The following is a 57012-nucleotide window of genomic DNA, read 5'->3' as shown; positions in this document are numbered from 1 at the left end:
ATGGAGGCGAGCCCGGTCGCGAGCCCGGTGGCGTACCGGTCGAGGAACTCCCGGTACGGCCCCGAGCCGGCCCCGGAGGCCCGGGCCACCAGTTCGGCGGCGACCTCGACGTACGGGCCCTGGCGGACCTCCCGGACCCCCAGCTCGCGGGCGAGGCGGGGCAGCACCTGGGCGCCGGCCAGCTCCTGGAAGCCGCCGCTGTTGGCCCGGGTCACCTGTCGGACCAGCGGAGTGCCGGGCACCGGCAGGAAGCCGACCTCGCCCGCGCCCCCGGTGAAGCCCCGGTGCAGCCGCCCGCCGATGACGACGGCCGCGCCGAGGCCCTCCTCGTTCCAGAGGAGGACGAAGTTCTCCATGCCGCGTGCCGCGCCGAGCCGCTGCTCGGCGACGGCCACCAGATTGACGTCGTTCTCGTACTCCACCGGCATCGGCAGCTCGGCTGCCAGCTCGTCCAGCAGGGTGGCCGAGTGCCAGCCGGGCAGATGGGAGGCGTACCGCAGCCGCCCGGTGGACGGGTCGAAGGCGCCGGGGGTGCCGATGACCAGGCGGTTGATGTCCGCCCGGGTGAGCGAGGCGGCCTTGACCGCCCCGTCGAGGGCCTCGGCCACCTGGCGCACGGCGTTGGTGTCGCGGCGGCGCGGGGTGGGCAGCTCGAACTCCCCGACCGTGGCGCCGGTGACATCGGCGACGGCCGCGCGGATGCGCTGCGGGGTGACATCGGCGCCCGCCGCGTGGGCGGCGCGGGCGTTGACCGCGTACAGCTGTGCGTTGGGCCCCGGCCGGCCCTCCGTCGTGCCGGTGGCGACGACCAGACCGGCCGCCTCCAGCCGGGCGAGGAGCTGGGACGCGGTGGGCTTGGAGAGCCCGGTGAGCTTGCCGATCCTGGTGCGGGAGAGGGGCCCGTGGGCGAGGAGCAGATCGAGCGCGGCGCGGTCGTTCATGGCGCGGAGCACCCGTGGAGTACCCGGAGTGGTCCCCGGGACAGTAGTGGTTTCAGCCATGTCGGACACCCCTGCCTTTCGACCGTCACCGTTCTCACCTGGACTGTTAGGAAAGTTTCCTATCCCGTGGGGAGAAACTAAGCCGCTTGTCGGGCGGGCGTCAATGGTCCATGCCTGGGCGTGTGCCAATCCGTTACCTTCCCAGGGAACCCGTCATGAGCACATCACCGCGTGGCCGGGGTGCGGCGCGGGGCGAGCGCGATCGGCCCCCGCCGGGTGGGCGGGGGCCGATCGGGGGAGGCGGTCTACTTCGTCAGATTCGCCGGCGGCGGTATCGGCGAGGCGGCCAGGGACTGCGGGGAGGTCGGGCTCGCCAGCGCCGACGGGGGAGCGACCGAGGCGGCCGGGTCCGCCGCCGGGCTCTCGTCCGCCGGCAGCGGCAGCCCGCCGACGATACGGATGCCCGCCGCGTCGAACGCGTGCTTGATCCGCCAGCGCAGCTCCCGCTCCACCCCGAGCGCCTTGCCCGGCATGGTCTTCGCCGAGAGCCGCACGGTCATCGAGTCGAGCAGCACCTCGGTGAGGCCCAGGATCTCCACCGGGCCCCAGAGCTGCTCGTTCCACGGCTCGGCCTTGGCCAGCCCGTCGGCGACCTCGCCGATCACCTTCCGCACCCGGTCCAGGTCCTCCGTCGGGCGGACCGTCACATCGACGGCCGCCGTCGCCCAGCCCTGGCTGAGGTTGCCGATCCGCTTGATCTCGCCGTTGCGCACGTACCAGATCTCGCCGTCGTCGCCGCGCAGCTTGGTCACCCGCAGACCCACCTCGATGACCTCGCCCGAGGCGACGCCCGCGTCGATGGAGTCACCGACCCCGTACTGGTCCTCCATGATCATGAAGACACCGGAGAGGAAGTCGGTCACCAGGTTCCGGGCGCCGAAGCCGATCGCGACGCCCGCCACACCCGCCGACGCCAGCAGCGGAGCCAGATTGATCTTGAACGCGCCGAGGATCATCAGCCCGGCCGTGCCGAGGATCAGAAACGACGCCACCGACCGCAGCACCGAGCCGATCGCCTCCGACCGCTGCCGCCGCCGCTCCGCGTTGACCAGCAGACCGCCGAGCGCGGTCCCCTCCACCGCCTGGGCGGAACGGTTCATCCGCGCTATCAGCTTGGTCAGCGCCCGGCGCACCAGCATCCGCAGCACGATCGCGACGATCAGGATCAGCGCGATACGGAGGCCGGTGCTCAGCCAGGTGGACCAGTTCTGCTCCACCCAGCCGGCGGCATCCGTCGCCTGCCTGGCCGCCTCGTCGAAACCCGACGGGGCGGCCGGCTCCGACGGGCCGTCGGAGGGCGGCGGAACGGACAGGGGGGTCGTGGTCACGAGGGATGACCTCCAGGCAGGGTACGGCTGGCCAACCACACTAACGGCGCCCTCGCCCGGGCCCCGTTGTCGTGCCCCGGGGAGAGAGAAGACTCACCCGGGGGCGGCCGGGGATGAAAACGGCCCGCCGGGCGTTGTCAGGGGTGATGTGGTCGAAAACACTTCGAGCCCGTTACGGCGACGTGGTGGCGCTCGGACCTGGCCTGAGGGGAGACTGAGGGCAGATCGTCCCGGCGCGAGCCACGCGCCGCCGGCGTACAAGGAGGCATCCACCGTGCCGCACGTCCTGGTCCTCAACGCGTCGTACGAGCCCCTCGGCGTCGTACCGCTCCGCCGCGCGCTCGTCCTCGTGCTGGAGAACAAGGCCCTGTGCCTGGAGGAGTCCGGCGCCTTCATGCACAGCGCGACCCGGGTGATCGCCGCGCCCAGCGTCGTCCGGCTGAAGCGGTTCGTCCGGGTGCCCTACCGGGGGCCCGTCCCGCTCACCCGCAAGGCGCTCTTCGCGCGTGACGGCGGGCGCTGTATGTACTGCGGGGCCGTGGCGACCAGCGTCGACCACGTCGTGCCGCGCAGCCGGGGCGGACAGCACGTCTGGGACAACGTCGTGGCGGCCTGCCGCCGCTGCAACCACGTCAAGGCGGACCGGCATCTGCGGGAGCTGGGCTGGAGACTCCGCCACCAGCCCGAACCGCCCAGCGGACTGGCGTGGCGGATCATCGGGACCGGACACCGGGACCCCCGATGGCTGCCTTACCTCCAACCGTATGGAGCGGAGGACGCGATGGCCCGGATCGACGGCGTATCCGCCTAGAGCCAGGCCTCTTTTTTGTCCCCGGACACCCTCGCGGGTCTCTTCCCGGGCACCCCGGCGGGCGGCACCCGGTCACCTCCGCGACCGGGTGCCGGGCCGTGCCGGGTCGGTCCGGAGAGGTCCGGAGAGGCCCGGCGTCACCGCTCCGCGACCGCGTACGCCTCCACCGACCACAGCGAGTAGCTGAACCGGGTCGCGCGCTCGTCGCCCAGGACGCGGATGAACCGCACGTCCCGGCTGTCCATCCGGATCGCCTCCCGGCCGCCCCGCCCGTCGTCCACCGCCGCCGCCGTCCGCCAGTCGCGGCCGTCCGCCGAGACCTGGATGCGGTACGCCGCCGCGTACGCCTCCTGCCAGTGCAGCACCACCTGCCCGAGCCGCACCGGACGGGGCAGCTCCGCCTGCCACCAGGCGCTGTCCTCGACCGGTGAGGACCAGCGCGTCTCCGGGTCGTCGTCGAGCACCCCCGACGCCGGGAAGTCGGGGGTCTCGTCGCCCGAGGACGACGCGGTGACGCCGTCCCCGCGCAGCAGGTCCGGTCCCGAGGTGCGGGGGAACGCGCGGACGGTGAGGGTCCGCTCCTGGCCGGCGAACGACAGCGGAACCCGGTACTCCCCGGCGGGCGTGTCCGCCGGTACGGAGACCTCCACCGGCACCGTCGTCCGCACCCCCCGGGGCACCGTCGTCCGCTCCGGCGCCCGCACCTCGATGCCGGCGGGCGGCTCCGCCTTCAGCGTGCCGCGCACCTCGTCGGGGCGGCGCGGCGTCAGCCGTACGCCGGTGCGCTGCGGGCCGCCGCCGATGACCGCGTCCGCCCGGCTGTGCTCCAGCGAGATCCCCGCGGCCGGCTCGTCGGCGAACCAGGGCACCACCGCCCGCACGGCCGGCTGTCCACCGCCCTCCGGGACGACCCGGATCGCGTCCACCCGCAGCCCCCGGCCGTCCGCCTGGGTCCAGCCGCCCGCGGCGAGCGGGCCCAGCGAGCGCCAGCCCTCACCGGGCACCCGGACCTCCAGCCGGGCGGGGCCGTCGCCCGGCTCGGTCATCGCCGTGACCGCGCGGACCGGACGGGCCCGCTCCAGCCGTACGGTGCCGTCGTCCCCCCTCTCACCCGCCCGGTCCGCCCCCGTCCACGCGCGCGACTCCTTCACCGCCCGCTCCAGGAAGGGCTCCAGCACCCCCTTGCCGACCGTCGCCCTGCTGCCCGCCGGCCCCGTCTCCGGCTCCGCGCGCAGCCGCTCCAGCTCCAGGAAGGCGCGCCAGCCCCGCTCCCCGTCACCGGCGGACTGGGCCAGGAGCATGTCCATGGCCACCTCACCCGCCCGGCCGTACCGGGAGAGCCCGTCGAGCCACGGGCGCACCTCGTCGTCCAGCCGGCCGCCGGCGGGCCCCTTCAGCCGTTCGGGCGCCTCGCGCATCACGGTGAACTCGGCGCGCAGCGCGGCAGCCGCCCGGTCGCGGCCGGCCCCGTCCGCGGAGCCGCGCAGCCGCCAGAAGTCGTCGATGAGCGGGGTGAGATAGCGCGACTCGACGGGATCGAGGATCGAGGAGGAGTGGTTGCCCGCGAGCGCCCGCAGCGCCGCGCGGGTCCGGGAGTCCCCGCCCGCGAGATCGGATATGGCCGCCTCCCAGGACTCCCGGGGCCGGTATCCGCGCGGATTCCAGCTGTAGTCGGCGGTGGTGAAGAGCGGGATACGGGAGGCCGACGCCTGCTCCATCGCATTGGCGAGCAGCGCCGCGGAGCCGCTCGCGACGGCCGGGTCCCGCCCCGTGTACGGGCCGAGGAAGATCCGGTCCTGGGCGTAGTCGTTGACCGGGTAGTTGTCCATGGTGACCAGTGGATGGCCGAAGACCTCGCGCGCGCCGGCGAGTTCCCGGCCGGTGATGGTGCGCGGCACCACGCCGACACCCGTCCAGGCGACCTGGACCCGGGGGTCCAGCGCGCCCGCGAGAGCGCGCCGGTAGTCGGTGGCGCCGTCCTGGTAGAACTCGGTCGGCATCAGGGAGAGCGGCTCGGCCCCGGGGTGGCGCTCCACCAGATGGCGGGAGACCGCGTCCGCCACCCGGGCCTGGGCGCGGGCCGCCGCGCCGGGGCCCGAGCCGAAGGCCGCCGCGTCCTCGCGGCAGTGCCACTCGCTGTAGCTGACGTCCTGGAACTGGAGCTGGAAGGCGCGCACCCCCAGCGCCCACATCGCGTCGATCTTGCGGAGCAGCGCCCGGACATCGCGCTCGTCGGCCAGGCACATCTGCTGGGCCGGGGCCACCGCCCAGGCGAGGGTGACATGGTTGTCCCGCGCGCGCTCGGCCAGTTCGCGGAAGCCGGCGCGCTGGGCCGCCGGGTAGGGCTCGCGCCAGCGGGCCTGGCGGAAGGGGTCGTCCCCGGGGGCGTAGAGATAGCGGTTCTGCTTGGTCCGGCCCATGAAGTCGATGTGGTCGAGCCGCTCCTGAGGGGTCCACGGCTCGCCGTAGAAGCCCTCGGTCGTCCCGCGCACCGCCGTGCCCGGCCAGTCGCGCACGGTGGCGCCGGCCACCGCGCTTCCCTTCGAGGGGGTGCGGACGATCAGCTGACGCAGCGTCTGGGCGCCGTGGAAGAGACCGCTCTCGCCCACTCCGTCGAGGGCGACCGTGCCCCGGCCGCGGATCTCGCCGACCGCGATCCGGTAGCCGCCCGAGGGCAGATCGGCGCGTTGAGGCGCGCGCAGGGCGCGCAGGGCGTCCTGCGCGCCCTGGCCGCCGATGTGGAGCAGCGGTCCGCGCCCCGGCAGTCCGGTGTGGACCGTGCGCACCCCGGCGTCGCCGAGCTGCCGCCGGATCAGCTCCACCGCCCGGGGGTCGGCCCCGGGCGCGGCGACGAGGGTGGCCTCGGTGCCCAGCGGAACGGCCTCCCCCGCCGCCTCGATGAACTGCGGACGGGGCCAGACCGGGGGCGGGGCGCCCTCGTCGCGGGGGCCGGCGGCGGTACGGGCCGGGGTGTGCGGGTCGGCGGGGGCGGCGACGGCGCCCTGCGCTCCCGAGAGGAGACCGCCGATGACGGCGACGGCGACGGCCGTCCGCCTCCTGCGCGCGAGCCGCACGTTTGTCTCCTTTGGGTCCCCTGATGGTCACTGTTTGGTTGCGAGCCCACCACCCCTGGCCTGAACGTGTCAACGGGCGTGGCCGATGTGCGCCTTTTGCCGGTCGCGACGGGGTGGCGGGAGGTGCCGGGCGGCGGGGCGGGAGAGCGCCGGGGAAGGTGCGACACACCGGGAACCAAATGTGACGCGGAACACGTTGACTGATCGAATACGTCTGCGGTGGAGCCCGCTGGGTAGGGCTGCACTGACCGGTAAGTGCCCGTACCGTCTGTTGGGAGTGTCATCCATGACCGCATCCGCCCATCTGCTGCTCTCCGCCATCACCACCCGGGCCGCCGCCGATGAACAGATCCCCGGCCCCCGGACCCTCTCGGGAAAACCTTCGGCGCACGGCCCGCTCAGCGAGAAACCCTGGGGCCCGGGCACCCCGCTGATGGACGAGCCGCCCGCCTTCGCGCCCCTCACCAGTGAACCGCCGCTGCCCGACGCCGCCCCTCTCACCAGCGAGCCCCCGCTCTCCGGCATAGCTCCCCTCACCAGCGAGCCGACGGCCGCCGGATTCACCGGCGGCTCCCAGTCCCCAGGAGTCTGAGGAGACCGCATGGGCCTTGCCAGGCTCGCCGCGCTGCACGGGGTCGCCACCTCCCGCACCACCTCCGAGGGCGTGAGCGCCCCCGTCCCCGAGGCCACCGTCGTCGCGGTCCTCGCCGCGCTCGGCGTGGACGCCACGGGCCCGGCCGCGCTCCGGACCGCCCTGGAGCGGGCCGAGTCCACCGCCCGGGAGCGGCTGCTGCCCCCGTCCGTGGTCGTCTGGCGCGAGACCCCCGAAGGAGCGGAGGAGACCGGCGGCCCCGGCCCCACAGCCCTCGGCCGGCTCCCCGCCGGCACGGCCCTGCGCGTCCTGCTGGAGGACGGCACCGAGACCGGCGACTGGCGGGGCGTGCCCTGGGGAGTGCACCGGCTGACCGCCAGGGCGCCCGACGGCCGCGGCGGGGAGAGCCTGCTCATCGCCGCCCCCGCCCGCGCCCCGAGCCCCCCGGAGCGCACCCACGGCTTCCTCGTCCAGCTCTACTCCCTGCTCTCCGCCCGCTCCTGGGGCATGGGCGACCTCGGCGACCTGGCCGAGCTTGCGGCCTGGTCCGGCCGGGCGCTGGGCACCGGCTTCCTCCAGGTCAACCCCCTGCACGCGGGCGTCCCCGCCCCCGCCGGCGGGGCCGGTGACCCCTCCCCGTACCGCCCCTCGTCGCGCCGCTTCCCCGACCCCGTCCATCTGTGCGTCGAGTCCATTCCCGAGTACGCGCGGCTGGCCGGCCGGGACCGCGACCGCGTCGACGACCTGACCGAGCGGGCCGCACGGCTGCGCGAATCGGTGCTGGCCAAGGGGGCGCTGATCGACCGGGACGCCGTCTGGGCGCTGAAGCGCGAGGCCCTGGAGGTGATCGGCCGCGTCCCGCTGGGGCCCGGCCGGCACGCCGCCTACTGCGCCTTCCTCGCCCGGCGGGGCCGCGCGCTGGAGGACCACGCCCTGTGGTGCGCCCTCGCCGAGGTCCACGGGCCGAACTGGCGCTCCTGGCCCGCCGGTCTCGGGGACCCCCGGTCGTCCGCCTCCGCCCGCGCCCGCCACGAGCTGGTGGAGCGGACCGACTTCCACTCCCGGGCCGTCTGGTACACCGACTGCCAGCTCGCAAAGGCGGACCGGGCGGCCCGCGAGGCGGGCATGGGCATCGGCATCGTCCACGACCTCGCGGTCGGCGTGCACCCCGAGGGCGCCGACACCTGGGCCCAGGGCGAGCTGTTCGCCTCCGGCATCTCCATCGGCGCGCCCCCGGACGCCTTCAACGCCCACGGCCAGGACTGGGGTCTGCCGCCCTGGCGCCCCGACTCCCTCGCCGCCTCCGGGTACGCGCCGTTCCGGGAGCTGCTGCGCGGGCTCCTCCGCCACGCGGGCGCGCTCCGGATCGACCATGTGATGGGCCTCTTCCGGCTCTGGTGGGTTCCCGGGGGCCGCCCGCCCACCGACGGCACCTATGTCCGCTACGACGCCGAGGCGATGCTCGCCGTCCTCGTCCTGGAGGCCCACCGGGCGGGCGCCGTCGTGATGGGGGAGGACCTCGGCACCGTCGAGCCGGGGGTACGGGAGGACCTGGCCCGGCGCGGAGTGCTCGGCACCTCCGTCCTCTGGTTCGAGCGCGACTGGGCGGGCTCGGGCGAGCCGCTGCCGCCCGACGCCTGGCGCGAGGGGTGTGTGGCCACCGCGACCACCCACGACCTGCCGTCGACCGCCTCCCGGCTGACGGTGGACCATGTGGAGCTGCGGGACCGGCTGGGGCTGCTGACCCGGCCCGCGCGGCGCGAGCGCATCCGGGAGCGGATCGAGGTCCAGGAGTGGCTGCGGCTCTTCCGGAGCCTCGGGCTGCTCCCGGAGGACGAGGTGGGCGAGGAGGCGTACATCCGGGCGGTCCACCGCTTTCTGCTGGCGACCCCGGCGCGGATGGTCGGCGTCTGGCTGCCGGACACGGTGGGGGACCTCCGCCCCCAGAACCTCCCCGGCACCTGGGACCAGTATCCGAACTGGCGGCTGCCGCTGGCGGACGCGGACGCCCGTCCGCTCACCCTGGAGCAGCTCGCCGCCTCCCCCCGGCTGCACGCGCTGATGAAGGTGTTCGCCTGAGGCGGGGTCCCGCCCGTACGGCACCCCCGGGCGCGCGGCTCGATCCGCCGTTCGCTACGTTGGCACCGTGGACAAGAAGAACGCTTTGCGCGCCGGCACCGTCACGGCCGGATCGACGCTCATGATGCTGCTCCTGTCGTCGCCGGCGCTCGCCCTGACGCGTGACGACGGGGATGACCCGGGCCAGGGGCTGAGTGTGATGGAGACGCTGGGGCTGTTTGTTGTCGCGCCGCTGGTGATCTTTCTGGTGATCGCGGGTCTGGTGATGGTTCTCGACAAGTCGAGGAAGCAGGAGCAGGCCTGACCGTACGGCTCCACCGCCGTACCCGCGCCCCGGCCCCCACCGGCCCCGGGGCGCTTCCTCACGCCCACCGAGCCCCGAGCGGCCCCGGCCCCGCCGGTGTGGGGTGCGCCCATCCGGCTCCGCCCGTGTGAGTGGGCTCGGCCCGTCGAGGTGAGGTGGGCCCGCCCGGCCTCCGCCCGTGATGTGTGAATGGGCTCGGCCCGTCGAGGTGAGGTGGGCCCGCCCGGCCTCCGCCCGTGATGTGTGAGTGGGCTTGGCCCCGCCGGTGTTCGGGGTGCACCCGCCGCCCCGCCGGCGGCTGGGCGGCACCACCCCAGCCCTTCTGGCGGTTGGGGCCGCACCACCCCACTCCCTCCGGGCGGGCCGAGGCACGAAATCCAGCCCCTCCGGCGTTTGAGGAGCGGGGGTTCGGGGGCCGGCCCCCGACCGTGGCCCGCACCGTGCGGGCACCTGTGGCGCAGGGGCCGTCCTCAAGCCCGGGCCGACGGAGGGCTCAAGGGGTGGGCGGGGTGGTCAGGTGGTCGTAGGTGCCGGTCAGCTCCAGCAGGCGGCGCAACCCCGGGCCGATGTCGTCCAGATGAAACGCCACCCCCTCCCCGCAGGCCGACCGATGGATCTGCAGCAGCGCCGACAACCCCATCGAATCCACCACCTCCAGCTCGCGGCAGTTCAGCCGCAGCTCCTCGACATCCCGGCGCTCGTCGAGCGCCGTCCGCACCCTCCGGAGAAGCTCACCGAAGGTGTCGTAGTCCAGGTCGCCACTGAGGGCCAGGCTCACGGTGCGCGGGCCGTGCGGGCCGGCGGGGGAGGGGGTCGCGTCGGGAGAGGTCGTCACGAGGTTCGTCCAGCGTCTCGGGGTCAGGGGCGGGAGGCGAGCGCCGAGCGCCCGGTGTCGATGATGCCGCGGGCGCGCGGGAAGTCGCGCAGTTGCTCCGCCAGCAGGTCCAGAGCGGGTACGAGGGACCGCGCGGGCACCCCTCGGGCGGTGAGGACATCGGCGGTCCAGGTCAGAAACCCCGCGAAGATCTCCGGGGCGTCGATGTACAGGGCCGCGGTGAGGAAGTCGACGACATGGGCGAGGTCCTCCGCCGTCCGCTCCCGCTGCTCGTCGCCGTACTCCCGCATCGCCGGGAAGCGTTCCTCCAGCCGCTGGAAGGTGTCGCGCACCAGGCGCGCGGAGGAGTGGGCGACCATGGCGTACTCCTGGTCGGCCAGGTGCGGCAGATCGTCCACCGACTGGTGGGCCGGCGCCGGCTGGGGCAGGGGCCCGGCGGCGAGCCGGTCGGCCGCGGCGCGTGCGTGGGGGGCCCACGCCTCCGCGCCCAGCAGCCGCGCGTACCGTCCGTCGCTGCCGAAGGCGAGCCCACCCACCATCACCGGGGTCCCGGCGGCCTGGCACGCGGTGATCGCGGTGTGGGCCAGCGGCAGCCGGGGGGAGAGGGAGCTGGACAGACAGACCGCGTCCGGTGCGGTGCGGTGGATATGGCTGATCAGATGCGCGGTGGGCACCTGCGCGCCCAGATAGTCCACCCGCCAGCCCCGCAGCCGCAGGGTCTCCGCCACCAGGCGCGCGGGCAGCGCGTGCCACTCCTGGTCCACGCAGGCGACCGTGACCCTGCCCCGGCTGGTCGCGGGGCGGTGGACGGGCAGGGTGGCGATGACGCGGTCGTTGATGGCGGTGGCCGCGTGTTCACCGGCCACGCTCATACGGTTGGCGGCCCACTCGGCCCCGACCCGGTGCTGGACGGCGGCGACCACGTCCAGCAGCACCGCCTCGGGCTCCAGCCCCGCCCGCAGGGCGTCGTCGGCGACATCGAGGGCCGCCAGTTCGTCCCCCGCCCGGACGGCGGCCCAGAGCCGCTCGACCCACCGGTCGTCCCGCTCGTCGCCGTCGGGCGCGGCGGGGCGAACGGGGGCGGCCGGGCTGTCGGGGCCGTCCCGGAGGTCGGTGGTGCGCGTGGTCATGCCGTATACCTGCCCCGTGTTCTCCCGTTCACGGCACTGAGATGGGCACCGCGGGGGGCGGTGATCGCCATGACGGCGATGTCGTCGTGGCGCCCGCCGCCGATCCACTGGGACGCGACCATCTGGATGCGCTCCACGACGGCCTCGGCCGGCATGTTGGCGCACTCGGCCGCGGCGCGCCGGAGGCGCTGGTCGCCGAACATGGTGTCGCCCAGCGGACCGCCCACGGCCTCGGTGACACCGTCGGTGAAGAGCAGACACGTCTCACCCGGCGCGAGCCGGACTTCGGCCGTGCGGGAGGTGACGACCGGCAGCACGCCGATCAGGGTCCCGCGCGTGTCGACCTCCTCCACGGTCCCGTCGCGCCGCACGACCAGCGGCGGGGGGTGCCCGGCCGAGGTCAGCCGCAGCGCCACATGGCTCTCCTCGCGGCGGACGGAGGCCATCACCAGGGTCGCGAAGCGGGTGTGGTGGCTGGTGAGCATGGCGTTGTTCAGCAGCCGCAGCATCGTGGCGTGGTCCCCGGCCATCGGCAGCAGGGCGTGCAGGGTGTTGCGGATCTTGCCGGTGAGCACCGCCGCTTCCAGCCCCTTGCCGGCCACGTCCCCGAGGACGGCGAGGGTCTCGGGGAAGTCCTCGCTGGGCGAGTGGACATCGTAGAAGTCGCCGCCGACCCGCTCGGTGTCCGTGCTGGGCCGGTACCCGCCCGCGAACTCCACCCCCTCGACCTGCCGCAGCGTCGGCGGCAGCAGCTCGCGCATGAGGGTGTCGGAGATCGTGTTCTGCTCCGCGTACAGGCGCGCGGCCGACATCGCCGCGCCGGCCCGGGCGGCGAACAGCCCGGCCAGGGTCTCCTCGGCCTCGGTGAAGGCGGCGTGCTTCGCCCGGCGCAGCAGGATCAGCGCGCCCGCCGGTACGCCGTGACCGGGCAGCGGTGTGATCGCCAGCGAGCCCACCTCGCCGAAGCCCTCGGGAACCAGCCAGTCCGGTGCCGTGGCGGGGTCGATCCACCGGGAGGGCACCGGCGGGAACCCCCGCAGCGCCTCCGCCAGTCCGGGCACGGTGTCCGGCTCCTCGCCGACCGAGCCGCGGGTGAACTCGCCCCGGTGGTCGCAGCCGACCACCGGCAGCCTTCTGGCGGCGGTGGGCGCGATGACCAGGGCGGCGTCGGCCAGATGCTCGGTGGCCAGCCGCGCCGTGACCTCCATGCACCGGTCCAGGTTCAGCGAGGCCAGCAGGGCGCTGGAGGCCTCGGTGAGGAAGTGGGTGCGCCCGCGCTCCGCCGCCAGCTCGTCCACGGCGGTCCGGTAGGCGGTCTCCTCGACCAGCCACCACACGGTGCCGCCGTCCGGGAGGACGGAGGGACGCGCCGCGAACGACCGGTCCCCCACCGCGCCGCCCACGGGGGCCGGGTGAGGGGCTTCGCCGGCGGTCACGAGCCAGGCGGGGCCGGTCAGGGCCCGCCCGGCGCGGGCGTCGGGGAGCAGTTCGCGGGCCGCGTCGTTCAGTTCCACGACCGTTCCGTCCGCGCCGGTGACCACCACGGGACAGGGGGCGTCGGCAGCGCTCAAGGTGCTGGTGGCACCGGTGGTGTGGGAGCCGACGGGGGAGGACATCATGTGAACGGGGCCCCTACGCGTGGTCCCTCACCTCACTCAGCGAAGACGACAGATGTTCAAGAACAGTCCCGCACTGTGGTGGCACTGTGCAACCACCGGACCGGTCACGGGCCCCTGTCGGCGACCGGCTGAGCGGTTCCCTGGGCACAGACTCATGACGATTGCCCGCAAGCCGGGCACCGGGGCCGTGCGAAGTTTCACACCGTGTCCACAGGCGGCCGGGGTGCCGGGCCCGGTGCGGGCGGCGCGGGGACGGCCGGGGTCAGACCGGGTGCGCGCCCATCAGCCGGCGGAGCAGATCGGCGAGCTGCTCCGCCTGCTCCGCGCTGAGCGCCGCGTCGAACACCTGGTGCTGAAGCGCCAGCCCGGCGGTCACCGCCTGCTCGATCACCTCCAGGCCCCGCTCCGTGAGCGTGACCCTCAGGCCCCGCCGGTCGTCCGGGTCGGGGCTGCGGGTGAGCAGGCCCGCCCTCTCCAGCTTGTCGAGACGGCCGGTCATCCCGCCGGTGGTCAGCATCAGCGCGGCCGACAGCTCTCTCGGCGAGAGCGTGTAGGGCTCCCCGGACCGCCGCAGCGCCGAGAGCACGTCGAACTCGCCGCGGCTGACGCCGTACCGCCGGTACTCCCTCTCCTGGAGATCCCCCATGGCGCGGGCGATGCGGTAGATGCGTCCGTACGCGGCCATCGGGCCGGTGTCGAGATCCGGCCGCACCGCCGCCCACTGGTCGACGATCGCGTCCACGGCGTCCCGGGCCGGGGCCCGCGTTCCGGGCCCCGGGGCGGTTGAGGAGTTCATGGGGCGATTATCGGACGCCTTCCGCTTGGCTGCAAGTAAGCGGCATGCGGTTAAGCATCTTGACGGTAAGTAGCTTAGAGGTAAGCTATCTCACCATGAACCGAGCAGCCGTCATCGCCCTCACCGCCCTCGCCCCGATCTCCTGGGGCTCCACCTATGTGGTCACCACGGAGTTCCTGCCACCCGACCGACCGCTGTTCACCGGGCTGATGCGAGCCCTCCCCGCCGGTCTGCTGATCCTCGCGCTCACCCGGGTGCCGCCGCGCGGGGCCTGGTGGTGGCGGGCGGCCGTGCTGGGCGCGCTCAATATCGGGGCGTTCTTCCCGCTGCTCTTCCTCGCCGCCTACCGGCTGCCCGGCGGGGTCGCGGCCGTCGTCGGCTCGGTCGGGCCGCTCTTCGTGGTGGGCCTCGCCGCGCTGCTGCTGGGCGAGCGCCCCACCACCCGTACCCTGCTCACCGCGATCACCGCGGCCCTCGGGGTGAGTCTGGTGGTGCTGCGCGCCGGAGCCGCCTTCGACCTCATCGGTGTCCTGGCCGGGCTCGCGTCGTCCGTGTCGATGTCCGCCGGAGTGGTGCTGACCAAGCGCTGGGGCCGGCCCGAGGGCGTCGGCCCGCTGGTGATGACGGGCTGGCAGCTCACCGCGGGCGGGCTGCTGATAGCCCCGGTCGCGTTTCTGGCCGAGGGCGCGCCGCCCGCGCTCACCGGCACCAACGCCGCGGGCTATCTCTATCTCGCGCTCGCCAACACCGCCGTCGCCTACTGGCTCTGGTTCCGGGGCATCGAGCGGCTCACCGCCACCTCCGTCACCCTGCTGGGCCCGCTGTCGCCGATCACGGCCGCGGCCATCGGCTGGGCGGCGCTGGGCGAGGCGCTCACTCCCGTACAGCTCCTGGGCATGGTGGTGGCCTTCGCCGCGACCCTGGCCGGACAGCTCGGGCCCCGTCGTGAACGGGCCGTGCCCGCCGTGGCCTCGGGGCCCGAGCCGCTGCCGGACCCGGTCCCCGGCCACCGGGGCCCGGGGCCGAGGGTCTGAGGGCCAGGCCCTAGGAGGCGGCGTCGGCGGTCACCGCGAGGTTCTGGAGGTAGCGCATCAGCGTCATCAGCACATCCCTGCTGGAGCCCCGGAGCCGGGCGTCGCAGTCGACGATCGGCACCGAGGCCGGCAGGTCGAGAGCCGTGCGGATCTCCTCGATCGGATACATCGGGGCTTCCGGGAAGGTGTTGATCGCGACGACGAACGGCACCCGGCGCTCCTCCAGCCGCCCGATGACATCGAAGCTGACCTCCAGCCGCCGGGTGTCCACCAGGACCACCGCGCCCAGCGCGCCCTCGAACAGCCCCCGCCACAGGAACCAGAACCGCTGCTGTCCCGGGGTGCCGAAGAGATAGAGCACCAGCTCGTCGTTGATGCTGATCCGGCCGAAGTCCATGGCGACGGTGGTGGAGGTCTTGTTGCGCTCCACACCGTGGGTGTCGTCGACACCCACCCCGGCCTGGGTCATCGTCTCCTCGGTGGTGAGCGGCTTGATCTCGCTCACCGAGCCGACAAGGGTCGTCTTGCCCACTCCGAAACCGCCCACGATGACCACCTTGACGGCGGCGGTGGCCGTCTCCGGCAGCACGTCCTCGCTGCGCGGGCCCACGGCCTGCTCAGAGCTTCTGAAGTCCATCGATCACTGCCTCAATCAAAGCGCGGTCGGGGAGTAGCGCGGGCTGGACCGGAGCGCGGGCCATCACCTGGCTGTCCAGCAGCAGATCGCTGAGCAGGACGGTGACCACACTCACCGGAAGACTCAAGTACGCGGAGATCTCGGCCACCGAGAGCGGCGACTGGCACAGCCGGATGATCGCGGCGTGTTCCGGCTGCATACCGTGCCGGGGGCCCGACTTGGCCACGATCAGGGTGACCAGGTCGAGCGTGGCCGGCACGGACGCCCCGCTGCGTCCGCCCGTAATGACATACAGCCGCTCGGGACTGCTCTCCTCCCAGTCCCCGGCATGGCTCACGCGGACTGCCTGTCCTGACGCGGCGGGCTGGACAGGTGCTCTCCGATCCGCAGTACGAGGTCGCGCATCCGCTGTCCCATCAGTCCGGCATCGACACCCTCGTCGGCGAGCACGGCCAGGAACGCGCCCGAGCCCGCCGCCATCAGGTAGAAGAAGCCACCGCTCATCTCGATGACGACGAGATGCATCCGGCCGTCGCTGCCCGGAAGCTCGGAGGCGACGGCACCCGCCAGGGACTGGAGGCCGGCGCAGGCAGCGGCCAGCCGGTCGGCGGTGTCGTTGTCCGCGCCGTACTGCGCCATCCGCAGCCCGTCCGCCGACAGCACGACCACATGTCTGGTCTGCGGTACGCCTTCTGCCAGGTCCTTGAGCATCCAGTCCATGTTGGTCTGGTTGGACTGCTGCTGAATCATGGCTGCGTACTCCCCTTGTTCGTCTGGGTTGCCTCACCGGCCAGGCCGTTCTGGAACGCCGTGAGCCACATACCGGGCTGTACCGCGGGGGCGGCGTCCGGCTGGGGCGTCGCGGCGGCAGCGGGCGCCGCGGTGGCGGGGGCCTTGCGGCGCCGCTGCGGCAGCCCGGTCGCCGTCCGTTCGGTGATCACCGGAAGTTCTTCGTCCGGCATGAGGTCCGTGATGGCGGGGCCGGTGGTCTGCCTGACCGGCTGCGCATCGGGCATCGGCACACCGCTGGGCCGGGGGCCGGACGCGGCGCCGATGCCGTGTGCCAGTCCGGTCGCCGACGCGACGGTGGTGATCAGTTCCTTGGGTACGACGAGGACCGCGCGCACTCCGCCGTACGCGGACGAACGCAGCGAGACCTGGAATCCGTAGGCCTGGGCGAGCCGGCCGACCACGGCCAGGCCGAGGCGGGGCGTCTCGCCCAGGTCGTTCACATCGATGCCCTGCTGGGCCTGGCGCAGCATGCGCTCGGCCCGCAGCCGGGCCTCCTCGCTCATGCTCACACCGCCGTCCTCGATCTCCACGGCGATGCCCGAGTTCACATCGACGGCGGTGAGATGGACCTTGGTCTGCGGCGGCGAGTAGCGGGTGGCGTTGTCGAGCAGTTCGGCGAGCGCGTGGATCAGCGGTTCGACGGCGGTGCCGACGACGGCGACCTCGGAGACCGAGTGCAGCTCGACGCGCTGGTAGTCGATGATCCGGGACATCGCGCCGCGCATCACGCTGTAGAGGGGTACGGCCCTGCTCCACTGGCGGCCCGGCCGCGCGCCGCCGAGCACGGCGATGGAGTCGGCGAGCCGGCCGATCAGCGCGGTGCCGTGGTCGATCCGGAGCAGATCGCCGAAGACCTCGGGGTTCTTGCCGTGCCGGTCCTCCATCTCCCGCAGCTGCTGGGCCTGCTGGTGGACGATGGCCTGCACCCGGCGGGCGATGTTCACAAAGGCGCGCTGGGCGGACTCGCGGAGGTCCTCCTCCCTGGCCACGGCGTCCAGCACGGAGCTGAGCACGGCCTGGTGCTCGCTGGAGGTGTGCAGCGAGTCGAGGATGTCCTCGGGGAACTCGCCCTTGCGCAGCCGCTCCACCACCTGGGGCAGCAGTTCGCGGACGAGCCGGGTGGTCTCGGCCTGCTCACGGGCGAGGGTGGCCTCGCGCTCGGCGAGCCGGGCGCTGAGCAGGGTCGCGCGACGGCCCCGGCGCACGGTCTCCGCGCAGGAGATGGCGATGGCGGTGACGGCGATGATGTCGACCCAGATCACGGCGGCCCGCGCGGAGCCGGAGACCGTGGCGGCCGCTCCGGCCGCGGCTACGGCGGTGACGACGACGGGCACGAGCCACACAAGGGAAGCCGCGGGCCGCGGAGTTTCGGTCGACGTGTCCTGTCGGACCATCAGCACCCTCAAACCATCGGAACGGGAATGATCATATGACGACAGTCGGGGAGCATATCTGTGTCCTGCAACGGCAGATGACGTCAGGTCATGAATTTGGCCAGATGTTGACGCTTGAGAACGGTGAAGGCGCCCAGGTCCTGGGACCTGGGCGCCTCAACGATGATTTTCAGCCAAGTTAGAAGCGGAGTCAGCGGTTTGGCGTCCCGCCGCCGCCCCGGCCCCTCAGGAGGCGGAGGCCGCGTCCGCCGCCTGCGCCCTCAGCGCCCGCTCCACACCCGAGCGCGACTCGGAGACCAGCCGGCGCAGCGCCGCCGTCGGCTCGGCCGACTCCAGCCAGGCGTCCGTGGCGTCCAGCGTCGCCCGCGAGACCTGGAACGAGGGGTAGAGCCCCACCACGATCTGCTGGGCCATCTCCGTGCTGCGCGACTCCCACACACCCTTGACCACCGCGAAGTACTTCTCGGTGTACGGGGCGAGCAGCTCGCGCTGGTCGCTCTGCACGAAGCCGCCGATGACGGCCTCCTGCTTGGCGTTGGGCAGGCTGTCGCCCTCCACGGCGAGCGCCCACGCCTCCGCCTTCGCCTCCGCGGACGGCCGGGCCGCGCGGGCGGTGGCCGCGTGCTGCTCGCCCGCCGCCGTGCGGTCCCGCTCGTACTCCGCCGCGATGCCGTCCTCGTCCAGCACCCCGGTCGCCGCCAGCCGCTCCACGAACGCCCAGCGCAGCTCGGTGTCGACGGCCAGGCCCTCGATCGAGTCCGCGCCGTCCAGCAGCGCCTGGAGCAGATCGAGCTGCTGCGGGGTGCGGGCGGTGGCCGCGAAGGCCCGCGCCCAGGCGAGCTGGTGGTCGCTGCCCGGCTCGGCGGCCCGCAGATGCGCCAGCGTCGCCTCCGTCCACTGGTTCAGGCCCGTCTCGCGCCACTCCGGCGCGGCGTACAGCTCGATCGCCGTCTTCACCTGGCGGTGCAGCGACTGCACGACACCGATGTCCGACTCCTTGCCGATGCCCGAGAGCACCAGCGACAGATAGTCCCGGGTGGCCAGCTCGCCGTCGCGGGTCATGTCCCACGCCGCCGACCAGCAGAGCGCGCGCGGCAGCGACGCGGTGAAGTCGCCCAGGTGCTCGGTGACCGCCTTCAGCGACTCCTCGTCCAGCCGGACCTTGGCGTACGAGAGATCGTCGTCGTTCAGCAGGACGATCAGCGGGCGCCGGGTGTTCGCGGGGAACGGCACATTGGTCAGCTCGCCGTCGACATCCAGCTCGATCCGGTCTGTCCGCACCAGCTTCCCGCTCGCCGGGTCGAGGTCGTAGCAGCCGACCGCGATCCGGTGCGGGCGCAGCGTCGGCTCGCCCTGGGCGCCCACGGGCAGCGCCGGGGCCTCCTGGCGGACCCGGAAGGAGGTGACGAAGCCCTCCGCCGAGACCTCGATCTCCGGGCGGAGCACATTGATACCGGCCGTCTGGAGCCACTTCTGCGACCAGGTCTTCAGATCGCGTCCCGAGGTCTCCTCAAGAGCGCCCAGCAGATCCGTCAGAACGGTGTTTCCGAAGGCGTGGGCCTTGAAATAGGACTGCACACCGCGGAAGAACTCGTCCTCGCCGACATAGGCCACGAGCTGCTTCAGCACGGAGGCACCCTTGGCATAGGTGATTCCGTCGAAGTTCACCAGGACATCGTCGATGTCCCGGATCTCCGCCATGATCGGGTGCGTGGAGGGGAGCTGGTCCTGGCGGTACGCCCAGGTCTTCATGGAATTCGCGAACGTGGTCCACGAATGGGGCCAGCGCGAACCCGGGGCGGCGGCCTGGCAGGCGATGGAGGTGTAGGTGGCGAACGATTCGTTCAGCCACAGATCGTTCCACCACTCCATGGTGACGAGGTCGCCGAACCACATGTGCGCCAGCTCGTGCAGGATGGTCTCGGCCCGCACCTCGTACGCCGCGTCCGTCACCTTCGACCGGAAGACGTACTGGTCACGGATGGTGACGGCGCCCGCGTTCTCCATCGCGCCCGCGTTGAACTCCGGCACGAAGAGCTGGTCGTACTTGGCGAACGGGTAGTCGTAGTCGAACTTCTCCTGGAACCAGTCGAAGCCCTGGCGGGTGACCTCGAAGATGGCGTCCGCGTCGAGATACTCGGCGAGGGAGGGACGGCAGTAGATGCCGAGCGGTACGGACTGGCCGTCCTTCTCGTACGCGCTGTGCACCGAGTGGTAGGGGCCGGCGATCAGGGCCGTGATGTAGGTGGAGATCCGGGGGGTCGGCTCGAAACGCCAGACACCGTCCGCGGGGGCCGGGGAGGGGGTCGGTGAATTGGAGATGACCGTCCAGCCCTCGGGGGCCCGCACCGTGAACCGGAAGGTGGCCTTGAGGTCGGGCTGCTCGAAATTCGCGAATACCCGGCGGGCGTCCGGGACCTCGAACTGCGTATAGAGATACGCCTGCTCGTCGACCGGGTCGACAAAGCGGTGCAGGCCCTCGCCGGTGTTGGTGTACGAGCAGTCGGCGACGACCTTCAGCTCGTTCGGGCCCTCGTGGAGATGGGGCAGCGCGATGCGCGAGTCGCGGAAGACGGCGGCGACGTCGAGGGACTTGCCGTTGAGGACGACCTCGTGGACGGCGGGGGCGACGAGGTCGATGAAGGTTTCGGCGTTCGCCTCGGCGGAGTCGAAGCGCACGGTGGTCACCGAGCGGTAGATGCCGCCGTCCTGGGCGCCGCTGAGGTCGAGGTCGACCTCGTACGCGTGGGTGGTGAGAAGGCGTGCGCGCTGCTGCGCCTCTTCGCGGGTCAGGTTCGTGCCAGGCACCCGGTCATCTCCTTTTTCGTGACGTTTGGCGTCATCCTTCCATGGGTGGGTGGGAAGCCCGAGCCCCGCATGCTGCGGGTCTTCCGCGACGCGTGGACCGTCGCCCCGGCCCCCGCGCGCCCCCGGGCTCCGCCCTGCCCCGCCGCCGCGTGAGGCACCCTTCACCCCTCCGGCCATCCCGGGGGTCAGGCCCCCGGCCCCGCCGGCGGGCCGATCCACGAACTCCAGCCCCTCCGGCCGTGCCGGGGCACAAGCTCCCAGCCTTGCCGACGTGCCGGGGCACAGGCTCCCAGCCTTGCCCGGGGCACAGGCCCCCGGCCCCGCCGGCGATTGAGGAGCACCACCCCAGCCCCGCCGGCGTTTGAGGCGCGGGGGTTCGGGGGCTGGCCCCCGACTGTGGCCCGCGGGGTGCGGGTTTCCTGTGGTGCGGGGTCCGTCCTCAAGCGCCGGACGGGCTGGGTTTGTGCGGGTTTCCTGTGGCACAGGGTCCGTCCTCAAGCGCCGGACGGGCTGGGTTTGTGCGGGTTTCCCGTGGTGCGGGGTCCGTCCTCAAGCGCCGGACGGGCTGGTCGAACCCAGCCTCGTCGGCGAGATGAGACGCAATCCAGCCCCGCCGGCGTTTGAGGCGCGGGGGTTCGGGGGCTGGCCCCTGACCGTGGCCCGCACGGTGCGGGGTCCTGTGGTGCGGGGTCCGTCCTCAAGCGCCGGACGGGCTGGGATCGCTCGGGTTTCCTGTGGCGCGGGGTCCGTCCTCAAGCGCCGGACGGGCTGGGTTTGTGCGGGTTTCCCGTGGTGCGGGGGCCGTCCTCAAGCGCTGGATGGGCTGGGGTTGCTCGGGGTGCCCGTGGCCCGTGGCCCCTGGCCCGGGGCCACGGTGGTCGCAGGGGTCAGGGGGTGAGTTCGGCTGCGACCAGTTCCGCGATCTGGATCGCGTTGAGCGCCGCACCCTTGCGGAGGTTGTCGTTCGAGAGGAAGAGCGCGAGACCGTGCTCAACGGTCTCGTCGACCCGGACGCGCCCCACATAGGACGCGTCCTTCCCCGCCGCCTGCAACGGCGTCGGAATCTCCGAGAGCTCCACCCCCGGAGCCCCGGCCAGCAGCTCATACGCCCGCTCCACCCCCAGCGGACGCTCGAAGCGCGCATTCACCTGGATCGAGTGCCCCGAGAACACCGGCACCCGCACACACGTCCCGGACACCTTCAGCTCCGGCAGCTCCAGGATCTTCCGGGACTCGTTGCGGAGCTTCTGCTCCTCGTCCGTCTCGAAGGACCCGTCGTCCACCAGGTTCCCCGCGAGCGGCAGCACATTGAAGGCGATCGTCCGCTGGTACACCCCCGGCTCGGGGAACTCCACGGCCTCCCCGTCGTGGGTCAGCTCCGTCGCGCGCTCCACCACACCCTTCACCTGGCCGTCCAGCTCCGCCACCCCGGCGAGCCCCGACCCGGAGACCGCCTGGTAGGTGGTGGCGACCAGCGCGGTCAGCCCCGCCTCCCGCGCCAGCGGCTTCAGCACGGGCATCGCGGCCATGGTGGTGCAGTTCGGGTTGGCGATGATCCCCTTGGGGCGGTCCTTGACCGCGTGCGGGTTGACCTCGGAGACCACCAGCGGCACCTCGGGGTCCAGCCGCCACGCGGAGGAGTTGTCGATCACGACGGCACCCTGCCCCGCGACCTTCTCCGCCAGCGCCCGCGAGGTCGCCCCGCCCGCCGAGAAGAGCACGATGTCCAGGCCGGTGTAGTCGGCGGCGGCGGCGTCCTCGACGGTGATCGGGGTGCCCTCCCAGTCGATCGTGGACCCGGCCGAGCGCGCAGAGGCGAACAGCCGCAGCTCGTCCACGGGGAACTTCCGCTCGGCGAGGATGCTGCGCATGACTGTGCCGACCTGACCGGTCGCTCCGACGATTCCGACCCTCACCGATGTCTCCTCTGTGCGTGTCCGCGTGATTTTACGGGGCTGAGTGCTGCCGCTCCCCATGATGCGTATGTCCTGGCCCGACTTGTCCAGTCCATTGTCCGAAGGGCGGACGCTGTGACGTAGGACATGCGATCCGGCCGGGGCGAACGGTTTCGCCCACCCCCGCGTCGTAGGGGAAACGCGACGTGGGGAGGCACCTTGCCGATCAGAGGACCCGGCCGAGCGCCGGGGGACGGGGGAGCGGACGATCCGCTCGACCCCGCGCAGATCTCCCGGGTGCGGGCCGTGCTCGCGCTCGGCGGCGTACCGCGCTCCGACCTCGCCGACGGTGTCCAGCAGATCCGGCTGCGGCTGCTGGAGCGCCGGGCCGACGGCCGGGAGCCCCCTCGGGACGTGGGCGCCTGGGCCGCCGTGGTCGCCTCGCACCTCGCCGCCGACTGGCACCGCACCCGCACCAGACACCGCAGGACCGGCGCCCGGCTCGCCCAGCTGAGGGTGTGGAGCCCGCAGGCCCCGGACGGCCCGGAGGCTCGGCTGCTGGCGCTCACCGTCGCCGACGGTCTCGACGCCCTGCCCCCGCTCCAGCGCCAGGTGCTGGTGCTGGTGCTGCGGTTCTACGCGGATCTCACCGTCCCCCGGATCGCCCGGGAGCTGGGGGTGCCCGAGGGCACGGTCAAGAGCCGGCTGCACGCGGCGGCGAAATCGATGCGGGCCCGGCTCCATGTGGACGAGGTGGTGTGACATGCCGACGACCGGTGATGACGGATACGGCGACGACGACCGGGCGCTGATGGCGGTCCTCCTCGGGGAGCCCGCGCCGGAGGGCCCCGGGGCCGGGGCGGCGTACCGCCGTGCCGCCCGCGACATGGACACCCTGGCCGGGCAGCTCCGTGTGCTGGGCCACGAGCTGTCCTGGGACCCGGGCCACCACCCCGTGCCCCCGCCGGAGCCCCCGGCCCGGCGGCGCGGGCGGGCGGTCCTGGCACTGGTGGCCTCGGTGGCGGTGCTCGCCGGGCTCGCGGCGGCCTGGCTCTCCCCCGGGCCCGGCGCGGCCGGGCCCGAGGCGGAGTCCAAGCCCGTGGTCTGCTCCCGGCTGATCGCGGAGGGCACCGTGGCCCGGACCGAGCCGGACGGCGACCGCCTCCGGGTCGTCCTGGCCGTGGACCGCTATCTCGTCCCCGGGCACGGACCCCGGGAGAGGGCCTTCACCGTGGAGCGCGCCGAGGCCGCCCGGTACGCGGACGGGAGCCGGCTGCTCGTCCACCTCTTCCGGGTGCGGGGCGGGCGGGAGGAGGAGGTCGCCGTCTACCGGGGAGCGGAGATCGACCGGGTCGAGGAGCTGCTGCCGGTCCCCGCCGGACCGGGGGACGGCGACGGCCGCTGCGGCACCCCGGAGTGAGACAGCCGCGGCACCCCGGAGTGAGACAGCGGAAAGGGGGCGCCCGGCCCGCGGACGCCCCCTTCACCTCACCGCTGTTACGGCGTGACCTTCTCGATCACGACGCTGCCCGCGCCCGCGGCGGTGCCGCGCGCGTTGACCAGCCGGGCCTCGCCGAAGAACTGGCGCCCCTCGGGAGCCGCACCGGCCACCACGACCTCCGCGCGCGCCTGCGCGGAGGCTCCGTGCGCCAGCTCGACACTGCTCGCCGGGTCCACCTTCAGCTGACCGAGCGACGGCGCGAAGAACACATCGCGGTAGCCGTACTCCGTCGTCCCGGACGGGACCGAGTAGCCGTCGACCACGATGGTGTACGTGCCGGCCGCCGGCTTCGTGAGGCTGACAGCCTCCTCGGAGTCGCCGTCCGCGGCCTGCCCGACCAGGGTGGTGCCCCGGTAGACGGCCAGGTCCAGGTCCGCCTGGGCGTCCGAGACCCCGCCGATCGCGACATCGAGCCGCTCGACGCCCTCGCCGAGGGTGACGGTCGTCTCCCGCGACTCACCGTTCGCGATCACCGGACGGGCGACCTTCGCCGAGCCCAGCGAACCGCCCTCCAGCTTGCCCTTCACCGCGGCACCGCGGTTGGTGACCGTCCACTCGACCGGGGCCGGCGTGCCGACCTTCGCCTCGGCGAGCTTCTGCGGCTCCGGGGCGAAGTCCGCGCCCAGCACCGTGACGTCCAGCTGGTAGGGGTTGTCCAGCAGCGGCGAGGTGCGCCGCGACTCGACCTCGATCTCCCAGACACCCGGCTGCGGGTTGGCGTACGACCGCAGGTCCGGACGGCAGGTGTTCGAGGGGCTGTTGTAGTTCGGGTAGCAGTAGATCGTGGCGCTGTCCTCCATCTGCACCCCGTACGGGTGGATGGAGATGAACCGCGTCTGGCTGCCCTGCGCGAGTCCGCCGAGCGCGACCTCCAGGGTCTTCGCCCCGGCGGGCACGGTCACGAAGTACGACCTGTGGCTGTTGCGCTGCACCGACGAGGAGTCCGAGAGGGTGTGTCCGGCCCTGGCCAGCTCGTCGGAGACCACCACGGTCGACAGGATCTGCTTGTCGACGCCCTCGGTGCGCGGGTCGTCCGCCTCCAGGATGGCGCTGTGCACGCCGTCCGTCTTCGGCCGCGCCTGCACGGTGACGGTGACCGGCTGGTTCAGCGGCAGCCGCACCCGGTCGCCGCCGAGCAGACGGAACGTGTTGCCGGTGTTGTACTTCCACTCCAGGTTGTGCCAGCGGGCGCCCTCGGGGCCGCTGGTCCTGGTGACGGTGATGTCGTACGTCTTCGCCTGGCCGGCCTTCAGCCCGCCCTCGCGGTCGTAGAGACCGGTGCCGAAGCCCGGGGTCTTCAGCGCGAAGTCGATCGAGGTGTCGACCGGGGCCTTGACGGTGTACTCGTGGGCGGTGGCGCCGTTCCGCACCGACTCCCACGCGTCCACCACGTCGATCATGCCGGCGCCCTGCTCGTGCGCCTTCACGCCGGGGATCTTGTTGGCGGTGCTGGTGACCGCGGTGCGCAGCTTCGCCGGGGTCAGCTCGATCCCGCGCTGCTTGGCGGCCGACAGCAGCAGCGCGCTCGCGCCCGCCACCTGCGGCGAGGACATCGAGGTGCCCTGGAGCATCGAGTAGCCGGGCGGCAGCGCGTACCCGGCCTCGGCGACCGGACCGCCGGCCTGCCAGGTCTGGGTGGTCTGGATCGCCGCGCCGGGGCCGGTGATGGTCGGCGTGAAGCCGCCGTCCTCACGGGGGCCGCGGGAGGAGAACGGCATCATCGCGTTCTTCTTGGTGACCTCGGAGCCGTAGTTGGCGGCCCAGGTCTCCTTGGTGATCGAGGCGCCGACGGAGATCGCCTTGTCGGCCACGCCGGGGTCGCCGATGGTGTTGACGCCCGGACCGTCGTTGCCGGCCGAGATGACCAGCTGGACGCCGTAGAGGTCGATCAGCCGGTTGTACATCAGGGCACGGGTGTTGTTGCCGTCGTTGAGCGCCGGCAGACCGCCGATGGAGATGTTGACGATGTCGACACCGCGGTCGATGACCAGATCGGCCAGACCCTCGGTCATCGCGATGTTGGTGCAGCCGCCGGTCCAGGAGCAGGCGCGCGAGGAGACCAGCTTGGCGCCGGGCGCCGCGCCGTTCATCTTGCCGCCGAAGAGGCCGTTGGCGGCGGTGATGCCGCCGACGTGCGAGCCGTGCGAGCCCTCGATGACACCGATGCCCACGAAGTCGGCCGTCGCGCCCGCCGGATTGTACACGACGTCCTCGCGGACCTCGATCACGAACGGGATGCGCTCGGCGACCGGGGTGGCCGGGTTGTCCTTGCCGAAGTACCCGATCTGGAAGCCGTTGCGGTACGGCTTCATCACCGTGTCGTTGGTGAAGTCGGCGTCGTCGTTCAGGTCGACCCGGACCGTGCGGGTCTCCGTGTCGTAGAGCAGCGCCCAGCGGTCGGTGGTGTCGCCGTCGCGGTTGAGGTCACCGGCCATGTCGCCGCCGAGGGTGGCGTTCTCGGAGAAGACGCTGAACCGGTACGAGCCCGCGGGGGCCGTGTACGCGCGCCCCGCCTCGGTGAACGCCGGGCCCGTGACGCCCTTGTCCATCCGGCGCCAGGTGCCGTCCCGGTCCTGGACCGGGTCGGTCGCCGTCACCCAGTCGACGATCTTGCGCTCGCCGGTGGTGGTCTTCTGGAGCGCCGGGTGCGAGACGTCGACACCGGAGTCCAGGATGCCGATGGTCACCCCGCGGCCGTCGTACTTGGGGTTCTCCTTGACGAACTGGACCGCGCCCGTCTCGAAGGAGGGGTTGTACGGGTTGACCGCCGGGGTGTTCTTGTCCGGGGCCGGGTAGGAGCGGGCCTGCTTGCCCGCCGCGCGGCCCGGCTTCGCGGAGCCGGCGCCGGGCGCCGGGTCCTCCAGCTTCACCTCGTGCTTGAGGTCGATGCCCTGGACGCTGGAGAGCTTGGCGGCGGCCTTCAGCGTCCCCTCCGCCTTCGCGGTGGGGATCGTGGCCCGCACATAGCCGATTCTGTCGATGGTCTTGCCGACCATCGTGCCCTCGACGGCTCTGAGCTGCCGGACCACCGTCTCGGTGGCGCCGGGGGCGGTGGCGACCATGACGGTGACGGTCTTCTCGCCGGTGGCCTGGGCCTCGGCGAGCAGTTCCTCATCGGCCGAGCCGAGCTTCTCGGAGGCCGGCGCCGCCTTGACGGGCGGGCTCACCGAGGGGTCGTCGGCCGGGGTGGCGGCGAACACCGGTACGGTGCCCGCGGCCACCAGTGCGGTCACCATCGAGGCCGCGGCCGCGATGCGGGCCGCGCGTCTGCGCCCTGGCACGGAGCGCCCGGATATGGAGCTCTGGGAATCGGGGGTCATCAGCATCCCTGGTTGTGAAAGAGACGTTTCGCTGTGATGAGACGTCAGTCCGGATTTCGGTGCCGGATGACCGCTCAGCCTCTCCTACGGGAGCGGGTTTTGTGGAGAGCTGACGGAGGCCTGATGTGGTCATGGCATAAATCCGCCACCGTGGAGGACGTGCCAACGGGAGCAAACCCTCAGCAATCCCCCGCCGGACGCGGCCCGGTGGCCGGATCAGCGCGGCAGCACCACCACATACGCCGCGGGCTCCCGCTCGGACGCCGTCATCAGCGCCGTCCGCACCACCATCGCCTGCTGCTCGGCCGACTCCCGCAGCCCCTGCGGCGTCAGATGGACGACGGTGATCCCCAGCCGCTCCAGATGCTCCCGCTTGCGGACGCACTCCGACCAGGCCGCGTCCCGGTCGCGGCGCGGGGTACGGGTGTTCAGCTCGACCGCCACCGCGTGGTCCGGCCAGTAGGCGTCCACCGCGCCCAGCAGCGGACCCCCCGGAATCCGCAGATCCACATTCCACAGCGGGTCCGGCAGCCCCTCGCCGTCCACCATCGCGTACAGCCGCTCCTCGGCCAGCGCCCGCCCCTCCGCGAGCAGCGAGTCCACGGCCTCCACCACATGGGGACGGTCCAGCAGCCGGGAGCGGTTCAGCTCCGCGACCACCGCGCCGGGCTCGCAGTGCCCGCGCCGCACGGCCTCGGCGAGCAGCGGCCGTACCGCGCCCGTGTCACCGAGCCGGGCGACCGCGTCCGCGAGGGCCCGGGCGACGGGCGCGACCGGCAGCCCGGTGATCTCCTGCGCCTCCGGCATCTCCTGCGCCCGCACGATCCGGGCGTAGCCGGCGGACCGCAGCCGCCGGGACCGGGGCACCAGGACATCGATGTGCTCCAGATCGAGCAGCGGAGGCGCCGAGTCGAACTGGTGCAGCGCGAGCGCGGCGAGCCCGGTGATCACGGCCTCGCCGCACGGGGGAGTGGTGCCGCCCTGCGACGCGGCCGGCCGCACCGCGTACAGCAGCGCGCCGTGCAGCCGCTCCTCGCTGGTGGCGGTGGAGCGGTGCGGCAGATACACCCCCGGAAGCAGCGCCTGCCAGGGGCCCTTGGGCCGGGCGCGGGCGGCGGCCTGGGCGGGCGAGATGCCCTCGGAGCGGAGCTGGACGGCGGTCAGCACACGGGGGAGGGTCAGCGGCGGCGCGGTGCGGGTGTCGTGTCTCATGCACGGGGCATGCCCACGGCTCACCGTGCGGCTAACCTCCGTGACGGACCCGTCGGCCGGCCGTGACGGCTCCGCCCCGAACTCCCCAGGCCCACGGGCCGGTCGGGGTGTTCAAACGCTTTCCCGGGCGTACCTCCGCCCGGGTGGACGGCTCCCGTCAAACCTCCCGGGGCGCAACGATCGGGCCCCGCCCCGCCCGGTGCGGGACCGCACCGGGCGGGGGCCGGTTCAGGCAGCGGAACCGGCGTCGCGGACCTGGCCGCGCAGGGCGCGGGCGAGGTCGTCGCGGGCCTCCAGGACCAGCCGCCGCAGCGCCGGAGCGGCCAGGGGGCGCTCCGCCAGCCAGGCGTCGGCCGCCGTGAGCGCGGGCTCGCCCTGGAGCGAGGGGAAGAGCCCCGACACCACGTCCATGCCGATCTGGATGGACCGCTCGGACCAGACCCGCTCGATCGCCGCGAAGTACCGCTCGGTGTACGGGGCCAGCAGCTCCCGCTGCCCCGTCTGGACGAAGCCCGCGATGGTGGCGCCGGCCAGCGCGTTGGAGAGCGCGTCGGACTCCACCACCCGCGCCCACGCCCGTTCCTTGACCTCCGCGCTCGGGCGCGCGGCGAGCGCGCGCAGCTGGTGGCGCCGGCCCGACGCGGTGTCGTCGCGGGCCAGTTCGTCCGCGATCACCTTCTCGTCGGCGGCCCCGTGCGAGGCCAGCGGCTCCAGGAAGGCCCAGCGCAGCTCCTGGTCCACCTCCAGACCGTCGATCTTCGCGGTGCCCCGGAGCAGTCCGTCGAGCAGCTGGAGGTCGGCCTCCGACGCGGCGACGGAGGCGAAGAACCGCGCCCAGGTCAGCTGGTGCTGACCGGCGGGATCGGCCAGCCGCAGCTCCCGCAGCGCGCCCTCGGCGAGCAGCCGCCCGCCCTCCGCGCGCCATCCGGGCGCCGCGTAGTGCGCCAGCGCGGTGGCCGCCCAGGCGTGCAGCATCTGGAGTACGCCGATGTCGGACTCCCGCCCGGCGAACCGGAGCACCAGACCGATGAAGTCCCGGGCGGGCATCAGCGCGTCCCGGGTCATGTTCCACAGCGCCGACCAGCACAGCGCCCGCGCCAGCGGGTCGGTGAGTGTGCCCAGGGAGGACCGCAGGGTCTCCAGCGACACCTCGTCGAAGCGGATCTTGCAGTAGGTCAGGTCGTCGTCGTTGACCAGCACCAGCGCCGGGCGCTCGGCCCCGGCCAGCTCCTCCACCACGGTCCGCGCGCCGGTGACGTCCAGCTCGGCGCGCGCGTACCGCACCAGCTCCGTGCCCTCGTGCCGGTAGAGCCCGACGGCCACCCGGTGGGGGCGGAGCCGCTCGCCGTCCTGGACGACCGCCAGCTCGGTGATCCGGCCGGCGGCGTCATGGATGATCTCGGGGGTGAGCGCGTTGACGCCCGCCGTCTGGAGCCAGGACCGCGACCAGGCGGCCATGTCCCGCCCGGAGGTCTCCTCCAGCACCGAGAGCAGATCGCCGAGCCGGGTGTTGCCGTACGCGTGCCGCTGGAAGTAGCGCCGCGCGCCCTCCAGGAACGCCTCCTCGCCCGCGTAGGCGACGAGCTGCTTCAGCACACTGGCGCCCTTGGCGTAGGTGATGCCGTCGAAGTTCAGCTTGGCGTCCTCCAGATCACGGATGTCGGCCGTGACCGGGTGGGTGGAGGGCAGCTGGTCGGCGCGGTACGCCCAGGCCTTGCGGTTGTTGGCGAAGGTGACCCAGCCGTTGGTGAAGCGGGTCGCGCCGACCATCGCGTACGAGCCCATGAAGTCGGCGAAGGACTCCTTCAGCCACAGGTCGTCCCACCACACCATGGTGACGAGGTCGCCGAACCACATGTGCGCCATCTCGTGCAGGATGACATTGGCCCGGCGCTCGTAGGAGGCCCGGGTGACATTGCCCCGGAAGACGAACTCCTCGCGGAAGGTCACACACCCCGGGTTCTCCATGGCGCCGATGTTGTACTCGGGGACGAACGCCTGGTCGTACTTGCCGAAGGGGTACGGGTAGCCGAACCGCTCGTGGAAGAAGTCCAGGCCCTGCTTGGTGACGAGGAAGATGTCGTCCGCGTCGAAATGCCGGGCGAGCCCCTTGCGGCACATCGCGCCGAGCGGGATCTCCAGCTCGGTCCCGTCGTCGAGGCTCCGCCGGTAGACATCCGTCTCATAGTGGTACGGACCGGCCACGACAGCCGTGATGTACGTGGAGATCGGCCGGGTCACGGCGAACCGCCAGACCCCGTCCGCCGCCCGCTCGCCCGCGCCGTTGCTCCAGACGGTCCACTCCTCCGGAGCGGTCACCTCGAACCGGAAGGGCGCCTTCAGATCGGGCTGCTCGAAGTTGGCGAAGACCCGGCGGGCGTCGGCCGGCTCGTACTGCGTGTAGAGGTAGACCTCGCCGTCCTCCGGGTCGACGAAACGGTGCAGCCCCTCACCCGTCCGGCTGTAGGCGCACTGCGCGTCCACGACCAGGACGTTCTCCTCGGCGAGCGAGTCCAGCGCGATACGCGAACCGTCGAAGACCTCGTCCGGGTCCAGCCGCTCGCCGTTCAGGGTCACCGCCGTCACGGCGGGGGCGAGCAGATCGGCGAAGGACGAGGCGCCCGGCCGCGCACAGCGGAACCGGATCGTCGTCACCGAGCGGAAGGTCCGGACCCCGGGGTCCGTCGCGCCCTCCTCCTTCCCGGGGCCGTCCCCGACCGCGGAACGCACATCGAGGGCCACCTCGTACCCGTCGACGGACAGCAGCTCCGCCCGCTGACGGGCCTCGTCACGGGACAGATTCTCACCGGGCAAGGGAGCACTCCTTCATGTCTCGTACATGTGTAGGTCGAACGCGGTCCGGCACGGCCTGGTGGTCGATGACCGTCATGGGCAGTGACAAACGCCCCGATACTCCCATGAGCTTCCTCCGAGGGGTATCCGGGGAATCGACCGGCCCCCCGCCGCGTTGTCACGCTGAGACGTGGGCCACACACCCTGACGCGGATTCCCTGAGGAGAGAGATGTCGGAGAACGGCAAGACCCCGGTGGACTTCTGGTTCGACCCCCTGTGCCCCTGGGCGTGGATGACCTCCCGCTGGGTCCTGGAGGTCGAGAAGGTCCGTGACATCGAGGTCCGCTGGCATGTGATGAGCCTCGCCGTGCTCAACGAGGACAAGCTCGACGAGCTGCCCGAGAAGTACCGCGAGGGGCTCAAGGACGCGTGGGGCCCGGTCCGGGTCGCCATCGCCGCGGAGCAGGAGCACGGCGGCGAGGTCCTGGGCCCGCTCTACACCGCCCTCGGCACCCGCTTCCACAACCAGGAGGAGGGCCCGACCCGCGAGGCGGTCGCCGGCGCGCTGGCCGATGCCGGCCTGCCCGCCGACCTGATCGAGCACATGGAGAAGGACACCTACGACACCCGGCTGCGCGCCTCCCACCAGGAGGGCATCGACAAGGTCGGCCAGGAGGTCGGCACGCCCGTCATCGCCGTCCCGGGCGCGGACGGCGAGCAGATCGCCTTCTTCGGCCCGGTCGTGACCCCCGCCCCCCAGGGCGAGGCGGCGGCCCGCCTCTGGGACGGCACCCTGCTGGTGGCCTCCGTCCCCGGTTTCTACGAGATCAAGCGCACCCGGACGAAGGGCCCGGACTTCTCCAACCTCTGACCCCGGCCCCCGCCGGCAATTCCGTACGGCATTCTGTTCCGGCACGGAGAAGGGCCCCCGCGAGTCACGTCCTCGCGGGGGCCCCTCTTTTTCATCCGCCCGCACGTGAAGGCTGAGAAGACGATCACGAGCAGGACGACTGTGCGCCGTTCAGAACCTCACACGGTTCAGGGCGTGATGAGCGGAGTGCGCTCCTTGGCCTCGGCGTAGCGCTTGGCCACGTCCTGCCAGTTCACGACCTGCCACATGGCGTCGATGAAGTCGACCTTCTGGTTCTTGTACTGGAGGTAGAACGCGTGCTCCCAGGCGTCGAAGACCAGGATCGGCACCGAGCCCTGGCCGACATTGCCCTGGTGGTCGTAGACCTGCTCGACGATCAGGCGCCGGCTGACCGGCTCGTACGCGAGCACGCCCCACCCCGAGCCCTGCGTGGTCGCGGAGGCCTTGGTGAGCTGCGCCTTGAACTTGGCGAAGGAACCGAACGACTCGGCGATGGCGTCCGCCAGCTCGCCCGTGCCGTCCTTGTCCAGCGGCTCGCCGCCGCCGTCACCGGTCATGTTGTGCCAGTAGATGCTGTGGAGGATATGGCCGGAGAGGTGGAACGCGAGGTTCTTCTCCAGCCCGTTGATCGAACCCCACTGCTCCTTGTCGCGGGCCTCCGCGAGCTGCTCCAGCGTGTCGTTCGCCCCCTTGACATAGGCGGCGTGGTGCTTGTCGTGGTGCAGCTCGATGATCTGCGGATTGATGACCGGTTCGAGCTCGGCGTAGTCATACGGCAGATCAGGAAGTGTGTAGATGGCCATTGTTGTCCGGTCCCTCCGACTGCTTATTGCACATCTTATGCAAGTGCACGTTAGCAGCAGAAGACCGCGCGGAGTGATCAGGCATTGGTCCTAGGACCGGCGCGCCGCTCCCTCGGCAATTCGGTGTACGAGCCCCTTGTCACGGGCCCGTCGCGGGCGGGTTCCCCCGCGCTCTCGCCCGCGCCGCCGCCAGCCGTTCCCGGTGGTCGCGGTAGACCCCGCAGTAGAAGGCGGCCCGCTCCGGATCGGGCTCCACCACCGCCGTCGGAGCCGTCCAGGCGGCGGTGTCCAGCGCCACCCCGAACCGCTCGGCCGCCGCGAGCACCGCGCCGCGCGCCCCCACCTCGCCCTCCACGATCCGCAGCGGTCTGCCCAGCACATCCGCGAACAGCCGCATCCACGCGGGCGACCGGGTGCCGCCGCCGCAGATCGCCAGGGAGCCCGTCAGACCGGCCGCCTCCAGACAGTGCCGGGCCGCGAAGCCGATGCCCTCGCAGGTGGCCCGGATCAGATCGGCCGGGGTCGACTCCAGCGACACCCCGGTCAGCTCGGCGCGCAGCCGGGGCTCCACGAAGGGCGCCCGCTCACCGGACGAGGCGAAGTAGGGCAGCACCCGCACACCGTGCGCGCCCGGCGGGGTGGCCGCGAGGATGCCGTCCACCTCCTCGTGCGCCACCACCGTCGTCCGCAGCACCCAGTCCAGCGCCGCCGTGCCCACCATCGCGGGCATCGCCCGCAGCCAGTGCCCCGCCCGGTCCGTGGAGATGTGCAGCCCGGCCGGCTCACCCTCCAGATCGAGCGCGTCGACCGCGACCAGCGAGGCCAGACAGGTGCCGACGATCAGCAGTCCGTCGCCCGGCGCGGTGACCCCGGCGCCCAGCGCCGAGGCCGGGAGGTCGTACGGGCCGTTCGCGATCCGCGCCCCGCCCGCGAGGGCCGTCCGCCCGACCGCGATCGGGTCGCTGACCGGGGGCAGCAGCCCGCGCCGGTGGCCGATGCCCAGCTCCCGCAGCACCTCGTCCGCGTACGAGCGCGCCCGCGGGTCCAGAAACGGCATCGACGCGTCCGACACATCCGTCGCCGCCGGGCCGCCCGTCAGCCGCTGGAAGACCATGTCCTTGCAGTAGACGGCCGCCGACGCCGCGTCCAGGACGGCGGGCTCGTGCCGCTCCAGCCAGGCCAGCACCGGCCCCGGGCAGCCCGGGAACATCGCGCTCCCGGTGCGCCGGAACACCGACTCCACCACGCCCGACTCCTGCCAGGCGTCGACGAGTCCGCTCGCCCGCCCGTCCATCCAGGAGATCGCCGCCCGCACGGGACGGCCCTCGCCGTCCACCAGCCAGACACCGTCCCCCTGCCCGGTGAGACCGATCAGCTCGACGGGGCCCGGGACGGCCGCCGCCAGCGCCGTGAGCACCTCCGTCACCGCGCCGAACACCTGGTCCATGTCCTGCTCGGCCCGGCCCTCGCGCAGTGACAGCGAGACCTGGCGGGTCTCGACGCCCAGCGGGCGGCCCCGTTCGTCGAAGGCCGCCGCCTTCACCGCCGAGGTCCCCGCGTCGATCCCGATGTACACCGCCACCGTCAGCTCTCCTCCTCACACGCGGCGCGATCGCCCGCGACGCACCGTCGTACCGGGCCGGGGCGGCCCGCCCCACCGGGCTCACCCCAGGGCGTGGGCCGGCGGCTCGCCCCGGACATAGCGGGCCACCTCGGCCGCCGTGATCTCCGCCGCCTTGCGCGCCACGGCCCGGCTCGCCCCCGCCACATGCGGGGTCAGCACCACATTCGGCGTCGACAGCAGCCGGGAGCCCGCCCGCAGCGGCTCGTCCTCATAGGTGTCCAGCGCCGCCGCCGCCACCTGCCCGCTGTCCAGCGCGTCGCAGAGCGCCTCCGTGTCCAGCAGCCCGCCGCGCGCCGCGTTCACCACCACCGCGCCCGGCGGCAGCAGCGCCAGCTCCCGCGCCCCGATCAGCCCCCGGGTCTCGGGCGTCAGCCGCGCGTGCAGGGTCAGCACCCGGGAGCGCGCCAGCAGCGCGTCCAGCGACCGGGCCCGCATCCCGTGCACATCGCCGCGCACATACGGGTCGAACACCTCCACCTCCGCCCCGAAGGCGCTCAGCACCCGCGCGACCCGGCTGCCCACCGCGCCGTAGCCCACCAGGCCCACGGGGGTGTCCTCCAGTTCGAGGCCGCTGTGCTCATAGGTGTAGAACGAGCCGTCCCACTCGCCCTCCACGGCGAGCGAGTGGTGCGCCCCCGGGATGCGGCGCAGCGCGCTCAGCATCAGACCGATGGTGAACTCCGCCGTCGACGCCGCGTTGCGGCCCGGCGCGAAACACACCCGGACGCCCCGGGCGCGCGCCGCCTCCGCGTTGACATTGACCGGACCGCCCCGGCACACCGCGATCATCCGCAGCGACGGCGCGGCGCTCAGCACGCGCTCGGTGAAGGGGGCCATCTGGGTGACACAGACCTCGACACCGTCCAGCGCCTTGATCAGCTCGTCCTCGGAGTCGCTCGCCTCCGCCACCTCGGCGACCGGCCCGAACGGCTCCAGCGGCCAGGGGAGGGTCAGCTCGGCCAGCTCGTACGGTGTGCCGGACAGGGTGCGGCGCAGGGCCTCCGCGATCAGGTCGTTCCGTACGAAGTGATCGCCGGCAGCCAGAACTCTCATGCGGTTCCTCCGTGATCGTCGACATCGGCGCCCCGGCCGGAACGCCGTCGCTCCTCGGCCACCGCGCGGAACCGGCGGGGGACCTCGTGCTCATCGGACGGGCGCACCCGGGGCACCGGGGAAGAAGGAGTGCAGCGGATCGTAGCCGCCGGCGGGTGCCGGCACCGGGATGCCGCGCTCGGCCGCCGCGCTCCCGCGCCGGGCGCGTACCGAAGCGGCGGAGACCTGCCGCCGGCCCGCGGGTCCTCGCATGGGAGATGAGCTTGAGACAGAGTCGGGGGACCGTCAATCCTCCGCGCACGTGTTTCCCCCGGCGGGGGGTGAGAATGCGTCAGAGGAAGCGGGCACCAGCGGCGGGAGGAACCCGTATGTGGATGGGGATCGATCTGGGCACCCAGAGCGTCCGTGCCGTCATCGCCTCGGACACCGGCGAGATCGTCGGCAGCGGCTCGGCACCGCTGACCGGCCTCCGCGACGGGGTACGCCATGAGCAGCGGCCCGCCGACTGGTGGACCGCCGTCCGCGACGCGTCCCGCGGGGCCCTGCGCCACGGCCACCGGCCCCGCGCCCTGGCGATCTGCTCCACCTCCGGGACCGTGCTGCTCACCGACGAGCGCGGCGCGCCGCTGACCCCCGCCGTGATGTACGACGACGGGCGCGCCCCGGGCCGGGGACCCGGCCGGGCCCGGCTGCTCCTCGACGCCCACGGCCCCGGGCGGATCACCCACCAGGCCGATCTGATCGCCGGCCGGCTCGCGGGCCGCCCGCTGCCCACCGACTCCAGCCACGCCCTCAAGACGGGGTACGACCCCGCGACGGGGCGCTTCACGGAGCCGGAGGTGCCGGGGCTGCCGGAGGTCGTCCGCCCGGGGACCCGGATCGGCGAGGTCGCGAGGGCCGCCGAGGCGGAGACGGGGATTCCGGCGGGGACGGCGATCGTGGCCGGAATGACCGACGGGTGCGCCGCGCAGATCGCCTCCGGGGCGCTCGCCGTCGGCTCCTGGAACTCGGTGCTCGGCACCACGCTGGTCCTCAAGGGGGTCACCGCGAGCCCGCTGCGCGACCCCTCCGGAGTGGTCTACAGCCATCTCTCTCCCGACGGGAACTGGCTGCCCGGCGGGGCCTCCAACGTCGGCGGCGGCGCCCTGCGCGCCGCCTTCCCGGACGCCGACCCGGCGGCGCTCGACGCCCTCGCCCGCGCCCATGAGCCGGCCGGCCCGGTCGCCTATCCGCTCGGCGCGCCCGGGGAGCGCTTCCCCTTCGTCGCGCCCGACGCGACCGGGTTCCTCCTCGGGACGCCGGCGTCGGACGCCGACCACTGGGCGGCCCTGCTCCAGGGCGTCGCGCTCGTCGAACGGCTCTGTCTGGACTACCTCGATCTGCTGGGGGCGCCCGTGGACGGGCCGCTCACCTTCACCGGAGGGGCGGTGCGCAGCGCGTACTGGACCCGGCTGCGGGCGGAGGTCCTGGGGCGGGCGGTCCGGGTCCCGGTCACCAGCGAGCCCGCGCTCGGGATGGCGGTCCTCGCGGCGCACGGCGCGGGCGCGGCGCCCACGCTCAGGGCGGCGGCCGAGCGGATGGTGCGGGTGCGGGAGACGGTGGAACCCGCGCGCACGGGGCGGTTCACCGGTGCGTATCTGACACTGGTCGACGAACTGGAACGGCGTGGCTGGCTGCCGGCGGAGGCGGCCGCGCACGCGCGCGTCCGCACGGAGACACCGAGAGAGCGGGAACGATGAGCGCGAGCGCGACACTGCTGCTGGCCCGGCACGGGCAGACGGTCTGGCACGCGGAGAACCGCTATGCCGGGGTGAGCGATGTGGCGCTCACCGACGAGGGGTACCGGCAGGCGCGGGAGCTGGGGGAGTGGGCGGCGCGGCACCCGGTGGACGCGATCTGGACCTCCACCGTGCCGCGCGCGATCGAGACGGCGGAACCCGCGTGCCGGGCGCTGGGGCTGACCCCGCACCGGGAGCGGGAGTTGCGCGAGTGCGACTTCGGGGTGGTGGAGGGGCGGACGCTGGCGGAGTTCGCCCGGGAGGCGCCGGGGGCGGCGGCGGCGTTCGAGGAGGACCCGGTGGGGAATCCGTTCCCGGGGGCGGAGGACCCCGTGTCGGCGGCGGCGCGGGGGGTGGGGGCGCTGCGGCGGATCGCCGAGGGGTGTTCGGGGGGGCGGGTGCTGGTGGTGGCTCACAACACGCTGATCCGGCTGGTGCTGTGTGAGTTGCTGGGGATTCCCCTGCGGGACTACCGGAGGGTCTTCCCGCGCCTCGGGAACACGGCGCTCACGGAGCTCCGCCTCACCCCCACCACCTCGTCCCTCCTCACCCTCAACCACCCCACCACCCTCTGACCTGCCCCCCCGCACCCCGTGGGCCCGGGCCCCCGCGCCTCAATCGCCGGCGAGGCTGGATTTCCTGCCTCGTCCCGTCCGGAAGGGCTGGGGCGGTGCGCCTCAATCGCCGGCGAGGCTGAGTAAACCCAGCCCGTCCGGCGTTTGAGGACGGACCCTGTGCCACAGGTCGCCGCATCCCGCGGGCCCGGGTCGGGGGCCGGTCCACGAACCCCCGCGCCTCAATCGCCGGCGAGGCTGAGTAAACCCAGCCCGTCCGGCGTTTGAGGACGGACCCTGTGCCACAGGACCCCGTACGGTGCGGGCCCGGGGCGCCGGCTTCAGGCAGGGGTCAGGCGCGGCGGGTCGACAGGCGCTGCCTGATCACTCCCACCACCACCAACCCCACCGTCAGCACCCCCGTGTAGTACAACTGCGTCCGGGTCTCCCCCTCCCGCGCCATCAGCACGAACACCCCCACCATCGCCACCAGCGCCGCCCACGTCAGCCCCGGGTACAGCCACATCCGCACCACCAGGCGCGACGGGTCCTCCCGTTCCGTGCGGCGGCGCAGGATCAGCTGGGAGACGCCGACGAAGAACCACACCACCAGGATGATCGCGCCGATCATGTTCAGCAGCCACATGAAGACATCGTCCGGGCGCCAGTAGCTCAGCAGCACGCACAGGAAGCCGAACCCCGACGACACCACCACCGCCGTCATCGGCACGCCCTTGTGCAGACGGCCGAGCGCCCTCGGGCCCTGGCCGCGTCCCACCAGGGAGCACGACATCCGCGACGCCGCGTAGATGTTCGCGTTCATCGCGGAGAGCAGCGCGATCAGGATGACCACGTTCATGATCTCCCCGGCCGCCGGGATGCCCAGATGGTCGAGGGTGGCGACATACGGCCCCTGCTCCACCACCTTCGGGTCGTCCCACGGCACCAGCGTCACCACCACCGCCATCGACCCGACGTAGAAGATCGCGATCCGCCACATCGCCGTGCGCACCGCCCTGGCGACCCCGCGCACCGGGTGCTCCGACTCCGCCGCCGCGATGGTCACCGTCTCCAGGCCGCCGTAGGCGAAGACCGACGCCAGCAGGCCGAACACCAGCCCCTCGGTCCCGTTGGGCAGGAAACCGCCCTCCCCGGTGAGGTTCGCGGTCCCGGGAGCCTCACCCCCGCCGGGCAGCAGCCCGGTGATCGCGAGGACCCCGATCCCGAGGAAGAGTACGATCGCGCCGACCTTCAGCGCCGCGAACCAGAACTCGAACTCGCCGAAGTTCTTCACCGCCGCGAGGTTCGCCGCGCAGAACGCCACGGTGAAGAGCGCGACCCACGCCCACTCGGGCGTCCCCGGCAGCCAGCCGACCATGATCTTCGCCGCGCCGATCCCCTCCAGACCGACGACCACACAGAGCAGGAACCAGTAGATCCAGCCGGAGGCGAACCCGGCCCAGGGCCCTATCGCCCGTTCCGCGTGGACGGAGAAGGTGCCGGACGCCGGGTTCGCCGCCGACATCTCCCCGAGCATCCGCATCACCAGCATCACGAGCAGCCCGGAGAGCGCGTACGCGATGATGATCGACGGCCCGGCCTGGGCGATGCCCGCGCCGGAGCCGACGAAGAGCCCCGCGCCGATGACCCCGCCGAGGGCGATCATCGACAGATGGCGCTGCTTCAGACCGTGGGCGAGCCCCTGGGACGCGGGGTCGCCGCCGGAGGGGGAGCCGGGCTGCGGCGCCGGGGCCGGCGTCTGGGACGCCGAAGTCTTGGACATGGGGGTGGCCCTGTTCCGGTAGCTGACGGAGAGCGGAGCTCAAAGTGAGCATGCGCGCCGATCGGAGGGCAACCAAGGTCCATCAAACGATCACAGACCTCACACGAAGTACACAATTGCGCACAGAGTGCAGGCAGCTTACGCATATTCACCAGCTTTGGCAGAACCCTACAGCGCCTCCCGTACCCGCCCCCACCGCACACCCGCCCCCACCTCCGTGACGAGCGTCACCTCCCCGGGCGCATGAACCCCATGCTTTGTTTGATCCCCATGAACCCCGCACACCGTGCTTTGTCGGCGCCTGACGGTGATCCGGCGAAACCCGGTGGGCTACGGTCACTCTGACCCTCCCCCTCCCCTCGCCTCCGCGGAGTCCCGATGAGCACTGCCACTGCCACCACCCGTCCGGGCGCGGTCCTCGCGGACCTGCTCCCCGCCTCCCGCACCCGGGACATCGCCCTGGTCGTCGGAGGCGCGGCCCTCACCGGCATAGCCGCCCAGATCGCCCTCCCGATCCCCGGCTCCCCGGTCCCGGTCTCCGGCCAGACCTTCGCCGCCCTCCTCGTGGGCACCACCCTCGGCGCGCGGCGCGGCTTCCTCTCCCTCGGGCTGTACGCGGTGGCGGGCATGGCGGGCATGCCCTGGTTCGCGGAGGGCCAGTCCGGCTGGTCGATGCCGTCCTTCGGCTACATCCTCGGCATGCTGCTCGCCACCACCGTCGTCGGCGCGCTCGCCCGGCGCGGCGCCGACCGCTCCGTCCCGCGCATGGCGGGCGCCATGGTGGCCGGGTCGGCGATCGTCTACGCGATCGGTGTCCCCTATCTCGCCCTGGCCACCGGGATGACCCTCCCGCAGGCGGTCGCGGCGGGCCTCACCCCGTTCCTGATCGGCGACGCGCTCAAGGCGGCGCTGGCGATGGGCGTCCTGCCGACGGCCTGGAAGCTGCTCGGCAACCGCGACTGACCGCCTCGCCGGCGCACTCCGCCCGGTCCGGTCCACCCCGGGCCGGGCGGAGTGCGTCCGGCGCGGATCACTCCCCGAACGCGTACCCCCGCCGGAACACATTCCCCGGGTCGTACCGCCGCTTGACCCGCGCCAGCCGGGCCCGTGCCTCCCCGGAGCCGTAGATCCCCTCCGGCCGGTCCGCGGCGCCGAAGGCGAAGTTCAGCGAGCGCCCCAGGACCGCCGGGCCGAGCAGTCCGTACACCTCCCTGTGCTGGGCCCGGATCGCCGCCACATCCGTCCCGGGCGACAGCGGGGAGAGCATCCGCACCAGATACCGGGCCTGTCGGTGCGGTACCGCGTTGGCCCGGGGAATCGCCAGCGCCCCGCCCAGATGGCTGATCTGCGTCACCGTCCACACCGGCTGCGCCGGCCCGGTCGCCCTCAGCAGCCGTACGGCGGTCCCCGGGTCCAGGCCGCTCACCATCGCGCTGTCCCCGTAGTACGGATGGGGCTGCTCCGGATCGCTGTGGATCGTCGCGCCCTCGGTGTACGGCAGCTCCCGCAGCGAGTCCCCGAGCGCGGGCCCGATCGCCCGCAGCGGGGCCACCAGCCGCTCGCCCTCCTCCCGCGACCCGGTGAAGGCGACCCGGACGGAAGCGGTGTACCGGCCGCGCAGCTCCGCCGGGACCATGGGCAGATCCGGGTAGGTCAGCACGGCCAGCCCCGACGTCAGCGTGTCCGGCAGCCCCCGGGTCCACTCCAGATAGGCGCGCAGGGCCGGCTCCACCAGCGCGTCGCCGAAGAGGATCGAGCCTCCGTACAGCCGGGTCACCGGCACCAGGCCCGTCTCGATCGCCGTGACGACACCGAGCTGGGCGCCGCCGCCGAGCAGGGCCCCGTACAGCTCCCCGTCGGCGGCCGTCACCCGGCGCGGCTCGCCGTCGGCCGTGACCACCTCGATGGCCCGCACATGGTCGGCGGCATAGCCGAACTCCCTGGCCAGCAGTCCGATGCCGCCGCCCAGGGTGGAGGAGACGGCCCCGACGCCGGGCGCCGAGCCGCTGAGCGGGGCGAGCCCGTGCGGGGCCGCCGCCTCGACGACCCGGCCCCAGCGGACCCCGGCCCCGACGCGCGCGGTGCGCGTGGACGGATCGATACGGAGTCCGTCCATCCGGCGGGTGGTGATCAGGACTCCGCCCTCGGCCGGCCCCGGCAGCCCGTGGCCGGTGGCCTGGACGCCGACGGGGAGCCCGAGCCCGGCCGCGTACCGCACGGCGCGGCCCACGTCCTCGGGGCCGGTGGCACCGACCACCAGCTCGGGCCGCAGGGCGAAACCGGTCTGGAAGCCGGCCGTCTCCTCGTCGTATCCGGGGTCCCCGGGGCGGAAGGTGTGCGCTGCGATGAAGGTCATGGCGCGGAGACTGCCGTCCCAACCTGACACCTTCCGTCAGGTATCCCCGGAAGCCGTCCGCCCGAGGGATCAGCCGGCCGTCTCCCGGCGCCGCTTCGAGGACCGCTCACGGGCCACCGAGATCCCCACCACCACCGCCGCGACCAGCAGCGAGAGCAGCATCTGCTCCCGTCCGGTGTCGCTGAAGAGCATATAGACGATGATAAAAGTGATCATTCCGATGGTCGCCCAGGTCAGCCCGGGGAAGAGCCACATCCGGACCGTGAGCCGCTCCGGCGACTCCCGCTCGATGATCCTCCGCATCCGCAGCTGTGTGCAGCAGATCACCAGCCAGACGAAGAGGGCCACGGCTCCGGAGGAGTTGATCAGGAACGCGAAGATGGTGTCCGGCCAGCGGTAGTTGAAGAAGACGGCGAGAAAGCCGAAGAGCACCGAGGAGAGGATCGCCGCCCGGGGCACACCCCTGGAGTCGGTCCGGGCGAAGGACTTCGGCGCGTCGCCGCGCTGCCCCAGCGAGAACGCCATCCGGGACGCGGTGTACAGCCCCGAGTTGAGACAGGACAGCACGGCGGTCAGCACGATCACATTCATGATCTGCCCGGCGTGCGGGATGCCGATGGAGTCGAGCGCGGCGATGTAGGAGCCGTCCTCGGTGATCGCCTTGTCGTTCCACGGCAGCAGCGTCAGGACCACGAAGATCGAGCCCAGGTAGAAGACGGCGATCCGCCAGATCACACTGTTGGTCGCCTTGGCCACGGCCCGCCGCGGGTCCGCCGACTCACCCGCCGCGAGGGTGACGATCTCGCTGCCCATGAAGGAGAAGACCACCAGCAGCACCCCGGTGAGCACCGCTCCGTACCCCTTCGGGAAGAAGCCCCCGGAGTCGGTCAGATGGGCGAATCCGGCACCCGGGTTGTCGGAGCCGGGCAGCAGACCGAAGACCGCGAGGAGTCCGATGACGACGAAACCGGCGATCGCCACCACCTTGATCCCGGCGAACCAGAACTCGAACTCCCCGTACGACCCCACCGAGGCCAGATTGGTCGCGGTCAGCACCACCATCACGATCAGCGCCCACGCCCACTGCGGCACCGCCGGAAGCCAGCCCTCCAGGATCACCGCCCCGGCCGTCGCCTCCACGGCCAGCACCACGACCCAGAAGAACCAGTAGAGCCAGCCGATCGAGAACCCGGCCCAGCGGCCCAGCGCGCGGTCGGCGTACTCGGAGAACGAACCGGAGGCCGGGTTGGCGGCGGCCATCTCGCCGAGCATCCGCATCACCAGCACGACGAGCGCGCCGACGAGCGCGTACGAGAGCAGAATGGCGGGCCCGGCCGCCGCTATCCCGGCCCCGGAGCCGACGAAGAGCCCGGCGCCGATCACCCCGCCGATGGCGATCATGGAGAGATGGCGGTTCTTGAGGCCCGGCTTGAGACCGTCGTCGGGCTGGGGCTTTCCGGGGTCGCCGGGCTGCCCGCCCTTCGTGGCCGTGGTGGACTGCGAGGTCATGAGGATTCCTAGAGGGTTGGGAACCATGTGGTCACCGAAGTGCTGACCCCGCTGACGATTACCCGGCTCCTCGCGTGCCACACTCGGAGCATGCGCGTGTACCTCGGTTCCGACCATGCCGGATACGAACTCAAGAACCACCTCGCCGAGTGGCTCAGGGCCCACGGCCACGACCCCGTCGACTGCGGCCCCCACATCTACGACGCCCAGGACGACTACCCGCCCTTCTGCCTCCGCGCGGCGGAGCGCACGGCGGCCGACCCCGGGAGCCTCGGCATCGTGATCGGCGGCTCCGGGAACGGCGAGCAGATCGCGGCGAACAAGGTGAAGGGGGTGCGGGCGGCGCTGGCGTGGAGCGAGCAGACGGCGGCGCTGGGGCGGGAGCACAACAACGCGAACGTGGTGGCGATCGGGGGGCGGATGCACTCGGTTGAGGAGTCCACGAAGTTCGTGGAGATCTTCCTCGGGACGCCGTACTCGGGGGAGGAGCGGCACACCCGCCGCATCGAGATGCTGACGGAGTACGAGACCACCGGGGCCCTCCCGCCCATCCCGGCGCACCACCCCCAGCCCTGACCGTCCCCACCTCGCCGGCCCGCTGACGCGGAAGCCCCGCCGCGCCGGGGGATCTGAGCGAACCCGGCTCCACCGGAGTTGGGGCGGTACCACCTCAGCTCTTCCGGGCGGGCGGAGGTGCGAAATTCAGCCTCGCCGGCGTTTGAGGCGCGGGGGTTCGGGGGTCGGCCCCCGACCGTGGCCCGCAGCGTGCGGGCTACCTGTGGACCAGGGTCCGTCCTCAAACTCCCCCGGAGCTGCCTCTGGGAGGTGCCCCCGGACGGGCTGGGTTTGCTCGGGTTGCCTGTGGACCAGGGTCCGTCCTCAAGCTTCCCCGGAGCTGCCTCTGGGAGGTGCCCCCGGGCGGGCTGACCTACAGGCCCGGGGCGGGGGCGGGCCCGTAGAGACGAAGGCCCCCGCACACCGAGCAGCCCCCGCACAGAGAAGGCCCCCGTGCCCGAAGGACACACCATTCATCGGCTCGCCGCCGACCACCGCGCCCACTTCCTGGCGCGCCCCCTCCGCGTCACCAGCCCGCAGGGCAAGTTCTCCGGCTCCGCCGCCCTGCTCGACCGCCAGGTCATGACCGACGCCGAGGCCCACGGCAAACACCTCTTCCTCGGCTTCGGCCCCCTCGGCTGGATTCACATCCACCTCGGCCTCTTCGGCAAGGTCGGCTTCGGCACCACCCCCGCCCACCCGCCCACCGACACCGTCCGCCTCCGGCTCGCCGACCCCGAGGCGTATGTCGATCTGCGCGGCCCCACCACCTGCGCCCTGATCACCGACGCGGAGAAGTCCGCGGTGCACGACCGGCTGGGCCCCGACCCCCTGCGCGAGGACGGCGACCCGGACGCCGTCTGGCACCGGATCTCCCGTTCCCGTACGACCATCGCGGCCCTGCTGATGGACCAGAAGGTCATCGCGGGCGTCGGCAACGTCTACCGCGCCGAGGTCCTCTTCCGCCACGGCATCAACCCCTACCGCCCCGGCCGCGACCTCACCCGCGCCGAGTGGGACGCCATCTGGGCGGATCTCGCCGGGCTGATGCGCGAGGGCGTACGGAACAACCGCATCGACACCGTCCGGCCCGAGCACACCCCCGAGGCCATGGGCCGCGAACCCCGGGTGGACGACCACGGCGGCGAGGTCTACGTCTACCGCCGTGCCCGGATGCCCTGCCTCATCTGCGCCACCGAGATCCGCACCGAGGGTCTCGCCGCCCGCAACCTCTTCTGGTGCCCCGGCTGCCAGCGCCGCTGACACCGGAAGACCGACCCTAGAACCCGTGCGCCATCCAGGGCGCGACCTCGCTCCCGAAGGCGAGCGAGGCCGCCGCCAGCGCCCCCGGGGCGATCTCCCGCACCCGCCCCGCCGCGGCGAGTTCCCGCAGGGAGAACCCGCCCAGATAGGCCGTGCCCAGCTCCCGCACGGTCAGCGCCAGCTCCGCCGCGTCCGTGGTGCGTTCGCAGGACGCCCCCTTCGGGTCCCCGCTCAGCCGCCACCGCCCCGAGTTCCACGGGCAGAAGGCGTCCTCCACCTCGATGACCACATCCACCGGCGCCCGGTAGGTCCGCGCCGCGAGGGCGGCCCCCACCTCCACCACCCGCACATGGAGCCCGTCCCAGGGCCGCCGCCCGCAGCGCCGCACATCGGTCACGAGGTGCTGCCAGGCGTCGTCCGCGGGCCGGTTGCCCAGGCTCACCCTCGATGTGAGGTCGGTTCCGAGGAGGAACCGCAGCAGCGCCGCGTACGCCCCCGGCTCCACGGCCTGGAGGTCCTGGACCTCCACCGATCCGTCGGGGCCGGCGTCGTTCCAGGACGGGCGGAGGCGGAAGAGTGCGTATCCGAGGGTCTCCCCGTCCCGCTCGGCGAGGACGCACTGGAGCGGGGAGGCGCCCGCCTGGTCGGCCGGGGTGTCGAGGATCTGGAACCGCTCCCACCCGGGCAGCCGGGCGATCATCCCGGGGCGCCCGGGGACCTGCCGGGCGTAGACCGCCTCGATCTCCGCGAGCCCGTCCTGCGGCCGTGTCCCGCGCAGCCGGACCGTGTCGGTGTCCGCCGGCACCGTGAGCCCCACCCGGGCCGTGTCGATCTCGGCCTTGAGCTGACTGGTCGCCATGCCGTAGCCGAACCGTCCGTAGATCCCGGGCTCCGACGCGGTCAGCGCGGCCAGGGGCTCGCCCCACGCGCGTATGTCGTCGAGCTGGCGGCGCATCATCGCGGTGAGCAGACCGCGCCGGCGGTGCGTCCCGGCCACGCTCACCATCGTCACCCCCGCGACCGGCACCCCCGACCCGCCGGGCACGGTCATCCGGAACCCCACCGACCCGGCTGTGCCCACGCACGCGTCGCCGTCCCAGAGCGCGAGCGAGCGGTCGAGGTCGGTGATCGTGCGCACCAGCTCGCGGCGCTCCGGAGGGGCCGCGACACCTCCGAACGCCAGTTCCAGTGCGGCGTACCACTTGTCCCACTCGGACCCTTGCAACACACGCAGCTCAGTCGTCATGCCCCATCCCTACCAGGGCCGCCGGTGCGGTGGCGATCCCGGCGCGGATGGCCGGTCCCCCGGGACTCAGCGCGCGTAGAGCTGATGTCATATGCCATGACGACGAAGCGCTACATCGACAGAGCGATCCCCTCGCGAGGACGATGTCGCAGGGGTCCCTCTGCACGGATGGGCGATGGATCGATAAGGTCACACGACAATGGCTCATGGCGCAGGAGTGGATTCGTTCCGGGCCCGGTTGCGGAAGGCGGTGCACCGGGTACGCATCGCGCTGCGCAGGTCCGCCGTCGACTACTTCCGGGGTGACGGCTCCGACACCCTCGCCCTCGCGGGTCTGCTGCTGACGGTCCCCGCCCTCACCTGGGGCACCACGGTGATGCCCGAGTGGATCTCACCCGCCGCGCTGGTCCTGCCGATCGTGGCGGGCGCGCTGCTGCTGCGCCCGGCGAGCCTGCTCGGGCTGTACGCGGCCTGCGCGGGCGGCCTGATCGTGGAGACCTTCGCCCTCGGCCCCTATACGGACGGCCCCGCCCGGGTCACCCCCGGCACCGTCCTGGTGGTCGCGGCGGCCGGGTTCTTCGGGCTGCTGATCGCCCAGTTCCGGGCGCGGGTCGGGGTGCCCTGGCGGCGCGGCGGCACCATGCTCTTCGACCTCCGCGAACGCATCCGGGTCCAGAGTGCCCTGCCCCGGCTGCCCAAGGGCTGGCACCGCGAGATGGCGCTGCGGCCGGCCGGCGGGCAGTCGTTCTCGGGTGACTTCGTGGTCGCGGCGAGAACCAACGGCGGGCGGACCCTGGAGATCGTCCTGACCGATGTCTCCGGCAAGGGCATGGACGCGGCCTCCCGCGCACTGCTGCTGTCCGGCGCGTTCGGCGGACTGCTGGGCTCCCTCCCGCCGCACCGCTTTCTGCACGCCGCCAACGGGTATCTGCTCCGCCAGGACTGGGACGAGGGCTTCGCGACCTCGATCCACCTCGTCCTGGACCTGGAGTCCGGCGACTACGAACTCCTCTCGGCGGGCCATCTCCCCGCCCTTCAGCTCAGCGCCGGCACCGGCCGCTGGGAGGAGATGACCGGCGAGGGACCCCTCCTGGGCGTCTACGACGGCGCCCAGTTCGACCCGGTGAAGGGGTCCCTGCGGCCCGGCGATGTGCTGATGCTCTTCACCGACGGTCTGGTGGAGTCCCCGGACCGCGATCTCAGCGAGGGCATGGACCGGCTGACCGGCGAGGCCGACCGCTATGTCACGGCCGGTTTCGAGGGCGCGGCCTGGCATCTGATCGAGGCCGTCGCCAAGGACGTCAACGACGACCGGGCCCTGCTGATCCTCTGCCGCGAGGCCTGAGGCTGAGCCTGCCCCTGCCCCCGAGCCCGCCGGTTCCGGCCCCCGGCCGGGGTCAGCGGCGGTGGCGGTGTTCCTGCTGCTGGGGCGGCCGGAGCGTCGCGAGCGCGCCCAGGACCAGCACCGCGAGCACTCCCGCGCCCCCGGCGACGACCGCGAGGGAGACGCCCTCCTCGCTCTCCTCCTCTCCCTCGGCCCGCGCGGACGGCTCCGTCGCCGGGGCCGCCGACGGGGTGTCCAGCACACTGACCGGGCTCTGCTTGCCGTAGAGGCCGAAGCTGCCGCTCTCCGGCGCCTGGCCGGTGAGGAGCACGTCCGAGCACGCGAAGTACGTGTCCGGCGAATCCGAGGTCCGCCACACGGTGTAGAGGACATGGGGGCCGGTCAGGCCGGCCGGCACCGTCGCGTCGATCCGGTACTCGCCGTTCTCCGCCGGAGGGTTCAGCACCTCGGCGAACGGCTCGGCCGCCAGATCCGACCAGCGCAGCGGCTGACCGGGGTCATAACCCTCACGGGTGAGGTACAGCTCGAATGTTCCCTTGTGCGGGACGGAGCCGCGGTACCGGAGGGTGAACGGCTCGCCCGCGACCAGCTCGGCCGAGGGCCAGTCGGTGCGTACGGCGTCCAGGCCCCGGTAGCCGTCCAGGCCCGCGCTGCAGAGCTGTCCGTCGGGTATCAGCTCGCGTTCCCTGCCCTGGACCCCGGAGACCTTCAGGCCGTTCCAGGCGCCGAGCGGGGCACCGCCGTTGGCGGCGACGGCGGCCCGGCAGGCCGCCGAGTCCCGTTCCGGTCCCTCGGTGGTGCACGCGGCGGTCCGGCTCACCGGATCGACCGGGGCTCCATGGGCGTACGCGGTCCAGGGGGCGGCCGCCGCGAGCAGCACGGGTACGGCCATGACCGCGGCGCAGCGCAGGGCGAGGGCGGTGGCGGTGCGGGGGTCGATCATCTTTGGCAGACCTCCTTGTCGGCCCGGTGGCCTGCCGTCGATTACGGATGTGCCCGGTGAAGCGTTCACTTCACAGCTGGACGGGCGGCTTCCGTCACGGACGGCGACGACAGGTGTACCGGTGGCAGCATCCTTGTGGCCGGAAAGGTCCCCCGCAATGCCCTGGTCCGGAGAAAATCAACCGATTTCCCGGCGGCGGGTGAGGTGGGCCTCATGTCCCGGTTTGATCAACGGGGTTGGGCCGTGTGGAAGGTGCTTGGACGCGCCTGGAGCGGAGTTCGGGGAAGGGGGTTCCCGGGCAGGTGGGCGCGGGAGAGCGGCCGATGCGGCTCCCGTGGGGTCCGGGTGCGCGGCTCGGTTGCGCCCGAGGTCGGGCAGGGGTGTGCCGATGGTTCTGAGGGCGCCGTAAACCGTCGAGTTCGCGCCGTCGGGCACGCGCCCTGGGGTGGCCAGACTCTATCGGTCCGAAAGTCGCCGCGGAAGGAGTTGCCTCAGCCGGCGGAAGCTGCCCCGGGTTGAAGCCCGGCGCCACGGGAGGCCCGAGCCGACCGTGCCCGTCTGGGGGCACCCCCCCAGAGGCAGCTCCGGAAGAGCTTGAGGACGGACCCGCACACCCTCAGCCCGTCCGGCGCTTGAGAACGGCCCCCGCACACCCTCAGCCTGTCCTGCGTTTGAGGACGGACCCCGCGCCACGGGCGACCCGAGCAAACCCAGCCCGTCCGGCAAACCCAGCCCGTCCGGCGTTTGAGGACGGACCCCGCGCCACGGGCAACCCGAGTAATCCCAGCCTGTCCGGCGCTTGAGGACGGACCCCGCGCCACGGGCAACCCGAGCAAACCCAGCCCGTCCGGCGTTTGAGGACGGCCCCTGTGCCACAGGACCCCGCACCCTGCGGGCGACGGTCGGGGGCCAGCCCCCGAACCCCCGCGCCTCAAACGCCGGCGAGGCTGAGTGGTGCGGCTCAATCGCCGGCGGGGCTGAGTGGTGCGGCTCGACGCTGAAGGGGGCCGGCTGGGCGCTCCTCAGGCGCCCGAGGGGCGAGGGCGGTCCGGCTCGCCCGGCCCCCCGGGCCGGCTCACCAGCACTCGACGGATGACGCCGTGTCGTTCTCCGAGGGCAGCACCTGCACCCGGTTCCCGTCCCGCATGTCGTGGATGGCGCCGCCCCGGTAGGAGTCCGACCACCAGTCGCACACCTGCCCGGTGTCGTTGGACCACGACGACATCCGGTCGTTGAAGCCGTGGTCCCCGAGCCAGCCGACATAGGTGTCCGCCGACAGCGCGACCCCGCCGCCGGTGAAGTTGTGGTCCCGGTAGAGACAGAGACTCCGGGCCGGACAGTCCGAGCCGGAGAAGGAGGTCACCGAGGCGGACAGGGACGCCGGCGGGGACGAGTGCGCGGCGGTCGCGGGGGCCGCGGACGGGCCGGCGATCAGGGTCACCGCGGCGGCGAGCAGCGCGATACGGCGCATGGGGAACCTCCGGAAGGCAGGGGGGAGAAGGGAGTCGGGCCGGTCGCCGGCCCGCACCCGGGTTACCCGGCCCGCCGCCCCGTACCCTCGGCCCCGCCGCTCTTCACCCCAAGGTGTCGCGCCGGAGCGCCGCCGTTGACGGCTCGGCGCTCCTGTCCGCACTCCGGACGGGGAGTCATCACTAGACCGCGGTCCAGTGGGGAAACAAAGAACTAACCCTGCCCCACCGGGAGATATCGTGCATTTGATCGACCCAGTGTCCGCCTCCAGCTACCGGATGCGCTTCACCGCGGGTGAGCACTCCGCCTGCCATCTGCGCCGCATCATCCGCGCGTACCTGAAAATCTGGACCCTGGAGGAGCTGACCGACTCCGCCGAATCCGCCGTCACCGAACTGCTCGCCAATGTGGTGCGCCATGTCCCCGACCGCCGGTGCGCGCTGGTGATACTGCGGCTGCCGTGGGGGGTGCGCGTCGAGGTGAGCGACGGCTGGCACCGTCTGCCCGAGTCCCCCGCCCCCGATGCCGCCGTTCCGGCCCTGGTGCCGGCTCCCGCCCCGGTGCCCGCGCGCGCCGAGCGGGTCGATCCCTTCGCCCTGGAGGAGAGCGGGCGCGGGCTGCTGCTGGTCGAGGCGGTGGCCGACCGCTGGGGTGTGGTCCCGCTGGCGGCGGGCGGCAAGACCGTGTGGTTCGAGTGCGAGGCGAAGAAACCCGCCGGTCTGTGAACGCACGGGTGCCCCGGGTCCCGGCCGCTCACGGCCGGGACCCGGGGCACTCGCCGCTCAGAGCGGGGCGGGTTCCGCGGTGCGCCCCGGCAGGATGCGCGCCAGCAGGTGGGACCGCCCGGCCACCAGCGGTGCGAGCACGGCCAGGACGAGTACGTACCCCGCGATGAACGGCGAGAGCCGCTCGTCGAGTCCGGCCGCCGCCGCCATGGTGGCGAGGATCAGCGCGAACTCGCCGCGTGCCAGCAGCGTGGTGGAGATGTTCGCGGCCGGCCCGGGGCCGAAGCGGTAGAGCCGGGCGGCGGCCAGTCCCGCCAGGACGTTCATCACCAGCGTCACCGCCACGGCGACGAGCACCGGCCAGAGCACGGTCGGCAGATCGCCGGGGTCGATCGAGAGACCGAAGGCGAAGAAGAAGATGGCGCCGAAGGCGTCCCGGAGCGGGTGGACGAGCTTCAGGATGCGTTCGCCCGAGGTCGTGCTGCCGAGCATCAGACCGACCATGAAGGCGCCGATCGCGTCCGCGACCCCGAACCACTCCGACACCCCGGCCATGAAGACGGCCGCGCCCAGGAAGGAGATGACGAGCAGTTCGTCGTCCCGGGTGTTGATGAGCCGTCCGATGACCTTGGTGCCGAAGCGGGCGGCCAGGGCGAGCAGCAGCAGGAAGCCGAAGGCCTTGCCGGCGTCCATGACGGCCGCGGAGAGGCTGTCGGCGCCGGACAGGATGGGCTGGAGCGCGGCGAGGTAGAGCGCCAGGAAGATGTCCTCGACCACGATGATGCCGAGGATGGGTTTGGTCTCGGGGTTGCCGATGCGTCCGAGGTCGACCAGCACCTTGGTGACGATGGCGGACGAGGAGATGCCGAGGACTCCCGCGAGGACCAGCGCCTCCGACGTGCCCCAGCCGAGCGCGAAGCCGAAGCCGAGACCCGCGCCGACGTTGAGGACCAGATAGGCGCCGCCGGCCATGGCCATCCGCTTGCCGCCGGCCTTCAGATCGTCGAGGTGGAATTCGAGACCGAGGTAGAAGAGGAGCAGGACCAGGCCGAGGGCCGAGAGCATCTCCAGATCGTGCGGGTCCGAGAGGAGCACGATGCCGGGGGTGTGGGGGCCGAGCAGGATTCCGGCCAGGATGAACAGGGGGATCGTCGGCAGGCCGATACGGCCGCCGAGGCGGGCGAGCAGTGCGGCGGCGAGGAACGCGCCGCCCATGGCGATGAGAGTGTCTGCGTGTCCGATGGGATCGTCCTCCGTTGGGAGTCAAGAGGGCGTCAAGAAACCGTCAGTAATTAGTTTACCAAATGATTGTCGTCCGCAACTATATCGGGTCGATAACGTCGGCGACAGAGGGCCCCGAGGGGAGCGGCCCCGAGCGAGGTGGGTGGGGTTCTCCCCACCCGCGATCCGCCAGCAGCCGCCATGGTCCACACCCCTGCCGAATCCGTAACTTCAAGGCGTTGACCTGCACAGTTACCAACAAGGCGGAGGACACGATGGGGCTGCGGCGCAGCAAGCGGCGGACCACTGGGGACATGGGGGACGCACGGCGGGCGGCCGGCCACGGCGTGCGGAACCCGGCCGCCGGGCCGTCGTACGCCCCGGCCGCCGGGCCGTACGCCCCGACCGCCGGCCGGGGGGCGGCGGTCGAACTGACCGGTGTCCGCCGTCAGTACGGCAAGGGCGGCGGAGCCGTCCACGCGCTGCGGGGCATCGACCTCGTCCTGCCGCACGGCAGCTTCACGGCCGTCATGGGCCCCTCCGGCTCCGGGAAGTCCACCTTCCTCCAGTGCGCCGCCGGGCTCGACCGGCCCACCGCCGGGTCGGTGCGCCTCGGCGGCACCGAGATCACCGGGATGAGCGAGAACAGGCTCACCGTGCTCCGCCGGACCCGGCTCGGCTTTGTCTTCCAGGCCTTCAACCTGCTGCCCTCGCTGACCGTCGAGCAGAATGTGCTGCTGCCGATGCGGCTCGCGGGGCAGCGCCCCGACCGCCGCCGGGCCGCCGAGGTGCTCGCCCAGGTCGGCCTCGGGGACAAGGGCCGGCGCCGGCCCGCCGAACTCTCCGGCGGCCAGCAGCAGCGCGTCGCCATGGCGCGGGCCCTGGTCACCCGCCCCGATGTGGTCTTCGCCGACGAACCCACCGGGGCGCTGGACACCACCACCGCCGCCGAGGTCCTCACCCTGCTGCGCTCCGCCGTGGACGGCCTCGGCGCCACCGTCGTCATGGTCACCCACGACCCGGTGGCCGCCGGCTACGCCGACCAGGTTCTCTTTCTCGCCGACGGCTCGATCGCCGACAGCCTCGTCGCCGCGGACGCGGCGCGGATCGCCGCCCGGATGACCTCGCTGACCGGGCCCGCGTCCGCGTCCGCGGCGTACGCCGGGGTGGCCGCCTGATGTTCCGTACCAACGGGCTGGCCCGCGCGGCCATCCGCTTCCGGCCCTCCTCGTTCGTGGGCACCTTCGTCGCCCTGCTGCTGACCGCCGGCATCGTCGCCGCCTGCGGCATCATGCTGGAGAGCGGGATACGGGCCACGGCGCCGCCACAGCGGTACGCGGGCGCCCCGGTCGTCGTCGAGGCCGACCAGCGCAGCCACCTCTGGGTCGGCAGGGGCCAGGAGCGGTTCGACAACTACGCCGACCTCCCCGACCGGGCCCGGCTGGACGCCTCCCTGCTGAGGAAGGCCGCCGCCGTCCCCGGCGCCGCCCGGGCCGTCCCGGACGTCACCTTTCCCGTACGGGAGGGGAACACCCCGCTGACGGCCGCGGGCTGGGGCTCCACCGCCTTCACCGGTACGGAACTCACCGCCGGGACCGCGCCCGGCGCGGGCGAGGTGGTGCTCGGCGCGGGCACGGCCCGCACCGGTGACCGGGTCACCCTCGAAACCCCCGCCGGGAAGCGCGCCTTCACCGTTTCCGGGCTCACGAAGGGCCCCGGGGCCTGGTTCGGCGACACCGAGGCGGTCGCGCTCTCCGGGCACCCCGGGAAGCTGGACGCCATCGCCGTCCTGCCCGAGCGCGGCACCTCCGCCGACACCCTCGCCGGACGGCTCACCGGCACCTTCGGCAGCGGCCACGACAAGCCCAAGGTCTACACCGGGGACGACCGGGGCGGGGTCGAGAACACCGGTCTCGCCTCCGCGAAGACCCTGCTCACCGCCATCGGCGGCTCCTTCGGCGGGATGGCCGCCCTGGTCGCCGTCTTCACCGCCGCCGGGACCGTGGCGCTCTCGGTGGGGCTGCGGCGACGCGAGTTCGCCCTGCTGCGCGCCATCGGCGCGACCCCCTGGCAGGTGCGCCGCTCGATCGCGACGGAGGCCCTGCTGGTCGCCCCGCTCGCGGGGGCCCTCGGCTGTCTGCCCGGTGTGGCGCTGGCCTCCTGGTGGATCGGCGAACTCCGCTCCCGGGGCGCGATCCCGGGGGCCGTGGAGATCAGTATCGGCTGGATACCGCCGGCCGCCGCCGTGCTGACCGTGATCCTCACCGCGCTCCTCGCCGGGTTCCTGGCCGCCCGCAGGCCCTCGAAGATCAAGCCGGGGCAGGCGCTGGCGGACGCCTCCGTGGAACGGACCGGTTTTGGCCGGGTCCGTACGCCGCTGGGGATCGCCGCCGCCGCGGGCGGGGTGGTCTTCGCCGGGGTCGCCGCCCACGAGACCGGCGAGAACGCGGCCAACGCGGCTCTCGGGGTCGTGATGCTCTTCATGCTCGCGGTGGCGCTGCTCGGTCCGCTGATCGCCCGGCTCTGCGCGGAGCTGTTCGGGCTGCCGCTGCGGATGGCGGGGGCGGCGGCCTCGCTCGCGGTCGCCAACTCCGCCACCAACGCGCGGCGGCTCGCCTCCGCGATCACCCCGATCGTGCTGGCCGTGGCCTTCTCCTCGGTCCTGGTCTTCCTCCAGACCAGCACCGAGCGGGCGACCGAGCGCCAGCAGCGCGCGGGGATCACGGCGGATCATGTGGTGACCGGCCGGGACGGCATGCTCCCGCTGGACGCCGCCGAGCGCGCGGCGCGGACGGAAGGGGTCACGGCGGCGGTCTCGCTGCTGCGCACCTCCGTCCTGGTGAAGGCCACATCCGGCCCCGAGGACTCGCTGGTCGAGGCGTCGGCCCAGGGCGTCGGCGGCAGGCCGGCGGATCTGGCGCGGGTGCAGGACCTGGATGTGCGGGAGGGCTCGCTCGCGGGCCTGAGGCCCGGGGCGGTCGCGCTGGACGCGGGGCTCGCGGACTCCGCCGGCGTGCGGCTGGGGGAGCGGCTGGACTTCCGGCTGCCGGACGGGACCCCCTCGTCCGCGACGGTGGTCGCGCTGTACGGGCGCGGGCTCGGGCTCTCCCAGCTCACCCTTCCGGCGGCGGGGCTCACCGCGCACGTCTCCTCGCCCTACCCGCGGGACCTGCTGGTCCGCGCGGCTCCGGAGGCGGCGGGGGAGCTGTCCGCGCTGGGGGCGGTGCGGGACCGGGACGGGTACGCGGCCGACCGCAGCATGGACCGTGAGATGAACGCGTGGGCGAATCTCACGATGGCGGCGATCCTCGGCGGGTTCGCCGCGGTGGCGGCGGGCAACACCCTCGTCATGACGGTGCTGGACCGCCGCCGCGAGCTGGGGATGCTGAGGCTGATCGGGTCGACGCGGCGGCAGGTGCTGGGGATGATCCGGTGGGAGGCGCTGCTGGTGAGTGCGGCGGGGGTGGTGCTGGGGACGGGGATCGCGCTGGCGACGCTCGTCCCGATGACGAAGGGGCTCACCGGGGAGGCCCCCCACATCCCGCCGGAGCTGTACGCGTCGCTGGTGGCGGCGGTCCTGGCACTCGGTCTCACGACCACCCACCTCCCCGCCCGAGCGGCCCTCCGCTGAGCAGCCGGCCCAGGCCCGTGGGCTCGCGCTCCCCGCCCGGCGCGGCCCCCGGTGCCCGGGGGCGCGTCCTCAATCGCCGGACGGGCCGGGTCGATCCGCTGGGCGGGCACCCGCTCCCCGGCCCGTCCGGGGGAGTTCGAGGACGGACCCTGTGTCCCGGGGGCCCACGCCGGGCGGGGGAGCCTCCCCGCCGGCCCGTCCGGCGCCGCCCACAGCGCGGAGGCGTCCCCGCGGCGGCGGTCGTAGAGTCGGGGGCATGGCCCCCGTGCTCACCCTCGCCGAGATCGAGTCCCTCGCCCGCCGCTCCCACGCGGGACAGACCGACAAGTCCGGCCGCCCCTGCGCCGAACACCTCGCCGCCGTCGCCGACGGCGTCCGCGCGCGGGGCGGCAGCGAGGAGCAGATCGCCGCCGGGTGGCTGCACGACGCGCTGGAGGACCACGCCCTCTCGCTCGACTGGCTCCAGACCGCCCCGCTGCACCAGTCCGTCAGGGACATGGTCCTCGCCCTCACCCGGGGCGAGGGCGAGGACCTGGAGTCCTACACCCGGCGCATCCTCACCACCCCGGGCGCCCTCCTCGTCAAGGAGGCCGACCTCGCGAGCAACACCGACCCGGCGCGGCTCGCCGCCCTCGACGAGGAGACCCGGGCCCGGCTGACCGCCAAATACGCCAGAACCCGCGCCCTCCTCGGCCTCGACCAGCCCTAGGCCGTCTCTTTCGGATCAGGCCGGATCGGTGAGCGAGCCCCGGCACCGCGCCCCGCCGCGTTGTCGTCAGTCCCCGCTCCCTGTTCCGGCCCGATCCACGAGAAACCGCCCTAGCGCTTGGGCCCCAGCTCGGCGGCGTCCCGCCGGAACGCCCACTCCATGTCCGGCTCCGTCGCCCAGCGCAGCGCCCTCCGCACCGGGGGCGTGCAGAGCAGGGTCACCATGACCGCAGTCACCAGGGTCAGCAGGATCTCCCCGGCCGGCTCGCTCAGCCAGGCGTGCGTCTCGAAGAACCCGGTGTACTCCGCGGCCTTCAGCGGCAGCCCGTGCAGCAGATAGCCGCAGATGGTGCCCACACCCAGCACGGTGAACCAGGTCCGGTGCCGCGGCACCCACGCCAGGAACCCCGCGGTGAGCAGCGCCCCGAGCCCGAACATCGTGACCGTGGTCACCGCCCCGGTCCACCAGGGCATCCCCAGCTCCTGCGCGCTGTCGGAGCGGTAGAACCACCCCAGCGCCAGATGCGGGGAGACCCAGTACGCCAGCCCCAGAGCCCCGGCGAAGAGCGGCACCGCGAGCATCCGCACCTCCGGCCGGCGCACCAGCTGGAAGTGCTC

Annotated in this window: 45 protein-coding genes and 1 pseudogene (2 of these 46 running past the window's edge); 18 read left to right on the top strand and 28 right to left on the bottom strand. The window is 73.0% G+C overall.

All coding sequences use genetic code 11. The annotated features are described in order from the left end of the window. Both ACWCRA_RS22790 and ACWCRA_RS22785 read right to left on the bottom strand, forming a co-directional pair. Window positions 1-1001, bottom strand: the 5' portion of a protein-coding gene (locus ACWCRA_RS22790; protein ID WP_351545307.1) for an ROK family transcriptional regulator. It extends 220 nt beyond the left edge of the window; only the first 1001 of its 1221 coding nucleotides appear in the window; the start codon lies at window positions 999-1001; its stop codon lies beyond the left edge, outside the window. Window positions 1002-1246: 245 nt separating this feature from the next. Next, window positions 1247-2329, bottom strand: a complete 1083-nt coding sequence (locus ACWCRA_RS22785) for a mechanosensitive ion channel domain-containing protein (protein ID WP_451068453.1) — start codon at window positions 2327-2329, stop codon at window positions 1247-1249. A 274-nt stretch (window positions 2330-2603) separates the two neighbouring features. On the opposite strand from ACWCRA_RS22785, the gene ACWCRA_RS22780 reads away from it, so the two are divergent. Further along, window positions 2604-3140, top strand: coding sequence for an HNH endonuclease (locus ACWCRA_RS22780; RefSeq protein ID WP_351545305.1), 537 nt, complete (start codon window positions 2604-2606; stop codon window positions 3138-3140). 137 nt (window positions 3141-3277) lie between these two features. Here the strand turns inward: ACWCRA_RS22780 and ACWCRA_RS22775 are convergent, their stop codons facing one another. Beyond that, window positions 3278-6214 carry a beta-N-acetylglucosaminidase domain-containing protein gene (locus ACWCRA_RS22775; RefSeq protein ID WP_451068452.1) on the bottom strand — a complete coding sequence of 979 codons (2937 nt, stop codon included), beginning with the start codon at window positions 6212-6214 and terminating at the stop codon, window positions 3278-3280. A 286-nt stretch (window positions 6215-6500) separates the two neighbouring features. Between ACWCRA_RS22775 and ACWCRA_RS22770 the strand changes: the two genes are divergently transcribed. The 3 genes and pseudogenes from ACWCRA_RS22770 to ACWCRA_RS22760 all read left to right on the top strand — a co-directional run bounded on the left by ACWCRA_RS22770 (window position 6501) and on the right by ACWCRA_RS22760 (window position 9189). Continuing rightward, entirely contained in the window at window positions 6501-6806 is a 306-nt protein-coding gene (locus ACWCRA_RS22770; protein WP_351545299.1) for a hypothetical protein, read from the top strand. A 9-nt stretch (window positions 6807-6815) separates the two neighbouring features. Then, a pseudogene (malQ, locus tag ACWCRA_RS22765) lies at window positions 6816-9010 on the top strand (4-alpha-glucanotransferase). Further along, entirely contained in the window at window positions 8953-9189 is a 237-nt protein-coding gene (locus ACWCRA_RS22760; RefSeq protein ID WP_351545294.1) for a hypothetical protein, read from the top strand. The pseudogene malQ and the gene ACWCRA_RS22760 overlap by 58 nt, the downstream one beginning before the upstream one ends. Before the next feature lie 493 nt (window positions 9190-9682). On the opposite strand, the gene ACWCRA_RS22755 is transcribed toward ACWCRA_RS22760, so the two are convergent. The 4 genes from ACWCRA_RS22755 to ACWCRA_RS22740 form a co-directional block, all read right to left on the bottom strand. Continuing rightward, on the bottom strand, window positions 9683-10024 hold the full coding sequence (locus ACWCRA_RS22755; protein WP_351545291.1) for an STAS domain-containing protein: 342 nt from the start codon (window positions 10022-10024) through the stop codon (window positions 9683-9685). Window positions 10025-10047: 23 nt separating this feature from the next. Continuing rightward, entirely contained in the window at window positions 10048-11154 is a 1107-nt protein-coding gene (locus tag ACWCRA_RS22750; RefSeq protein WP_351545288.1) for a cobalamin B12-binding domain-containing protein, read from the bottom strand. Then, a complete protein-coding gene (locus tag ACWCRA_RS22745; RefSeq protein WP_451068477.1) occupies window positions 11151-12770 on the bottom strand; it encodes a PP2C family protein-serine/threonine phosphatase in 1620 nt (539 codons plus the stop codon). The genes ACWCRA_RS22750 and ACWCRA_RS22745 overlap by 4 nt, the downstream gene beginning before the upstream one ends. Before the next feature lie 265 nt (window positions 12771-13035). Further along, window positions 13036-13569 carry a MarR family winged helix-turn-helix transcriptional regulator gene (locus tag ACWCRA_RS22740; RefSeq protein WP_351545282.1) on the bottom strand — a complete coding sequence of 178 codons (534 nt, stop codon included), beginning with the start codon at window positions 13567-13569 and terminating at the stop codon, window positions 13036-13038. 95 nt (window positions 13570-13664) lie between these two features. Here ACWCRA_RS22740 and ACWCRA_RS22735 point away from each other — a divergent pair, with 95 nt between their 5' ends. Then, a complete protein-coding gene (locus ACWCRA_RS22735) occupies window positions 13665-14603 on the top strand; it encodes an EamA family transporter (RefSeq protein WP_451068451.1) in 939 nt (312 codons plus the stop codon). 10 nt (window positions 14604-14613) lie between these two features. Here the strand turns inward: ACWCRA_RS22735 and ACWCRA_RS22730 are convergent, their stop codons facing one another. The 6 genes from ACWCRA_RS22730 to ACWCRA_RS22705 all read right to left on the bottom strand — a co-directional run bounded on the left by ACWCRA_RS22730 (window position 14614) and on the right by ACWCRA_RS22705 (window position 22150). Further along, a complete protein-coding gene (locus ACWCRA_RS22730) occupies window positions 14614-15240 on the bottom strand; it encodes a GTP-binding protein (protein ID WP_351545276.1) in 627 nt (208 codons plus the stop codon). After that, window positions 15221-15577, bottom strand: coding sequence for a DUF742 domain-containing protein (locus ACWCRA_RS22725; RefSeq protein WP_351545273.1), 357 nt, complete (start codon window positions 15575-15577; stop codon window positions 15221-15223). Before ACWCRA_RS22725 ends, ACWCRA_RS22730 begins: the two co-directional genes overlap by 20 nt. Further along, complete coding sequence (locus ACWCRA_RS22720; RefSeq protein WP_351545271.1) at window positions 15574-15990, bottom strand: roadblock/LC7 domain-containing protein; 417 nt, start codon at window positions 15988-15990, stop codon at window positions 15574-15576. The genes ACWCRA_RS22725 and ACWCRA_RS22720 overlap by 4 nt, the downstream gene beginning before the upstream one ends. Beyond that, window positions 15987-17426, bottom strand: coding sequence for a sensor histidine kinase (locus ACWCRA_RS22715; protein ID WP_351545484.1), 1440 nt, complete (start codon window positions 17424-17426; stop codon window positions 15987-15989). The genes ACWCRA_RS22720 and ACWCRA_RS22715 overlap by 4 nt, the downstream gene beginning before the upstream one ends. Before the next feature lie 225 nt (window positions 17427-17651). Continuing rightward, window positions 17652-20234, bottom strand: a complete 2583-nt coding sequence (gene pepN / locus ACWCRA_RS22710) for an aminopeptidase N (protein WP_451068450.1) — start codon at window positions 20232-20234, stop codon at window positions 17652-17654. Between the two features lie 887 nt (window positions 20235-21121). Further along, the gene (locus ACWCRA_RS22705; RefSeq protein WP_351545266.1) at window positions 21122-22150 is read right to left on the bottom strand and encodes an aspartate-semialdehyde dehydrogenase; all 1029 of its coding nucleotides are present in this window, start codon (window positions 22148-22150) and stop codon (window positions 21122-21124) included. A gap of 198 nt (window positions 22151-22348) precedes the next feature. On the opposite strand from ACWCRA_RS22705, the gene ACWCRA_RS22700 reads away from it, so the two are divergent. Both ACWCRA_RS22700 and ACWCRA_RS22695 read left to right on the top strand, forming a co-directional pair. Next, window positions 22349-22891, top strand: a complete 543-nt coding sequence (locus ACWCRA_RS22700; protein ID WP_451068449.1) for a sigma-70 family RNA polymerase sigma factor — start codon at window positions 22349-22351, stop codon at window positions 22889-22891. A 1-nt stretch (window position 22892) separates the two neighbouring features. Further along, on the top strand, window positions 22893-23549 hold the full coding sequence (locus ACWCRA_RS22695) for a hypothetical protein (protein ID WP_351545261.1): 657 nt from the start codon (window positions 22893-22895) through the stop codon (window positions 23547-23549). Between the two features lie 77 nt (window positions 23550-23626). Here the strand turns inward: ACWCRA_RS22695 and ACWCRA_RS22690 are convergent, their stop codons facing one another. The 3 genes from ACWCRA_RS22690 to pepN (ACWCRA_RS22680) all read right to left on the bottom strand — a co-directional run bounded on the left by ACWCRA_RS22690 (window position 23627) and on the right by pepN (ACWCRA_RS22680) (window position 30976). Then, a complete protein-coding gene (locus ACWCRA_RS22690; protein WP_351545259.1) occupies window positions 23627-26950 on the bottom strand; it encodes a S8 family serine peptidase in 3324 nt (1107 codons plus the stop codon). A gap of 216 nt (window positions 26951-27166) precedes the next feature. Then, a complete protein-coding gene (locus ACWCRA_RS22685) occupies window positions 27167-28162 on the bottom strand; it encodes a hypothetical protein (RefSeq protein ID WP_451068448.1) in 996 nt (331 codons plus the stop codon). A gap of 228 nt (window positions 28163-28390) precedes the next feature. Beyond that, window positions 28391-30976 carry an aminopeptidase N gene (pepN, locus tag ACWCRA_RS22680; RefSeq protein WP_451068447.1) on the bottom strand — a complete coding sequence of 862 codons (2586 nt, stop codon included), beginning with the start codon at window positions 30974-30976 and terminating at the stop codon, window positions 28391-28393. Between the two features lie 209 nt (window positions 30977-31185). Here pepN (ACWCRA_RS22680) and ACWCRA_RS22675 point away from each other — a divergent pair, with 209 nt between their 5' ends. After that, window positions 31186-31827: a mycothiol-dependent nitroreductase Rv2466c family protein gene (locus tag ACWCRA_RS22675; RefSeq protein WP_351545250.1), complete on the top strand. Its 642-nt coding sequence runs from the start codon at window positions 31186-31188 to the stop codon at window positions 31825-31827. A gap of 167 nt (window positions 31828-31994) precedes the next feature. Here the strand turns inward: ACWCRA_RS22675 and ACWCRA_RS22670 are convergent, their stop codons facing one another. The 4 genes from ACWCRA_RS22670 to ACWCRA_RS22655 form a co-directional block, all read right to left on the bottom strand. After that, window positions 31995-32630, bottom strand: a complete 636-nt coding sequence (locus ACWCRA_RS22670) for a superoxide dismutase (RefSeq protein ID WP_351545248.1) — start codon at window positions 32628-32630, stop codon at window positions 31995-31997. A gap of 139 nt (window positions 32631-32769) precedes the next feature. Then, window positions 32770-34206 carry an FGGY-family carbohydrate kinase gene (locus ACWCRA_RS22665; RefSeq protein ID WP_351545481.1) on the bottom strand — a complete coding sequence of 479 codons (1437 nt, stop codon included), beginning with the start codon at window positions 34204-34206 and terminating at the stop codon, window positions 32770-32772. A gap of 87 nt (window positions 34207-34293) precedes the next feature. Then, a complete protein-coding gene (locus tag ACWCRA_RS22660; RefSeq protein WP_351545246.1) occupies window positions 34294-35307 on the bottom strand; it encodes a 2-hydroxyacid dehydrogenase in 1014 nt (337 codons plus the stop codon). Between the two features lie 90 nt (window positions 35308-35397). After that, window positions 35398-35559 (bottom strand): hypothetical protein, encoded by a 162-nt coding sequence (locus ACWCRA_RS22655; protein WP_351545244.1) that lies wholly within the window; start codon window positions 35557-35559, stop codon window positions 35398-35400. 116 nt (window positions 35560-35675) lie between these two features. On the opposite strand from ACWCRA_RS22655, the gene ACWCRA_RS22650 reads away from it, so the two are divergent. Further along, the gene (locus ACWCRA_RS22650) at window positions 35676-37046 is read left to right on the top strand and encodes an FGGY-family carbohydrate kinase (protein ID WP_351545241.1); all 1371 of its coding nucleotides are present in this window, start codon (window positions 35676-35678) and stop codon (window positions 37044-37046) included. Continuing rightward, complete coding sequence (locus tag ACWCRA_RS22645) at window positions 37043-37660, top strand: histidine phosphatase family protein (RefSeq protein WP_351545238.1); 618 nt, start codon at window positions 37043-37045, stop codon at window positions 37658-37660. Before ACWCRA_RS22650 ends, ACWCRA_RS22645 begins: the two co-directional genes overlap by 4 nt. Before the next feature lie 331 nt (window positions 37661-37991). Here ACWCRA_RS22645 and ACWCRA_RS22640 read toward each other — a convergent pair whose 3' ends face one another. Continuing rightward, window positions 37992-39422: an amino acid permease gene (locus ACWCRA_RS22640; RefSeq protein ID WP_451068446.1), complete on the bottom strand. Its 1431-nt coding sequence runs from the start codon at window positions 39420-39422 to the stop codon at window positions 37992-37994. Between the two features lie 378 nt (window positions 39423-39800). Here ACWCRA_RS22640 and ACWCRA_RS22635 point away from each other — a divergent pair, with 378 nt between their 5' ends. Then, complete coding sequence (locus ACWCRA_RS22635; protein WP_351545232.1) at window positions 39801-40385, top strand: biotin transporter BioY; 585 nt, start codon at window positions 39801-39803, stop codon at window positions 40383-40385. A gap of 67 nt (window positions 40386-40452) precedes the next feature. Here the strand turns inward: ACWCRA_RS22635 and ACWCRA_RS22630 are convergent, their stop codons facing one another. Together ACWCRA_RS22630 and ACWCRA_RS22625 are read right to left on the bottom strand one after the other, a co-directional pair. Further along, the gene (locus ACWCRA_RS22630; protein WP_451068445.1) at window positions 40453-41778 is read right to left on the bottom strand and encodes an FAD-binding oxidoreductase; all 1326 of its coding nucleotides are present in this window, start codon (window positions 41776-41778) and stop codon (window positions 40453-40455) included. 69 nt (window positions 41779-41847) lie between these two features. After that, window positions 41848-43287, bottom strand: a complete 1440-nt coding sequence (locus ACWCRA_RS22625; protein WP_351545227.1) for an amino acid permease — start codon at window positions 43285-43287, stop codon at window positions 41848-41850. 90 nt (window positions 43288-43377) lie between these two features. On the opposite strand from ACWCRA_RS22625, the gene ACWCRA_RS22620 reads away from it, so the two are divergent. Continuing rightward, window positions 43378-43863 (top strand): ribose-5-phosphate isomerase, encoded by a 486-nt coding sequence (locus ACWCRA_RS22620; RefSeq protein WP_351545224.1) that lies wholly within the window; start codon window positions 43378-43380, stop codon window positions 43861-43863. A 432-nt stretch (window positions 43864-44295) separates the two neighbouring features. Continuing rightward, the gene (locus tag ACWCRA_RS22615; protein WP_451068444.1) at window positions 44296-45105 is read left to right on the top strand and encodes an Fpg/Nei family DNA glycosylase; all 810 of its coding nucleotides are present in this window, start codon (window positions 44296-44298) and stop codon (window positions 45103-45105) included. Window positions 45106-45121: 16 nt separating this feature from the next. On the opposite strand, the gene ACWCRA_RS22610 is transcribed toward ACWCRA_RS22615, so the two are convergent. Then, window positions 45122-46351 (bottom strand): GNAT family N-acetyltransferase, encoded by a 1230-nt coding sequence (locus tag ACWCRA_RS22610; RefSeq protein WP_351545218.1) that lies wholly within the window; start codon window positions 46349-46351, stop codon window positions 45122-45124. A gap of 199 nt (window positions 46352-46550) precedes the next feature. Here ACWCRA_RS22610 and ACWCRA_RS22605 point away from each other — a divergent pair, with 199 nt between their 5' ends. Beyond that, window positions 46551-47696: a PP2C family protein-serine/threonine phosphatase gene (locus ACWCRA_RS22605; RefSeq protein ID WP_351545215.1), complete on the top strand. Its 1146-nt coding sequence runs from the start codon at window positions 46551-46553 to the stop codon at window positions 47694-47696. Between the two features lie 52 nt (window positions 47697-47748). Here ACWCRA_RS22605 and ACWCRA_RS22600 read toward each other — a convergent pair whose 3' ends face one another. Both ACWCRA_RS22600 and ACWCRA_RS22595 read right to left on the bottom strand, forming a co-directional pair. Continuing rightward, a complete protein-coding gene (locus ACWCRA_RS22600) occupies window positions 47749-48639 on the bottom strand; it encodes a lytic polysaccharide monooxygenase auxiliary activity family 9 protein (protein ID WP_451068443.1) in 891 nt (296 codons plus the stop codon). 1075 nt (window positions 48640-49714) lie between these two features. Continuing rightward, the gene (locus ACWCRA_RS22595; protein WP_351545209.1) at window positions 49715-50110 is read right to left on the bottom strand and encodes a peptidase inhibitor family I36 protein; all 396 of its coding nucleotides are present in this window, start codon (window positions 50108-50110) and stop codon (window positions 49715-49717) included. A gap of 277 nt (window positions 50111-50387) precedes the next feature. Between ACWCRA_RS22595 and ACWCRA_RS22590 the strand changes: the two genes are divergently transcribed. Next, the gene (locus tag ACWCRA_RS22590) at window positions 50388-50834 is read left to right on the top strand and encodes an ATP-binding protein (RefSeq protein ID WP_351545478.1); all 447 of its coding nucleotides are present in this window, start codon (window positions 50388-50390) and stop codon (window positions 50832-50834) included. A gap of 57 nt (window positions 50835-50891) precedes the next feature. Here the strand turns inward: ACWCRA_RS22590 and ACWCRA_RS22585 are convergent, their stop codons facing one another. Beyond that, entirely contained in the window at window positions 50892-52049 is a 1158-nt protein-coding gene (locus ACWCRA_RS22585; protein WP_351545206.1) for a cation:proton antiporter, read from the bottom strand. Between the two features lie 281 nt (window positions 52050-52330). Here ACWCRA_RS22585 and ACWCRA_RS22580 point away from each other — a divergent pair, with 281 nt between their 5' ends. The 3 genes from ACWCRA_RS22580 (at window position 52331) to ACWCRA_RS22570 (ending at window position 56395) form a co-directional block, all read left to right on the top strand. Further along, window positions 52331-53233, top strand: a complete 903-nt coding sequence (locus tag ACWCRA_RS22580) for an ABC transporter ATP-binding protein (protein ID WP_451068476.1) — start codon at window positions 52331-52333, stop codon at window positions 53231-53233. Beyond that, window positions 53233-55686, top strand: coding sequence for an ABC transporter permease (locus ACWCRA_RS22575; protein ID WP_351545203.1), 2454 nt, complete (start codon window positions 53233-53235; stop codon window positions 55684-55686). Before ACWCRA_RS22580 ends, ACWCRA_RS22575 begins: the two co-directional genes overlap by 1 nt. 256 nt (window positions 55687-55942) lie before the next feature. Then, window positions 55943-56395, top strand: coding sequence for an HD domain-containing protein (locus ACWCRA_RS22570; protein WP_351545200.1), 453 nt, complete (start codon window positions 55943-55945; stop codon window positions 56393-56395). A 110-nt stretch (window positions 56396-56505) separates the two neighbouring features. Here the strand turns inward: ACWCRA_RS22570 and ACWCRA_RS22565 are convergent, their stop codons facing one another. Next, window positions 56506-57012 carry the end of an acyltransferase family protein gene (locus ACWCRA_RS22565; protein ID WP_451068442.1) on the bottom strand. Its footprint extends 678 nt past the window's final position, so only the last 507 of its 1185 coding nucleotides appear in the window; the start codon falls outside the window, past its right edge; the stop codon is at window positions 56506-56508.

This window comes from Streptomyces sp. NPDC001889 (assembly GCF_053594535.1).
This window is presented reverse-complemented; position numbering and strand designations above follow the sequence as displayed.

What these genes read in the sequence shown, in the direction of transcription:
- ACWCRA_RS22770 (WP_351545299.1), top strand. Translation starts at nt 6,501, where the DNA reads ATGACCGCATCCGCCCATCTGCTGCTCTCCGCCATCACCACCCGGGCC.
- ACWCRA_RS22750 (WP_351545288.1), bottom strand. Translation starts at nt 11,154, where the DNA reads ATGACCACGCGCACCACCGACCTCCGGGACGGCCCCGACAGCCCGGCC.
- ACWCRA_RS22745 (WP_451068477.1), bottom strand. Translation starts at nt 12,770, where the DNA reads ATGTCCTCCCCCGTCGGCTCCCACACCACCGGTGCCACCAGCACCTTG.
- ACWCRA_RS22740 (WP_351545282.1), bottom strand. Translation starts at nt 13,569, where the DNA reads ATGAACTCCTCAACCGCCCCGGGGCCCGGAACGCGGGCCCCGGCCCGG.
- ACWCRA_RS22735 (WP_451068451.1), top strand. Translation starts at nt 13,665, where the DNA reads ATGAACCGAGCAGCCGTCATCGCCCTCACCGCCCTCGCCCCGATCTCC.
- ACWCRA_RS22730 (WP_351545276.1), bottom strand. Translation starts at nt 15,240, where the DNA reads ATGGACTTCAGAAGCTCTGAGCAGGCCGTGGGCCCGCGCAGCGAGGAC.
- ACWCRA_RS22720 (WP_351545271.1), bottom strand. Translation starts at nt 15,990, where the DNA reads ATGATTCAGCAGCAGTCCAACCAGACCAACATGGACTGGATGCTCAAG.
- ACWCRA_RS22715 (WP_351545484.1), bottom strand. Translation starts at nt 17,426, where the DNA reads ATGGTCCGACAGGACACGTCGACCGAAACTCCGCGGCCCGCGGCTTCC.
- ACWCRA_RS22695 (WP_351545261.1), top strand. Translation starts at nt 22,893, where the DNA reads ATGCCGACGACCGGTGATGACGGATACGGCGACGACGACCGGGCGCTG.
- ACWCRA_RS22690 (WP_351545259.1), bottom strand. Translation starts at nt 26,950, where the DNA reads ATGACCCCCGATTCCCAGAGCTCCATATCCGGGCGCTCCGTGCCAGGG.
- ACWCRA_RS22685 (WP_451068448.1), bottom strand. Translation starts at nt 28,162, where the DNA reads ATGAGACACGACACCCGCACCGCGCCGCCGCTGACCCTCCCCCGTGTG.
- ACWCRA_RS22675 (WP_351545250.1), top strand. Translation starts at nt 31,186, where the DNA reads ATGTCGGAGAACGGCAAGACCCCGGTGGACTTCTGGTTCGACCCCCTG.
- ACWCRA_RS22670 (WP_351545248.1), bottom strand. Translation starts at nt 32,630, where the DNA reads ATGGCCATCTACACACTTCCTGATCTGCCGTATGACTACGCCGAGCTC.
- ACWCRA_RS22660 (WP_351545246.1), bottom strand. Translation starts at nt 35,307, where the DNA reads ATGAGAGTTCTGGCTGCCGGCGATCACTTCGTACGGAACGACCTGATC.
- ACWCRA_RS22655 (WP_351545244.1), bottom strand. Translation starts at nt 35,559, where the DNA reads ATGCGAGGACCCGCGGGCCGGCGGCAGGTCTCCGCCGCTTCGGTACGC.
- ACWCRA_RS22650 (WP_351545241.1), top strand. Translation starts at nt 35,676, where the DNA reads ATGTGGATGGGGATCGATCTGGGCACCCAGAGCGTCCGTGCCGTCATC.
- ACWCRA_RS22645 (WP_351545238.1), top strand. Translation starts at nt 37,043, where the DNA reads ATGAGCGCGAGCGCGACACTGCTGCTGGCCCGGCACGGGCAGACGGTC.
- ACWCRA_RS22640 (WP_451068446.1), bottom strand. Translation starts at nt 39,422, where the DNA reads ATGTCCAAGACTTCGGCGTCCCAGACGCCGGCCCCGGCGCCGCAGCCC.
- ACWCRA_RS22635 (WP_351545232.1), top strand. Translation starts at nt 39,801, where the DNA reads ATGAGCACTGCCACTGCCACCACCCGTCCGGGCGCGGTCCTCGCGGAC.
- ACWCRA_RS22630 (WP_451068445.1), bottom strand. Translation starts at nt 41,778, where the DNA reads ATGACCTTCATCGCAGCGCACACCTTCCGCCCCGGGGACCCCGGATAC.
- ACWCRA_RS22625 (WP_351545227.1), bottom strand. Translation starts at nt 43,287, where the DNA reads ATGACCTCGCAGTCCACCACGGCCACGAAGGGCGGGCAGCCCGGCGAC.
- ACWCRA_RS22620 (WP_351545224.1), top strand. Translation starts at nt 43,378, where the DNA reads ATGCGCGTGTACCTCGGTTCCGACCATGCCGGATACGAACTCAAGAAC.
- ACWCRA_RS22610 (WP_351545218.1), bottom strand. Translation starts at nt 46,351, where the DNA reads ATGACGACTGAGCTGCGTGTGTTGCAAGGGTCCGAGTGGGACAAGTGG.
- ACWCRA_RS22605 (WP_351545215.1), top strand. Translation starts at nt 46,551, where the DNA reads ATGGCTCATGGCGCAGGAGTGGATTCGTTCCGGGCCCGGTTGCGGAAG.
- ACWCRA_RS22600 (WP_451068443.1), bottom strand. Translation starts at nt 48,639, where the DNA reads ATGATCGACCCCCGCACCGCCACCGCCCTCGCCCTGCGCTGCGCCGCG.
- ACWCRA_RS22595 (WP_351545209.1), bottom strand. Translation starts at nt 50,110, where the DNA reads ATGCGCCGTATCGCGCTGCTCGCCGCCGCGGTGACCCTGATCGCCGGC.
- ACWCRA_RS22590 (WP_351545478.1), top strand. Translation starts at nt 50,388, where the DNA reads ATGCGCTTCACCGCGGGTGAGCACTCCGCCTGCCATCTGCGCCGCATC.
- ACWCRA_RS22585 (WP_351545206.1), bottom strand. Translation starts at nt 52,049, where the DNA reads ATGGGCGGCGCGTTCCTCGCCGCCGCACTGCTCGCCCGCCTCGGCGGC.
- ACWCRA_RS22580 (WP_451068476.1), top strand. Translation starts at nt 52,331, where the DNA reads ATGGGGCTGCGGCGCAGCAAGCGGCGGACCACTGGGGACATGGGGGAC.
- ACWCRA_RS22575 (WP_351545203.1), top strand. Translation starts at nt 53,233, where the DNA reads ATGTTCCGTACCAACGGGCTGGCCCGCGCGGCCATCCGCTTCCGGCCC.
- ACWCRA_RS22570 (WP_351545200.1), top strand. Translation starts at nt 55,943, where the DNA reads ATGGCCCCCGTGCTCACCCTCGCCGAGATCGAGTCCCTCGCCCGCCGC.